The organism is Hanstruepera ponticola, assembly GCF_002940745.1.
Classification (GTDB): Bacteria; Bacteroidota; Bacteroidia; order Flavobacteriales; family Flavobacteriaceae; genus Hanstruepera; species Hanstruepera ponticola.
The window spans coordinates 1,557,131-1,614,801 of record NZ_POTB01000001.1; the positions used below are offsets into that span (position 1 = coordinate 1,557,131).

Annotated in this window: 58 protein-coding genes (2 of these 58 running past the window's edge); 41 read left to right on the plus strand and 17 right to left on the minus strand. The window is 32.9% G+C overall.

Annotated elements, in window-relative coordinates:
- Nucleotides 1-411, minus strand: the 5' portion of a protein-coding gene (locus tag C1S72_RS07050) for an NAD(P)/FAD-dependent oxidoreductase (protein WP_104734918.1). It extends 840 nt beyond the left edge of the window; only the first 411 of its 1,251 coding nucleotides appear in the window; it begins with the start codon at nt 409-411; its stop codon lies off the left edge, out of view.
- A gap of 95 nt (nt 412-506) precedes the next feature.
- Here C1S72_RS07050 and C1S72_RS07055 point away from each other — a divergent pair, with 95 nt between their 5' ends.
- The 38 genes from C1S72_RS07055 (at nt 507) to C1S72_RS07240 (ending at nt 36,180) form a co-directional block, all read left to right on the plus strand.
- Nucleotides 507-2,027: an HAL/PAL/TAL family ammonia-lyase gene (locus C1S72_RS07055; protein ID WP_104734919.1), complete on the plus strand. Its 1,521-nt coding sequence runs from the start codon at nt 507-509 to the stop codon at nt 2,025-2,027.
- 20 nt (nt 2,028-2,047) lie between these two features.
- Nucleotides 2,048-3,175, plus strand: coding sequence for a WG repeat-containing protein (locus C1S72_RS07060; protein WP_104734920.1), 1,128 nt, complete (start codon nt 2,048-2,050; stop codon nt 3,173-3,175).
- Between the two features lie 24 nt (nt 3,176-3,199).
- Nucleotides 3,200-3,931: a 3-oxoacyl-ACP reductase FabG gene (gene fabG, locus C1S72_RS07065; protein WP_104734921.1), complete on the plus strand. Its 732-nt coding sequence runs from the start codon at nt 3,200-3,202 to the stop codon at nt 3,929-3,931.
- A gap of 10 nt (nt 3,932-3,941) precedes the next feature.
- The gene (locus tag C1S72_RS07070) at nt 3,942-5,156 is read left to right on the plus strand and encodes a beta-ketoacyl-[acyl-carrier-protein] synthase family protein (RefSeq protein ID WP_104734922.1); all 1,215 of its coding nucleotides are present in this window, start codon (nt 3,942-3,944) and stop codon (nt 5,154-5,156) included.
- Nucleotides 5,157-5,166: 10 nt separating this feature from the next.
- Nucleotides 5,167-5,409, plus strand: a complete 243-nt coding sequence (locus C1S72_RS07075) for an acyl carrier protein (protein WP_104734923.1) — start codon at nt 5,167-5,169, stop codon at nt 5,407-5,409.
- Between the two features lie 18 nt (nt 5,410-5,427).
- Entirely contained in the window at nt 5,428-6,312 is an 885-nt protein-coding gene (locus tag C1S72_RS07080; RefSeq protein ID WP_104734924.1) for an LpxL/LpxP family acyltransferase, read from the plus strand.
- The gene (locus C1S72_RS07085; protein WP_104734925.1) at nt 6,313-7,233 is read left to right on the plus strand and encodes a hypothetical protein; all 921 of its coding nucleotides are present in this window, start codon (nt 6,313-6,315) and stop codon (nt 7,231-7,233) included.
- Nucleotides 7,234-7,246: 13 nt separating this feature from the next.
- Nucleotides 7,247-8,380, plus strand: a complete 1,134-nt coding sequence (locus C1S72_RS07090; protein WP_104734926.1) for a beta-ketoacyl-ACP synthase III — start codon at nt 7,247-7,249, stop codon at nt 8,378-8,380.
- Between the two features lies 1 nt (nt 8,381).
- Entirely contained in the window at nt 8,382-8,816 is a 435-nt protein-coding gene (locus C1S72_RS07095) for a hypothetical protein (RefSeq protein WP_104734927.1), read from the plus strand.
- A complete protein-coding gene (locus C1S72_RS07100; protein WP_104734928.1) occupies nt 8,813-9,265 on the plus strand; it encodes an ABC transporter permease in 453 nt (150 codons plus the stop codon). The genes C1S72_RS07095 and C1S72_RS07100 overlap by 4 nt, the downstream gene beginning before the upstream one ends.
- Before the next feature lie 9 nt (nt 9,266-9,274).
- A complete protein-coding gene (locus C1S72_RS07105; protein WP_104734929.1) occupies nt 9,275-9,682 on the plus strand; it encodes a hypothetical protein in 408 nt (135 codons plus the stop codon).
- Nucleotides 9,672-10,667: a BtrH N-terminal domain-containing protein gene (locus C1S72_RS07110; RefSeq protein ID WP_104734930.1), complete on the plus strand. Its 996-nt coding sequence runs from the start codon at nt 9,672-9,674 to the stop codon at nt 10,665-10,667. Before C1S72_RS07105 ends, C1S72_RS07110 begins: the two co-directional genes overlap by 11 nt.
- A gap of 1 nt (nt 10,668) precedes the next feature.
- Complete coding sequence (locus tag C1S72_RS07115) at nt 10,669-11,412, plus strand: ABC transporter ATP-binding protein (RefSeq protein ID WP_104734931.1); 744 nt, start codon at nt 10,669-10,671, stop codon at nt 11,410-11,412.
- The gene (locus tag C1S72_RS07120) at nt 11,405-12,670 is read left to right on the plus strand and encodes an ABC transporter permease (RefSeq protein ID WP_104734932.1); all 1,266 of its coding nucleotides are present in this window, start codon (nt 11,405-11,407) and stop codon (nt 12,668-12,670) included. Before C1S72_RS07115 ends, C1S72_RS07120 begins: the two co-directional genes overlap by 8 nt.
- Nucleotides 12,648-13,100, plus strand: a complete 453-nt coding sequence (locus C1S72_RS07125) for an acyl-CoA thioesterase (protein WP_104734933.1) — start codon at nt 12,648-12,650, stop codon at nt 13,098-13,100. The genes C1S72_RS07120 and C1S72_RS07125 overlap by 23 nt, the downstream gene beginning before the upstream one ends.
- Nucleotides 13,093-14,238, plus strand: a complete 1,146-nt coding sequence (locus C1S72_RS07130) for a beta-ketoacyl-[acyl-carrier-protein] synthase family protein (RefSeq protein WP_104734934.1) — start codon at nt 13,093-13,095, stop codon at nt 14,236-14,238. Before C1S72_RS07125 ends, C1S72_RS07130 begins: the two co-directional genes overlap by 8 nt.
- A gap of 4 nt (nt 14,239-14,242) precedes the next feature.
- Nucleotides 14,243-15,313 carry a methyltransferase gene (locus tag C1S72_RS07135; protein ID WP_104734935.1) on the plus strand — a complete coding sequence of 357 codons (1,071 nt, stop codon included), beginning with the start codon at nt 14,243-14,245 and terminating at the stop codon, nt 15,311-15,313.
- Nucleotides 15,306-15,929, plus strand: a complete 624-nt coding sequence (locus C1S72_RS07140) for a 3-oxoacyl-ACP synthase (RefSeq protein ID WP_104734936.1) — start codon at nt 15,306-15,308, stop codon at nt 15,927-15,929. Before C1S72_RS07135 ends, C1S72_RS07140 begins: the two co-directional genes overlap by 8 nt.
- A gap of 1 nt (nt 15,930) precedes the next feature.
- Complete coding sequence (locus tag C1S72_RS07145; RefSeq protein ID WP_104734937.1) at nt 15,931-16,188, plus strand: phosphopantetheine-binding protein; 258 nt, start codon at nt 15,931-15,933, stop codon at nt 16,186-16,188.
- A gap of 9 nt (nt 16,189-16,197) precedes the next feature.
- Nucleotides 16,198-17,400 carry a beta-ketoacyl-[acyl-carrier-protein] synthase family protein gene (locus C1S72_RS07150; RefSeq protein ID WP_104734938.1) on the plus strand — a complete coding sequence of 401 codons (1,203 nt, stop codon included), beginning with the start codon at nt 16,198-16,200 and terminating at the stop codon, nt 17,398-17,400.
- Between the two features lie 2 nt (nt 17,401-17,402).
- Nucleotides 17,403-18,467 carry a beta-ketoacyl synthase N-terminal-like domain-containing protein gene (locus tag C1S72_RS07155; RefSeq protein WP_104734939.1) on the plus strand — a complete coding sequence of 355 codons (1,065 nt, stop codon included), beginning with the start codon at nt 17,403-17,405 and terminating at the stop codon, nt 18,465-18,467.
- Nucleotides 18,461-19,237, plus strand: coding sequence for a polysaccharide deacetylase family protein (locus tag C1S72_RS07160; protein ID WP_104734940.1), 777 nt, complete (start codon nt 18,461-18,463; stop codon nt 19,235-19,237). Before C1S72_RS07155 ends, C1S72_RS07160 begins: the two co-directional genes overlap by 7 nt.
- The gene (locus C1S72_RS07165) at nt 19,230-19,850 is read left to right on the plus strand and encodes a LolA family protein (protein WP_162919941.1); all 621 of its coding nucleotides are present in this window, start codon (nt 19,230-19,232) and stop codon (nt 19,848-19,850) included. Before C1S72_RS07160 ends, C1S72_RS07165 begins: the two co-directional genes overlap by 8 nt.
- On the plus strand, nt 19,828-20,439 hold the full coding sequence (locus tag C1S72_RS07170; protein ID WP_104734942.1) for a hypothetical protein: 612 nt from the start codon (nt 19,828-19,830) through the stop codon (nt 20,437-20,439). The genes C1S72_RS07165 and C1S72_RS07170 overlap by 23 nt, the downstream gene beginning before the upstream one ends.
- Before the next feature lie 3 nt (nt 20,440-20,442).
- Entirely contained in the window at nt 20,443-21,081 is a 639-nt protein-coding gene (locus C1S72_RS07175) for a porin family protein (RefSeq protein WP_104734943.1), read from the plus strand.
- Complete coding sequence (locus C1S72_RS07180; RefSeq protein ID WP_104734944.1) at nt 21,081-21,449, plus strand: hotdog family protein; 369 nt, start codon at nt 21,081-21,083, stop codon at nt 21,447-21,449. The genes C1S72_RS07175 and C1S72_RS07180 overlap by 1 nt, the downstream gene beginning before the upstream one ends.
- 5 nt (nt 21,450-21,454) lie before the next feature.
- Nucleotides 21,455-21,949 (plus strand): hypothetical protein, encoded by a 495-nt coding sequence (locus tag C1S72_RS07185; RefSeq protein WP_104734945.1) that lies wholly within the window; start codon nt 21,455-21,457, stop codon nt 21,947-21,949.
- Nucleotides 21,950-21,954: 5 nt separating this feature from the next.
- Nucleotides 21,955-22,428 carry a hypothetical protein gene (locus tag C1S72_RS07190; protein ID WP_162919942.1) on the plus strand — a complete coding sequence of 158 codons (474 nt, stop codon included), beginning with the start codon at nt 21,955-21,957 and terminating at the stop codon, nt 22,426-22,428.
- Between the two features lie 100 nt (nt 22,429-22,528).
- Entirely contained in the window at nt 22,529-23,725 is a 1,197-nt protein-coding gene (locus tag C1S72_RS07195) for a DUF2062 domain-containing protein (protein ID WP_104734947.1), read from the plus strand.
- Nucleotides 23,718-27,410 carry a 1-acyl-sn-glycerol-3-phosphate acyltransferase gene (locus C1S72_RS07200; RefSeq protein ID WP_104734948.1) on the plus strand — a complete coding sequence of 1,231 codons (3,693 nt, stop codon included), beginning with the start codon at nt 23,718-23,720 and terminating at the stop codon, nt 27,408-27,410. Before C1S72_RS07195 ends, C1S72_RS07200 begins: the two co-directional genes overlap by 8 nt.
- Nucleotides 27,411-28,970: a phytoene desaturase family protein gene (locus C1S72_RS07205; protein WP_104734949.1), complete on the plus strand. Its 1,560-nt coding sequence runs from the start codon at nt 27,411-27,413 to the stop codon at nt 28,968-28,970.
- Nucleotides 28,957-29,829 carry a cupin-like domain-containing protein gene (locus C1S72_RS07210; RefSeq protein ID WP_104734950.1) on the plus strand — a complete coding sequence of 291 codons (873 nt, stop codon included), beginning with the start codon at nt 28,957-28,959 and terminating at the stop codon, nt 29,827-29,829. Before C1S72_RS07205 ends, C1S72_RS07210 begins: the two co-directional genes overlap by 14 nt.
- A gap of 4 nt (nt 29,830-29,833) precedes the next feature.
- Nucleotides 29,834-31,504, plus strand: a complete 1,671-nt coding sequence (locus tag C1S72_RS07215) for a C45 family autoproteolytic acyltransferase/hydolase (RefSeq protein WP_104735822.1) — start codon at nt 29,834-29,836, stop codon at nt 31,502-31,504.
- A complete protein-coding gene (locus C1S72_RS07220) occupies nt 31,501-32,796 on the plus strand; it encodes a phenylacetate--CoA ligase family protein (protein ID WP_104734951.1) in 1,296 nt (431 codons plus the stop codon). Before C1S72_RS07215 ends, C1S72_RS07220 begins: the two co-directional genes overlap by 4 nt.
- A gap of 87 nt (nt 32,797-32,883) precedes the next feature.
- Nucleotides 32,884-33,813, plus strand: coding sequence for an NHL repeat-containing protein (locus tag C1S72_RS07225; RefSeq protein ID WP_104734952.1), 930 nt, complete (start codon nt 32,884-32,886; stop codon nt 33,811-33,813).
- 163 nt (nt 33,814-33,976) lie between these two features.
- Entirely contained in the window at nt 33,977-35,092 is a 1,116-nt protein-coding gene (locus C1S72_RS07230) for a DUF2914 domain-containing protein (RefSeq protein ID WP_104734953.1), read from the plus strand.
- A 31-nt stretch (nt 35,093-35,123) separates the two neighbouring features.
- On the plus strand, nt 35,124-35,594 hold the full coding sequence (locus C1S72_RS07235; protein WP_104734954.1) for a DinB family protein: 471 nt from the start codon (nt 35,124-35,126) through the stop codon (nt 35,592-35,594).
- A gap of 4 nt (nt 35,595-35,598) precedes the next feature.
- A complete protein-coding gene (locus C1S72_RS07240; RefSeq protein ID WP_104734955.1) occupies nt 35,599-36,180 on the plus strand; it encodes a DUF1287 domain-containing protein in 582 nt (193 codons plus the stop codon).
- A gap of 15 nt (nt 36,181-36,195) precedes the next feature.
- Here the strand turns inward: C1S72_RS07240 and C1S72_RS07245 are convergent, their stop codons facing one another.
- The 7 genes from C1S72_RS07245 to C1S72_RS07275 all read right to left on the minus strand — a co-directional run bounded on the left by C1S72_RS07245 (nt 36,196) and on the right by C1S72_RS07275 (nt 40,682).
- The gene (locus tag C1S72_RS07245; RefSeq protein WP_104734956.1) at nt 36,196-36,735 is read right to left on the minus strand and encodes a YceI family protein; all 540 of its coding nucleotides are present in this window, start codon (nt 36,733-36,735) and stop codon (nt 36,196-36,198) included.
- A 13-nt stretch (nt 36,736-36,748) separates the two neighbouring features.
- Nucleotides 36,749-37,114, minus strand: coding sequence for a hypothetical protein (locus C1S72_RS07250; protein WP_104734957.1), 366 nt, complete (start codon nt 37,112-37,114; stop codon nt 36,749-36,751).
- A 9-nt stretch (nt 37,115-37,123) separates the two neighbouring features.
- Entirely contained in the window at nt 37,124-37,972 is an 849-nt protein-coding gene (locus C1S72_RS07255; RefSeq protein ID WP_230401591.1) for a DUF5777 family beta-barrel protein, read from the minus strand.
- 33 nt (nt 37,973-38,005) lie between these two features.
- Nucleotides 38,006-38,599 (minus strand): T9SS type A sorting domain-containing protein, encoded by a 594-nt coding sequence (locus tag C1S72_RS07260; RefSeq protein WP_104734959.1) that lies wholly within the window; start codon nt 38,597-38,599, stop codon nt 38,006-38,008.
- Nucleotides 38,600-38,614: 15 nt separating this feature from the next.
- A complete protein-coding gene (locus C1S72_RS07265; protein WP_104734960.1) occupies nt 38,615-38,995 on the minus strand; it encodes an OB-fold protein in 381 nt (126 codons plus the stop codon).
- 105 nt (nt 38,996-39,100) lie between these two features.
- The gene (locus C1S72_RS07270) at nt 39,101-39,574 is read right to left on the minus strand and encodes a hypothetical protein (RefSeq protein WP_230401592.1); all 474 of its coding nucleotides are present in this window, start codon (nt 39,572-39,574) and stop codon (nt 39,101-39,103) included.
- 37 nt (nt 39,575-39,611) lie between these two features.
- Nucleotides 39,612-40,682, minus strand: a complete 1,071-nt coding sequence (locus C1S72_RS07275) for a hypothetical protein (protein ID WP_104735824.1) — start codon at nt 40,680-40,682, stop codon at nt 39,612-39,614.
- Between the two features lie 96 nt (nt 40,683-40,778).
- Here C1S72_RS07275 and C1S72_RS07280 point away from each other — a divergent pair, with 96 nt between their 5' ends.
- The 3 genes from C1S72_RS07280 to C1S72_RS07290 are packed head-to-tail and all read left to right on the plus strand — an operon-like array spanning nt 40,779 to nt 44,752.
- Entirely contained in the window at nt 40,779-41,303 is a 525-nt protein-coding gene (locus tag C1S72_RS07280; protein WP_104734961.1) for an RNA polymerase sigma factor, read from the plus strand.
- A 49-nt stretch (nt 41,304-41,352) separates the two neighbouring features.
- A complete protein-coding gene (locus tag C1S72_RS07285; protein WP_104734962.1) occupies nt 41,353-42,264 on the plus strand; it encodes a FecR family protein in 912 nt (303 codons plus the stop codon).
- A complete protein-coding gene (locus C1S72_RS07290) occupies nt 42,248-44,752 on the plus strand; it encodes a TonB-dependent receptor (RefSeq protein WP_104734963.1) in 2,505 nt (834 codons plus the stop codon). The genes C1S72_RS07285 and C1S72_RS07290 overlap by 17 nt, the downstream gene beginning before the upstream one ends.
- Here the strand turns inward: C1S72_RS07290 and C1S72_RS07295 are convergent.
- From C1S72_RS07295 to C1S72_RS07330, 9 genes are all read right to left on the minus strand, one after another.
- Nucleotides 44,742-45,752: a LacI family DNA-binding transcriptional regulator gene (locus tag C1S72_RS07295; protein ID WP_104734964.1), complete on the minus strand. Its 1,011-nt coding sequence runs from the start codon at nt 45,750-45,752 to the stop codon at nt 44,742-44,744. The genes C1S72_RS07290 and C1S72_RS07295 overlap by 11 nt on opposite strands.
- Nucleotides 45,753-45,820: 68 nt before the next feature.
- Nucleotides 45,821-47,443 carry a T9SS type A sorting domain-containing protein gene (locus C1S72_RS07300; protein ID WP_104734965.1) on the minus strand — a complete coding sequence of 541 codons (1,623 nt, stop codon included), beginning with the start codon at nt 47,441-47,443 and terminating at the stop codon, nt 45,821-45,823.
- A gap of 323 nt (nt 47,444-47,766) precedes the next feature.
- Entirely contained in the window at nt 47,767-48,681 is a 915-nt protein-coding gene (locus C1S72_RS14515; protein WP_230401593.1) for a glycoside hydrolase family 17 protein, read from the minus strand.
- A 15-nt stretch (nt 48,682-48,696) separates the two neighbouring features.
- A complete protein-coding gene (locus tag C1S72_RS14520) occupies nt 48,697-50,262 on the minus strand; it encodes an MFS transporter (RefSeq protein WP_230401594.1) in 1,566 nt (521 codons plus the stop codon).
- A gap of 24 nt (nt 50,263-50,286) precedes the next feature.
- Nucleotides 50,287-51,789, minus strand: a complete 1,503-nt coding sequence (locus C1S72_RS07310; protein ID WP_104734966.1) for a glycoside hydrolase family 30 protein — start codon at nt 51,787-51,789, stop codon at nt 50,287-50,289.
- 26 nt (nt 51,790-51,815) lie between these two features.
- Nucleotides 51,816-53,114 carry a glycosyl hydrolase family 17 protein gene (locus C1S72_RS07315; RefSeq protein ID WP_104734967.1) on the minus strand — a complete coding sequence of 433 codons (1,299 nt, stop codon included), beginning with the start codon at nt 53,112-53,114 and terminating at the stop codon, nt 51,816-51,818.
- 10 nt (nt 53,115-53,124) lie between these two features.
- The gene (locus tag C1S72_RS07320; RefSeq protein ID WP_104734968.1) at nt 53,125-56,583 is read right to left on the minus strand and encodes a hypothetical protein; all 3,459 of its coding nucleotides are present in this window, start codon (nt 56,581-56,583) and stop codon (nt 53,125-53,127) included.
- A gap of 176 nt (nt 56,584-56,759) precedes the next feature.
- On the minus strand, nt 56,760-57,557 hold the full coding sequence (locus tag C1S72_RS07325; RefSeq protein ID WP_230401595.1) for a glycoside hydrolase family 16 protein: 798 nt from the start codon (nt 57,555-57,557) through the stop codon (nt 56,760-56,762).
- Nucleotides 57,558-57,595: 38 nt separating this feature from the next.
- On the minus strand, nt 57,596-57,671 hold the end of the coding sequence (locus tag C1S72_RS07330; protein ID WP_205527086.1) for an Ig-like domain-containing protein. 1,874 nt of this gene lie beyond the right edge of the window; only the last 76 of its 1,950 coding nucleotides appear in the window; its start codon lies off the right edge, out of view; the stop codon is at nt 57,596-57,598.

Sequence of the window (57,671 nt, forward strand, 5' to 3'; positions counted from 1 at the left end):
GTCTTCATTAAATTCAACTTCTACAACTTCATGTTCAAAAGCAATGTCAACTCCCCAACTCAACAACTCATTAACTAAAGCCGAATCAAAGTCAGCTCTGGGAACTTGCCAAGTCCAATCCCATCCGTCCGTATGCTTTTTACTAAAATCAAAATTACAGACAATATCGCCTCTTAAAAACCTGGCTCCTGACTTTACTTCAAAATTTTCAGCTTTCAAACAATCTAAAAGGCCTACCTCTTCAAAATGGTCCATACATCTTGGCAATAAACTTTCGCCAATCACAAACCTTGGAAATTTACTCTTTTCAACAACTTTTACCTTAAGTCCTTGTTTGTGTAAATATGCCGCTGCAACTGACCCTGATGGGCCTGCTCCAATGATTAAAACATCTGTGTTTATATCCTGCATTTGTATTGTAGTATAAATTGATTAATTATTATAAATTTGCACACCAACTAAACTGATTCATTTTCAGTTGTTCAAATATAATACTAAAAGCATACATGTTAAAATTTAACGGCAAATTAGGGATTGATGATTTTTATAAAGTCATTTTTGAAAATCAGCCCATTCAAATTGAAGATGACGTAAAGCAACGCGTAAAAAATAGTTTTAACTTTCTAAAAGAGTTTTCAGAAAACAAAGTCATATATGGTGTTAACACAGGCTTCGGCCCTATGGCTCAATATAAAATTAAAGATTCTGAACGTATCCAATTACAATACAACTTAATAAGAAGCCATGCCTCCGGAACAGGACAGCCTATTGCTCCTATTTATGTCAAGGCTGCCATGCTGGCTAGGCTTAACACGCTTTCGCTAGGCCATTCTGGAGTCCATATTTCAGTCATTGAACTCATGACTGAATTAATTAACAGAGATATTACACCGCTCATTTATGAACATGGTGGTGTTGGTGCCAGTGGTGACTTGGTTCAGTTAGCTCATTTGGCATTAGTTCTTATTGGTGAAGGTGAGGTTTTTTATAAAGGTGATCGATTAGATACTAAATCTGTTTTTGAAAAAGAAAACTTAAAACCAATATCTGTTGAATTGCGTGAGGGTCTTGCATTAATGAATGGCACATCAGTCATGACAGGCATTGGCATTGTTAATACCATAAAAACAAGAAGACTTTTAGATTGGATGACATCCTGTTCGGCAGCCATCAATGAAATAGTGAAGGCTTATGACGATCACTTGTCTTATGAGTTAAACCAATCAAAAAAACATATCGGTCAACGCAAAATTGCTGAATCTATGCGCGAGCATCTTAAGGACAGTGGACTTACCAGAAAGCGTGAACACCATTTATATAGTAAGAATGAAGATGTTTCCGTTTTTAAGGAAAAAGTTCAAGAATACTACTCTTTAAGATGTGTGCCTCAAATTTTAGGACCTGTTTTAGACACTCTTAATTCGGTTGAAACCATATTAATCGAAGAAGTAAATTCAGCAAATGATAATCCCATTGTTGATGTTGAAAAGGAACACGTTTATCATGGTGGTAATTTCCATGGCGATTACGTTTCACTTGAAATGGATAAGTTAAAAACAGTTGTAACAAAGCTTAGTATGCTTTCAGAACGTCAATTAAATTACTTATTGAATGCCCGATTAAATGATATGCTACCACCATTTGTAAATCTTGGTAAATTAGGTTTAAACTTTGGAATGCAAGGTGTTCAATTTACGGCAACTTCAACAACCGCAGAAAATCAAATGCTATCAAATCCAATGTACGTTCACAGTATTCCAAACAATAATGACAATCAAGATATTGTTAGTATGGGAACCAATGCTGCTTTGATATCTAAAAAAGTTATTGAAAATGCTTTTGAAGTAGTAGGCATTGAAATGATTACTATTGTCCAAGCTATTGAGTATCTTAAAGTTCAAGACCAAGTTTCATCAAAAACAAGGAAAATGTATGATGAAATTAGAAATTTAGTTCCTATCTTTACTGATGATGTTGCCATGTATCCTTATGTAAATAAGGTAAAAGACTACATATTGAATCACTAAATTTTAAAAAGCTATTAATCATGAAAACAAAATATCTGCTGCTATTTTTTTTAGTATCGGTTTTAACAAGCTCTGCTCAAGAATTGGCACTTGCCAAGCAAGATGGTAAGTTTGGTTACATTACTAAAACAGGCGAATGGAAAATTAAACCGAGTTTTAAAGTAGCCAAAAGCTTCTCTGGTGATTTGGCTGAAGCTATGAATGACAAAAAACAATGGGGTTTTATAAACCGTGAAGGTGATTGGGTTATTGAACCTACTTTTGACAAGACTAAAGAATTCAATTCTGGTATAGCGGTTGTTCTTAAAGACAAAAATTGGATTTATATTAATACTAAAGGAGAACAAGTGCTTACCAATATTTCAACCGATAAAATTTACGATTTTAATGATGGGTTTGCATTAGTGCGTGAAGGTGATTATGTAGGTTTTATCAACACAGAAGGCAAGACCGTGATTGCACCAAAATTCCAAAAAGCTTTCAATTTTGAAAACGGTTACGCCAAGGTATTAGAAAATGATAAATGGGGTTTGATTGATAAAACTGGCAACTACTATGTGAAAACTGAATATGACGGTATTAGTAACGTTTACAACGGACAAGTAGTAGCCAATAAAGGAGAGACTTATGGTCTAATTATAAATGGTACATTTATAGAAGTTCCAGGTGCTCAAAAAATTTGGGACTTTTCAATAAATGGTGAGAATACTTATGCCAAAAAGGATGATAAAATAGGATTTATTGATAACAAAGGTAATTGGATTGTTCAACCAACCTATGACAAAGTACGTGCCTTTGTAAATGGAATGGCGCCTGTTATGAAAGATAAAAAATGGGGTTACATCAATACTTCTGGTGAAGTTGTTATTCCGTTAGAGTACCGCGACGCTGAAATTTTCAGTGAAGATGGATTGGCTCCAGTTAAAATTGATAAACTTTGGGGTTTTATAAATTCTAAAGGGGAAATGGTCATTGAGGACAATTATGATATTACCGCAGGCGGATTCTCCATTTTTCAAAAAAATAATCAGAAAGGTTTCTATGATGGATTGGCTCGAGTAAAAGACAAAAAATCTTGGGTTTATATCAATACAAAAGGAGAGGTTCTTAACAATATTTCTTTTGAAAATTTAGAGCTTTTCAAATAACAAAATCAAAAACATTAAATCTACATGAAATGTGCCCTAGTAACAGGTGGGTCAAGAGGAATTGGAAAAGCCATATGTATTCAATTAGCAAAAGATTCTGACTACCACATATTAATAAATTATAATAGTAATGAAGAAGCCGCATTAGAAACTTTAAAAAGTATTGAAGCCGAAGGCAATTCAGGTGAAATTATTCAATTTAATGTATCTAACGCTGATTCAGTAAATAATGCTTTAAACACTTGGCAGGAAAATAACAAAGAATCTATTGTTGAAGTTATTGTAAACAATGCTGGAATAACCAAAGATGGCTTGTTTATGTGGATGCCAAAAGAAGATTGGGATAGCGTTATTAATACCTCGTTAAACGGATTTTATAACGTAACCAATAACTTAATTCAAAAGTTATTGCGTAACCGTTATGGTCGCATTATCAATATTGCTTCAGTTTCTGGTGTAAAGGGCACGGCTGGACAAACCAATTATTCTGCTGCCAAAGGTGCTTTGGTGGCTGCAACCAAAGCATTGGCTCAAGAGGTAGCTAAACGAAAAATCACTGTAAATGCTATAGCGCCAGGTTTCATAAAATCTGATATGACATCAGAATTGGATGAATCTGAATTAAAAAATTTAATCCCAGTTAACAGATTTGGAGAACCTGAAGAAGTAGCTCATGCTGTTTCATTTTTAGCTTCAAAAAAAGCGTCTTATATTACTGGAGAGGTTTTAAATATTAATGGAGGGATTTACTCATAATCAATTTTAAATGAATCGTGTTGTCATTACTGGAATGGGAATTTATTCTTGTATAGGTAAAAACCTAGAAGAAGTTAAAAACTCATTGTATGAAGGAAAATCAGGTATCAAAATAGACGAAGAGCGTATTCCGTTTGGATATCGCTCTCCTTTAACTGGTATGGTGGAAAGACCAAACTTAAAAAATGACTTATCAAGACGACAGCGAGTTAGTTTAGGTGAAGAGGGTGAATATGCTTTTGTAGCAACTCTTGAAGCACTAAAAAACGCAAAAATTGATCAAGATTATATTGATGCTAATGAAGTTGGTATTATATACGGTAACGACAGTACAGCACAATCTGTAATTGAATCTATAGATACTATTAGAGAGAAAAAAGATACAACATTAGTAGGTTCGGGTGCTATTTTTAAAGGGATGAATTCAACAGTAACTATGAATTTGTCAACTATTTTTAAACTAACAGGTGTAAACTTTACAATAAGTGCAGCTTGCGCGAGTGGCTCACACGCTATCGGCATGGCGTATCAACTTATAAAAAGTGGGTTACAAGAGTGTGTTATCTGTGGTGGCGCACAAGAAATCAATAAACTAGCTATGGGAAGTTTTGACGGCTTGGGCGTGTTTTCCTCAAATTTGGAACATCCTGAACAAGCTTCAAAACCTTTTGACATCTCACGTGACGGATTGGTGCCTAGTGGTGGTGGTGCAACTTTAATTTTGGAATCCTACGACTCTGCTATAAAAAGAGGCGCTCCTATTCTTGGTGAAATTATTGGTTATGGTTTTTCTTCAAATGGGGAACACATTTCTACTCCAAACGTAGATGGTCCTTCAAAAGCAATGCTTAAAGCCATTGAGCAAGCTAATATTAAACCTTCTGATATTGCTTATGTTAATGCACACGCTACATCAACACCGGTTGGAGATGCTAATGAAGCTAAAGCTATAGTCAATGTTTTTGGTGAAAACGGACCTTACGTAAGTTCAACAAAATCTATGACTGGCCATGAATGTTGGATGGCTGGTGCCAGTGAAGTTATTTATTCTATGCTCATGATGCAACATGACTTCATTGCCCCAAATATAAACCTTACACAGCCAGACGAAGCAGCTTCGAAATTAAATTTAATTAGTAAAACAATAGATAAAAAATTTGATGTATTTTTGTCCAATTCTTTTGGATTTGGGGGAACAAATTCAGCATTAATAATTAAAAAATAAAAGAGAGGTGATGGATAAAGAAGTTATTATTGAAAAAATAAACGACTTTCTTATTGATGAATTTGAAGTTGAACCAGATGACATCGCACCAGAGGCTAATTTAAAAGACACGCTTGAACTTGATAGCTTGGACTTTGTTGATCTTGTAGTTGCTGTAGAATCTAACTTTGGTGTAAAACTGGTAGGAGAAGATTTTGTAAATGTTAAAACACTTCAAGATTTCTACAATCTTATTGAAAACAAATTAAGCTAAAAACACGCATATCTATGTATGGCTGCTGAATGGCAAGGAAAATCTAGAGGCACGGTTCTAGGATACAAAATATTTGTATTTTTCATGAAGAACTTTGGACTAGGAGCAGCTTATTTTATTTTATATTTTGTTGCTACCTATTTTTGCTTTTTTGCACGTGATAGCTCCAAAGCTATTTACTATTATTTCAAAGAGCGTTTGCAATATTCTAAAGAAAAGAGCCTATGGAGTATCTTCAAAAGCTATTATGTATTTGGTCAAACAATAATTGACAAAGTCGCTATTTCTTCAGGGTTAAGAGATAAATTCACATATGAATTTGATGGTATTCATTTAATTGAAGAAACACTAAAACAAAAAAAAGGTGGCGTTCTTATCAGCGCTCATGTTGGAAATTTTGAAATTGCAGAATTCTTTTTTGGCGAATTGGAAGGAAAAACATCCATTAGCTTATTAACGACCGATGTTGAGCATACTGCAATAAAGGAATACATTGAAAGTGTCACCAATAAATCTCATATAAATCTGATTCTAATTAAAGAAGATTTATCACACATTTTTGAAATTAATGCAGCTTTGGCACGAAATGAAATTGTATGCATTACTGGTGATCGCTATGTAAAAGGTTCAAAATATTTAACACAATCACTTTTGGGTAAAGATGCAAAATTTCCTGCAGGTCCTTTTTTATTAGCTTCAAGGCTAAATGTACCTGTATTATTTGTGTATGTCATGAAGGAAAATTCAAGCCATTACCACTTATATGCTAGAAAATCACAAGCCAAACAAAGAGATTCACAAATGTTATTAAAAGAATACGCAGAAAGTGTATCTTGGATGCTAGAAAAATATCCGCTTCAGTGGTTTAATTATTTTGATTTTTGGAATTCTAAAAATACTTAAATGCAATCCGTATTAGTTATACATTATTCCCAGTCAGGTCAGCTTACTGAGATTGTAAATAATATTTCGGCTTCTATAAAAGGTGATAATATTGAGACAACCCATGTATCAATCAATATGAAAGAGCCTTTTCCATTTCCTTGGAATAAAAAAGAATTTTATGGTGCTTTTCCTGACACCTTTAACCAAATACCTCAAGAGGTAGAAGTTTTACCCGAGCATATTATAAATAAAAAGTACGATTTAATTATATTTGGATATAGTATCTGGTATTTAACTCCTTCACTCCCAACCACTTCATTTTTACATACAGAACAAGCCAAAAAATTGTTTAACAACACACCTGTTATAACTGTTATTGGTTGTAGGAATATGTGGATTATGGCACAGGAAAAAATGAAGAAAAAACTAAAATCTATGAATGCTCATTTAGTTGGTAATATAGTTTTGGCAGACAGGCATATAAATCATATTAGTGTTATCACTATTGCTCAATGGATGTTCTCTGGAAAAAAAGAACGTTTTTTGGGAATATTTCCAAAGCCAGGTGTATCCCAAAAGGACATAGATGAAGCAACTAAATTTGGCCCTATTATCTTAAATCATCTACAAAAAAACGATTTTATTGGATTGCAAAACAGTCTTTTAGAAAAAAATGCTGTCAAAATAAAACCTTTTTTGATTACAGTAGATAAACGTGCCAATGTCATATTCTCAAAATGGGCACAATTTATTCAATCTAAAGGTGATAAAAATGCACCAAAAAGACAATTTTGGGTTAAAATCTTTAATTATTACCTATTATTTGTCATTTGGTTTATTGCACCTATAGTTTTTATCTTATTTTTGTTGACTTATTTACCTTTGTACGGTAAAATTAAAAGAGATAAAGTATATTACGCATCTGTTGCATTAAAATAGGAGGCACCGAAAAATGAACGAAGTTTATATAACAAGAGTATCAAAGTTTTTACCAAATCGTCCAATCAGTAATGATGAAATGGAAGATAAGCTTGGGACTATTAATGGTAAGACGTCTAAAGGACGTCGAATAGTTTTACGAAATAATCAGATAAAAACAAGATACTATGCAATTGATGATAACGGAAACATTACCCACAACAATGCGCAGCTTACCAAAGAAGCTATAGTAGGTCTATGTGATGATACATTTAAAGCAGAAGATATAGAATTGCTATCTTGTGGTACATCCAGCCCAGACCAAATATTACCATCGCATGCAGCTATGGTTCATGGTTTTTTAAAGAATGGTAATGTTGAAATTAATTCACCTTCTGGAGCATGTTGTTCTGGAATGAATGCCTTAAAATTTGCATATCTATCTGTTAAATCTGGAGGAACAAAAAACGCCGTTGCCACAGGGTCCGAGCGTACCTCAACATGGATGAAATCTGATACTTTTGAAGAAGAAATTAAATATCTTGAAACTCTGGAAGACAACCCAATTCTAGCTTTTAATAAAGATTTTTTAAGGTGGATGCTGTCAGATGGTGCTGGCGCTTTTCTTTTAGAAAATGAGCCAAAAGGAGATCAACCCTTAAAAATAGAGTGGATGGAAGGCTACTCATATGCTCATGAAATTGAAGTATGCATGTACGCTGGTGGCGACAAATTGGAAGATGGTTTTTTAAAACCGTGGAGTGAATATCCATCTGATCAGTGGAGTAAAAAGTCACTTTTTGCCATGAAACAAGATGTCAAACTGCTTGGCGAAAATATTTTAGTTAAAGGTGTAGACAGCTTAAAAAAGGCTCTTTCAAAACATGATTTAAGCCCAACTGATATTGACTATTATTTGCCACACATATCTTCCCATTTCTTTAAAGAAAAGTTATACCAAGAAATGATTGCTCAAGGTGTTGAAATTCCTTGGGAAAATTGGTTCATGAACTTGAGCAAAGTTGGTAACGTGGGTGCTGGTTCAATCTACATTATGTTAGAAGAATTGGCTCATTCAGGAAAATTGAAAAAAGGTGATAAAATTTTACTGTCGGTCCCTGAAAGTGCTCGTTTTGCTTATTCAATTGCCCTTTTAACAGTGTGTTAAAATGAAAGCTAATCAATTCCCTGTTCAAAACATAACAAATTTAATTCCTCAAAAGATTCCGTTTGTAATGGTTGATTCGCTTTTAAACTTTAACAGTGAAAAAATCACCTCTTCATTTAAAATTTTAGATGATAATCTTTTTGTTGAAAACAATTTGTTTCTAGAACCCGGACTTGTTGAAAATATGGCACAGACCGTTGCCTTGCATACAGGGTATGATTATTTTTTAAAAGGTGAAAAGGCACCAACGGGATACATTGGCTCCATTAAAACCATCATCATTAATAAGCTCCCAAAAGTAGATGATGTCATTAGAACAGAAGCCAACATTCTTCATGAATTTATGGGTGTTACAATGGTCTCTGTTTCAGTGTTTAATGCTAAAAATGAAGAAATTGCTTCAGGTGAAATGAAAACGGTAATTGCAAACACATGAATTGCCAAGATATAGATATCACCAAATTCCTGCCACATCGCAAACCTTTCTTAATGGTTGATCATGTGCTATCTATAGATGATGAACATGTTTCAACAGCATTTACCATTAAAGACGAATGTATTTTTAATGATAAAGGTTTTTTTAACGAAGCTGGAATGACGGAAAATGCTGCTCAAACTTGCTCTTCAATTGTAGGGAAAAGTTATTTTGATGATGAGGACAAAAATGGTCTGGGAACAAAGTTAATTGGTTTTATAAGCGCAATCAAATCCTTAAAAATACTATCATGTCCTAAAGTTGGCTCCACAATTAAAACGCATGCAAAAATTATATCAAAACTCGAAACTGAACATTACAAAATGTGCTCCATTCAATGTTCAATTACATTAGCCCAAGAAGAATTGTTATCTTGTGAAATGAATTTATTCATACGAGAATTAAATTAATTTTAGCAGATGAAAAAAGATGAAGTCCCTCAAGACAAAAGCAATCTAGAATCAGCTAATTTCAAAGAGCTTTGCTATGCTGTTGACGAAAACGGCGAATACACAACCGTTAATAGTTCAGGCTGGGATCCTAAAACTATAGCTTTAGACAATGCCATTCAAGAAATAAATGCACGGGTGGAAGATGCTAAAAAAAGAGTGTTAGATAATCAAACAAGTCCCATAGAGTATTACATGGAGTTGCATAAAATGGATGTTAATATTCTAGCAAGTTACGTAAGGATTTGGAAATGGCGTGTAAAACGGCACTTTAAACCACATGTTTTCAAAAAACTATCTGATAAAACACTTCAAAAATATGCTGATGTTTTTGAAATCAGTATTGAACAACTAAAAAACATAGAATATGGAGATTAAATTTACCCACCATCAATCTGCACATTGCGAAAATGGTGTGGTTTCAAATTTAATGAAACATAACGGATTCAATGTCAGCGAACCTATGGTTTTTGGTATTGGTTCTGGCTTGTTGTTTTGCTATATTCCTTTATTAATGGTCAACCATGCTCCGGCAATTACTTATAGAGCTATGCCTGGCTTTATATTCAAGCGTTTTGCTAAACGTGTTGGAATTAAAATAAAACGTGAGAAGTTTAAGGATCCAAAAAAAGCAAAAGCCCGATTAGATGAAAATTTAAAGAACAACAACCCAGTTGGCCTTCAGGTAGGTGTTTATAACTTGGTTTACTTCCCTGATGAATATCGCTTTCATTTCAATGCGCACAATTTAGTGGTTTACGGAAAGGAAAATGACACCTATCTAATTAGCGACCCAGTTATGGAAACGGTTACCACATTAACCGAAAAGCAATTGGAAAAAGTACGTTTTGCCAAAGGTGCTTTTGCCCCAAAAGGTCATATATACTACCCAACAGATTTCCCTAATGAACTGAAGCTTGAATCGGCAATTAAAAAAGGCATTAAGCAAACGTGTAGAGAAATGTTGGCTCCAATGCCTATTGTTGGCGTTAAAGGAATTAGAACGATAGCTAAACTTATAAGAAAATGGCCTAAAAAGAAAGGTATAAAAGTTGCCAATCATTATTTAGGACAAATTGTGAGAATGCAGGAGGAAATTGGAACTGGCGGTGGTGGATTTCGTTACATATTTGCTGCATTTCTGCAAGAATCTAGCAAAGTTTTAAATAATGAAAAACTAGCCGAATTGTCAAAAGAAATGACTCAAATTGGCGATTTATGGCGTGATTTTGCTGTTGATGCATCTAGAATTTATAAAAATAGAGGAACGAAGGTTGATGGTTGCAATGATATAGCCTCGCAATTGGAAACTATTGCAGATAAAGAAGAAGTTTTCTTTAAAAAACTTAAGAAAGCCATTTAACATGATTAAAATTGAACAGATATCTAAAAAGTATAAGGGTTCTGAAAATTTTTCAGTTTCCAATTTGGATTTGTTCATTGATGAAAAAGAAATCTTTGGACTTCTGGGTCCCAATGGCGCAGGAAAAACAACACTCATTTCCATACTTTGCTCTTTGATTAAACCTACTTCAGGGTCTTTTTCAATAAATAATCTAACCTATCATAAAAACAAGAACCAATTAAAACAATTAATTGGTATTGTCCCTCAAGAATATGCGCTTTACCCTACATTATCCGCTTTTGAAAATTTAAAATACTTTGGAAGCATGTATGGTTTAAAAGGTAAACATCTTGATTCTAAAATAAATTCATCTCTTGAGCATTTGGGTTTACTACCTTTTGCTAATAAAGCAATTGAGACTTTTTCGGGTGGTATGAAACGTCGTGTCAATCTTATTGCAAGTATTTTACATGACCCTAAAGTACTTTTCTTGGATGAGCCAACAGTAGGTGTAGATGTACAATCTAAAAATGTTATAATTGGATTTCTTCAAGACTTAAATAAAAAAGGGACAACAATTATTTATACATCGCATCATCTCAATGAGGCTGAATTGTTTTGTACACGTGTGGCTATAATAGATCACGGCAAACTAATTATAAAAGGAAAACCAAGTGACCTTATTGATAGCCATGAAGGAGCTAATAATTTAGAAGATGTATTCTTGACTATAACCGGTAAAGCCTTAAGAGATCATGCATAAACTGTGGGCTTCAACATATAAAGAAATATTGTTACTTACCAGAGATATTGGTGGCATAGCTATTTTGTTTATCATGCCGCTCGTACTAATTGTTACTATAACGCTTATTCAGGATAGTGCTTTCAAAACAGTTTCTGATGCTAAAATCCCCATTCTACTTGTTGATAATGACAATGGGGAAATTTCGATGACAGTAAAAACAGGATTGACTGATTCAAATGCATTTGAGATTATTACTAAAGACGATGAAAACGAAGCCAAAGAATTAGTTTTTTCTGGGAAATACCAATTAGCCATTATAATACCCGAAAACCTTTCAACTGATTTAGAAAAAAAAATTAATCAAAACGTTGAAGGCATCATTGCCAAATTTGGGCTTGAAGAAGAAGGTGAGCACAAATTAATTGATATTCCAGCTAAAGAAGTAAAGCTCTATTTTGATCCAGCTACTCAAATGACCTTTAAATCTTCTGTGAAAAATGGCATTGATAAAATGATTTCTAAAATTGAAACACAATCCATATATAAAGCGTTTCAAGATCAAATAACCGATGACCCTTCAGAAGTTATTTTTGAAACTGATAATTTTATTACTTATACAGAAATTTTACCAAAAGAAGGCAATAAAGACTTAATTCCCAATTCGGTTCAGCACAATGTACCTGCTTGGACATTATTTGCGATCTTTTTTATCATTGTTCCACTATCTATCAATATAGTAAAAGAAAAAAGTCAGGGAACTTTTGTTAGGTTAAGAACAAACCCTGTATCCTATGCTACTGTTTTAGGAGGAAAAACAGTTGTTTATTTAATTGTTTGTCTCATACAGTTTATTCTTATGTTATTGGTTGGCGTCTATTTATTTCCTGCCATTGGGCTACCAACATTAAATGTTTCAGGACGTTTACCACTATTGTTTATTGTTGCCATATTTGCTGGATTGGCAGCTATTGGATTAGGTTTACTATTGGGCACAATTGCCAAAACACAAGAACAATCGGCTCCATTTGGAGCTACGTTTGTGGTTATATTAGCAGCAATGGGAGGTGTTTGGGTCCCTGTTTTTGTCATGCCAAAGATCATGCAAACCTTATCAAATATTTCTCCAATGAATTGGGGTCTAAATGCTTTTTACGATGTATTTTTACGAAATGGTTCGTTATTGGATTTAATCCCAGAGTTGTCATTACTACTCGCATTTTTCTTAATAACAACACTAATTGCCATATTTTACAATGAAAAGAAAAACGCAGTCTAGGCAAAAGGAAATAACACACACTAGTGAAGTTAGGGTTCGTTTTGTAGAAACAGACCCTCTCGGCATTGTATGGCATGGTAATTACATTCAATATTTTGAAGATGGTCGGGAAGCATTTGGAAGGCATCACGGCATATCATATTTAGACCAAAAGGAATTTGGCTTTGCAACGCCTATTGTAAAATCAAGTACAGATCATAAATTACCTTTACGATATGGCGATATGGCGACTATCAAAACAATTTATGTAGATAGTCCTGCTGCAAAAATGGTATTTAGATACGAGGTTTATAACCAAAATAAAGAATTAGTTTGTACTGGTGAAACCGTTCAGGTATTTGTTGATAATATTGGTGATGGTGATTTAGCATTAACTGCACCGGATTTTTTTATGGACTGGAAAAAACGTGTTGGATTATTAGATGACTGATATTCTAATCTCACATAACAATATCATATCATCATTAGGTTTTACTAGTGAATCTGTTGTAAAAAATATTCACAACGAAATTTCTGGCTTACAATTTATTGATGATCAAGCCATATTACCAGAACCTTTTTACACCTCATTAGTTCCAACCGATAAGCTTCAATTAGAATTCAATAAATTAAACCCAAAAAAAGACTATACACGTTTAGAGCAAATGATGATAACGTCATTAGATAAAGTAATCATGTCATCTAAAATTGATTTAAATAATCGTGTTGGTCTTATTATATCAACAACAAAAGGAAATATTGATGCTTTAGATGATGACAATCCATTTCCAAAAGAAAGAGCTTATTTGAGTGAACTTGGAAAACAAGTAAAAGATTTTTTTGGTTTTAAAAATGACGCTATAGTTGTTTCAAATGCCTGTGTTTCCGGTATTTTGGCAGTAGCTATCGCAAAACGTTACATTGAGCAAGGTGTTTATGACCATGTTTTTATTACCAGTGGCGATGTCATTACAGAATTTATTTTGTCTGGTTTTAACTCCTTTCAAGCTTTAAGCAATCAGCCTTGCAAGCCTTATGATAAGAATAGGTCAGGCATCAATATTGGAGAAGTAGCAGCCAGTGTATTAGTGACTAATGAAAGCCGAAATTTGCCTGCTGAAACCGTAAAGATTCTAGGCGAAGGATCGTGTAATGATGCCAATCATATTTCAGGTCCTTCTAGAACAGGAGAAGGATTATTGAGAAGTATGGCATCAGCATTTGAGCAATCAGGTGTTTTACCAAAAGATATAGACTATATTTCAGCACATGGTACCGCTACTTTATTTAATGACGAAATGGAAGCTATTGCTTTCAACCGCATGCAATTAGAACGAGCTCCTCTTAACAGTCTCAAAGGCTATTTTGGGCATAGTCTAGGTGCTTCTGGATTGGTGGAAACCATAGTTGGCATGCATTCAATTAAAAATAACACACTATATAAATCATTAGGATTTGAAACACTTGGTGTTACGAAGCCTATCAATGTTATAAAACAAACAACAGAAAAAAAATTACGAACGTTTTTAAAAACTGCCTCTGGATTCGGAGGCTGTAATACGGCCGTGATTTTTCAAATTAATAATTAAATATATGTCAACACAAAACATTAAAGCGATAGATGCTTTGGAGGAAGCTCATAGAATGGCTTTTGCTCCTTTCATATTTCAAACAGTTGTATCGTTAAGAAAACTTGGCATATTTGACCTTATTTTCGAAAAAAGAAAAAAAGGTGGTATCACAAAAGAGGCTATTGCTGAAACACTACAATTAAGCGTTTATGGTGTTGGTGTATTACTAGAAATGGCTGAATCGTCCAATATGGTTACTCAAGATGAAACTGGACAATTTAAACTAACCACAATTGGTTATTTTTTAGCTTATAATGAAACCGTTAGTGTCAATATTAATTTTGCACATGACGTATGCTACAAAGGCATGTATCATTTAGACGAAGCGATAAAAACTGGAAAACCTGAAGGTTTAAAAGAATTAGGTAATTGGAAGACAATTTATGAGGGTCTTTCACAGTTAACACCTATTCAACAAAAATCTTGGTTTGAATTTGATCACCATTATTCTGATGATATATTTGCTGAAGCCTTAAAAATTGTCTTCAAAAAAGAACGAAAAACTGTGTTTGATATTGGTGCTAATACGGGTAAATTTACGATTCAGTGTTGCAAACATGACCCTTCTGTTAATATGACTATGGTAGATCTTCCTGGTCAATTAAATGTGGCATTAAAAAATGTTGAGCAAGAAGGATTTCAAAACCGTGTTAAAGGTCATCAAATAGATTGGTTATCAGAAAACCCAAAACTTCCTAATGGTGCTGACACCTTTTGGTTATGTCAATTTTTAGATTGCTTTTCTAAAGGTGAAATACTAAAAGTACTTCAAACCTGTGTAGATGTTATGGATGAAAATGCTGAACTAATTATTGTTGAAACTTATACTGATAGACAACGATTTGACAATGCAAAATTTATTTTGGAAGCCACATCATTATATTTTACAGCTTTGGCAAATGGAAATTCTAAAATGTATAAAGCAAGTGAATTTATTGAAATAGCGGAAAAAGCAGGTTTAAAGCTTAATGAAGATATTGCTTTAGGTGAATACCACACTATGCTAGCATTTTCTAAAAAACCTAATGAGTAGTACAGATTATTACATAAAGTCCTATTGTAGCATAAAGAATCAGCATGTTTCTTTAAATGGTTCAATACTATTTAAAGATGAATCTAAATCCTATATAGATTTTATAAAAGCCACTTATAAAAATCAAAATGTCAAATATCCAAAGTTTTTTAAAATGGATAATTTGAGTAAACTAGCATTTTTAGCTGCTGATGTCCTTTTAAAAAATGAAGACTTAAACACAGAGTCAGAAAATAATATTGCTATTGTATTTTCAAATAGCGCATCTAGTTTAGATACTGATAGAAAACATCAAGAATCCATTCAAAATAAAGAAAGTTACTATCCAAGTCCAGCTGTTTTTGTGTACACTTTACCTAATATCTGTATTGGAGAGATAAGTATAAAATATAAGCTGTATTCTGAAAATAGTTTTTTTATCTTTGACAACTTTAATGCAGACCATTTATTCACCTATTCAAATAGTTTGTTATCAAGTAATAAAGCAGACGCCGTTCTGTGTGGATGGGTAGAATTTGATAAGGAGGATAATTATGAAGCATTTTTATATTTAGTGTCTGATAAAGGCAATATAAAGCATAAAAAACAAAACATAACAACATTATATAACACATAATATGGACGCTTTAAAACAAGAATTAAAAGAAAATATTATTGAGCAATTAAACTTGGAAGATATGTCGCCAGATGATATTGCCAATGACGATATGCTATTTGGTGACGGACTAGGTTTAGACTCCATTGATGCACTTGAACTTATTGTTATGCTTGATAAAAGCTACGGTATCAAATTAACCGACCCAAAAGAAGGTCGCGCTATTTTTGAATCAATAAACACAATGGCTGCTTATATTACAGAACATAGAACTAAATAATAAACACTTTTGAGTAAAGGCATTGCCATAACCGGAATGGGTATTATTTCTGCCATTGGAAACAATGTTGCAGAAAACTACCATGCGCTATTAAATGGCAATAAAGGCATTACACGTGTTGCCAAAATAAAAACCAACCATGTCAATGAAATTATGGTAGGTGAAATTGCCTCTACAAATAATGAGTTTGAGCAGCAACTTAATCTAAATTCTGATAACAATTATTCTAGAACTGCTTTTCTGGGTGCTGTTGCTGCCAAAGAAGCTGTTAAACATGCTGGAATAACCAATATCAATACCTATAAAACAGGATTGATATCAGCAACTAGTGTTGGTGGTATGGATATGACCGAACGCTATTTTTATGATTATCTTACAAACAAGGCCACGCAAAAGTATATTGAAGGACATCATGCTGGTGATTCAACTCAAAAAATAGCTGAACAGTTAGGTATTGAAAAAAGTTTGGTTACAACTATCAGTACGGCATGTTCTTCAGCAGCAAATGCTATAATGCTTGGCGCCAGACTTATCAAATCTGGTGAATTAGATCGTGTTATTGTAGGTGGCTCTGATTGTTTATCTAAATTCACTATAAATGGTTTTAAAACCTTAATGATTTTATCGGATACTTATAACACGCCATTTGACGAAAACCGTAAAGGCTTAAATCTAGGTGAAGCTGCTGCATTTTTGGTGTTAGAATCTGATGCTGTAGTAAAATCCGAAAACAAAACCGTTTTAGCCTATGTAAAAGGATATGGTAACGCTAATGATGCATATCATCAAACAGCATCATCAGATAATGGAGATGGTGCAACTATAGCCATGGAAAAAGCTTTAAAGGTTGCTAACTTGACACCAAATGATATTGATTATATCAATGCACATGGTACAGCTACTGGTAATAATGATTTATCAGAAGGTCGTGCTATCATTCGTGTTTTTGGAGAAAATGTTCCCGATTTCAGTTCTACAAAAGCCTACACTGGGCATACATTAGCTGCTGCTGGTGGTATTGAAGCAGTGTATTCGGTTTTGGCACTTCAAAACAATGTGATTTATCCCAATCTGAATTTTGAAACCCAAATGAAAGAATTTTACATCACACCACAGCTAGAGCTAAAGGAAAAACCTCTTAAAACAGTCATGTCCAATTCATTTGGATTTGGAGGCAATTGTTCAACTGTTATATTTTCGAAAGAGCCGTAAAAATGAAACAAGTTTATATAAATAGCGTTGGTTCCATTTCTGCTCAAAAAACATTTGATAATGATTCTTTTTTAGAAGATGTTGTTGATTATGAAGACAATGTTATTTCAGTCATAGACCCTAATTATAAAGACTACATCCCTCCTGCCGCTGCTAGACGTATGGCAAAAGGGATTAAAATGGGTGTTGTGGCATCAAAAATCGCTTTACAAGATGCTGGGTTAGAAAATGTGGATGCAATCATAACCGGAACTGGAATGGGTTGCGTTCGTGATTCAGAGAAATTTGTAAGTGCTATCATTGATAATGACGAACAATATCTCACACCAACATCATTTATCCAATCAACCCACAATACAGTTGGTGGACAAATAGCTTTAGAATTGCAGTGTAAAGGCTATAATTTCACATATGTTCATGCAAGTAATTCCTTTGAATCTACTCTGTTAGATGCCAAACTCCAATTAGAGAATGATGAGGAAAAAAATATTCTAATTGGTGGTGTTGATGAGCTTGGGGACCACACAGTTGCTATTCACAAACTCATAAACCACATAAAACCAGAAGCCATTAAAAGTTCTAAACTTTTAGATTCTGGTACTGAAGGTGCTGTATTTGGTGAAGGTGCTAATTTCTTTGTTTTATCAAATGAAAAAAAGGCATCTTCATATGCTAACATTATTGGTGTAAAACTTTACAATACATTGCCTAAAGCAGAAGTCTCTCAAACTGCTTTAGACTTTTTAGCCGAAAATAATCTAGATGTAAAAGATATTGATATCCTCATTCTTGGTAATAATGGTGATATAAAATTTGACGATTTTTATACAGATTTACAATCAAAAACATTCCATAACAACCAGCAAGTTTATTACAAACATTTATGTGGTGAATTCAACACAGCATCTTCTTTCGGGTTTTGGCTTGCTTCAAAGATTTTAAAAACCCAAACAATACCTGATGTTGTAAAATTAAATAAGTTTGAAAATTCATCTTACAAAACTATATTGCTATACAATCAGTATCGTGGAGAAAATCATAGTTTCACGTTGCTAAAACAATGCTAAATTTTAGGTCAGTAAATATAGCAACTGGCATTATTTTATTAATACTCCTTGGTTTTTATCTATTCTTCAATATAACTCTATGGTGCGTTATTTTAGCATGTATTATTTGGTTACTTATAACCATGTTGGGTTCAGGTTTAATTCACTGGAACTATCATTTAAAAGCTTTAAATTATAATGCAAATATCAAAACCAATCATGTTGCAATTACTTTTGATGATGGCCCAAATTCAAATTTCACACCAAAAGTTTTATCATTATTAGAAAAGCACCATGCAAAAGCAACATTTTTCTGTGTTGGGAAGCATATAGAATCACATCCAGATATTTTTAAAACTATTATTGACCACGGTCACACAGTTGGAAATCATACTTATTCACATGCTAACACTTTTGGTTTTTTTAGTACTAGTAAAGTGATGGCCGAATTGCAAAAAACCAATAATATTGTCAAAAACATTTCGGGTTTACAGTTAAACCTATATCGTCCAGCCTTTGGTGTAACAAACCCGCGAATTAAACAAGCTGTAAAAAAACTAAACCTCACAACAATAGGTTGGAACAAAAGGTCTCTGGATACAACCAAATTGAATGAAGAACAGGTTTTAAAACGTATTACGACGAACATAAAAAAAGGAGATGTTATTTTGCTTCATGATACAAGTGAAAAAACAATCCGTGTTTTGGAACGGTTATTGTTATTTTTGCAAGAGAAAAATTTACAGTCTGTTACTGTAAACGATTTATTTAATGTAAAATCCTATGCGTAGTCTAATTTGTATCGTCATTTTTTTTATTTCGGTAAATTCATTTGCTCAAACACCCATGAATAATCAGGAAGCCATGGCCTTAAAATCATTGGTTAAGAATAGAGCGGCTACTACCAAAACCATTTTAAGTGATTTCACACAATCCAAACATCTTGATTTTTTGGACAATGATATTGTGACCAAAGGTAAGCTTGCCTTCAAATCTCCAAACTTAATAAAATGGAGTTACACAGACCCTTTTAAATATTCAGTAGTATTTAAAAATGAGACCTTGTATATAAATGATGAAGGCAATAAAAGCAACGTTGATATAGGTTCAAGTAAGATGTTTAAGCAACTTAACAAGCTCATTATAAATAGTGTAAAGGGTGATATGTTTGATGACAATGCATTCTCTATCACCTATTTTAAAATTGATGGTTTAAGTTTAGTTCAGTTTACTTCAAAAGATGAAAAACTGTCTAAATACATCAGTGCATTTCATATTACTTTCAATAAAAAAGGTGACGTTGAACAAGTTAAAATGATAGAACCTTCGGGAGATTTTACCAAAATAGATTTTGTAAATAGAGTACTAAATAACCCAATAAATGACACGCTATTTACTAATTAGTATTGGTTTATTCGTTTTTGGTTGCGGATCCTTTCCTAAAAATCAAGGCTTTACTAAAACTATTTCATCAGAAAGTATTCTAGAGAATAATTACTTTTCTAATAAAAACACGGATTATGTTTATAAAGCCCAAATTATAGTTTATGATCAGCATTTCGGAGGGCTCTTAATAGTTAAGAAAATTCAAGAAAATACACATCGCGTTGTGTTTACAACTGAAATGGGAACTAAATTATTTGATTTTTCTTTCTTAGAAAATGATTTTAAGGTAAACTATATTGTTGATGACTTTGATAAGGGTTTATTAATTAAGATTCTTAAACAAGATTTTAAAACATTAATTACCGAAACCTTAAATTATGATAACCAATATAAAATTGGTTCCCAAAGTATCTTTGAAACTTCATTATATAATAAAAAGCACTTTTACTTTTTTAATAATGATTCGCTTGTTAAAATTAATCGCACAAAAGGTGCAAAAGAAAAAGTTAGCTTTCAATTTTCAAATATTAGTGATAGTATTGCAAAGCAAATCGATATAATACATCATAATATACAACTTAAAATAACCCTAAAATCAATAAAATAAAAAATGAAAAAACTCATTCTCTTTTTTGCTATTGTTATGGTGACAACAGCAACATTTGCACAAGTGAAAGTAAGACCAGGTTTTAGAGCTGGACTAAACGCATCAAAAATCACCCATATAGAAAATGTAAATAGAAAAGTTGGCATCAATGCATCAATGTTTGTAAATGTCCATTTATCGCGTTTCTATGAATTACAGCCTGAATTGACCTATTCCAATCAAGGGTGGACACGTGACAGATTTAGTTATATAGATCCTTATAATGATGTTACTTACAATGTCAATAGTGAAGACGTTAGTTCACATTATATTGGTATAGCTCTTACTAATAAGTTTTTTGTACATCCAAAAATAGGGTTACATGTGTTACTTGGTCCAGGAATGGAATTTAACGTTTCAGACAATCTGCCCTATGATAGCCTAACACCAATTGATTTGACACTTTTTGGGGGTATTGGTTATGAATTCCCTTTTGGACTTGGTTTAGAAGCAAGATATAAACAAGGCCTTATTGATGTTAGAGATGGCTATTATGATGACTATTACTACGATAACGGTTATTATGAAGGTAGTTATTACAACGGTAAAAATAAGTTGAACTCTGTTTTTCAATTTAGTGTTTATTATAAATTTGCTTGGTAATGCTTTTAAAAGATTTCTATAAAGTAACTAATTTGGCTGTTGCAGATGGTTCTGCAACAGCTCATATTACCATAAATAAAAATCATGACGTTTTTAAAGGTCATTTTCCAGGAAACCCAGTTACACCTGGTGTTTGTATGATGCAAATCATTAAGGAGTTAACAGAGCAAGTTGTCAATGAGCAATTATTTATGCAGTCATCAAACAATGTTAAGTTTATGGCAATTATAAATCCTGAAGTGAATCCAGATTTGGTCTTAACGCTTGATATTTCAGAAGACGATGATGGCAACTTTAAAGTAAAAAACGTTACCAAGTTTGATGAGACTGTTGCGCTAAAATTATCAACTACTTTTAGAAAAAGATAAGAACAATGAAGACTCTTTTGACGTTTGCGACATTCTTGATTTTGAGTTTTCAAACTTTGAATTTAGCCTCTGTACGTGAGAGTTATAAAGTAGCTGCCCAAGATAAATCACAATTAGATTCTTTTTTCAACATGATGGAACCCATTACTAAAAGTAATGATGTTGCTCTTGTTGCCTATAAAGGTGCCGCTTTGACATTGCGAGCCAAATACGCAAAAACCATAAAGGAAAAGAAGGATGGTTTTATAAGTGGCGTTGATTATATTGAATATGCTATTGAAAAAGAACCCAATGCCATTGAGCCTCGCTTTGTGCGATTAGGCATTCAAGAAAATGCGCCTAAAATTTTAAAATACCGAGACAATATTGAAGTAGACAAAGCTTTTTTACTCAAGCAATTTCAACATATTTCTTCTAAAAATCTAAAGACTCATATAAAAGACTATATTTTACAGTCTAAATTATTTTCAGATGCAGAAAAAGCAACTATTAAAGAGTAATGAATATGAAGTGTTATTTAATTGTGTTTTTTCTTTTTCACTCTTTTTCTTTTTCTCAAATCAATGAAAATATATCCCTTTCAAATGATTCAGTAAACTCAATTGCCTCAATCAAGTTAAGCGTTAAGAAAAACATCGATTCTTTTGCATATGATGAAGATTCTAACAAGAGGCGTTACAAAGTTAAATTTGAAGGTGACTATATGCGATTGCTAATAATGAAAGCTGATGGCTCAAAGCCAATAAATAAAGGATTATTGTATGATTTTTCTAATGTTTATAAATTTGATGGTATTTCATTTAGACGTAAAGATATTGCTTACATAAACATTTATTTAGATTTTTTAGATAAAGAGAATTACCCTAAAAGAAAGAAATGGGTAAAAATCAAATTAATAATGAAAGTTTTTGGTCATGAAAATGCAAAAATAATTATGGCGTCACTTAAAGATTATAACGAAGCTCTAAAAAATAAGTGAGTTACATAAAATGTATTACCATTTTTTGCGCGAAATTACCTTTAGGATGATGAAAAAAAGCAGTAATTTTGAATATGTAATTTGAAATGATTGCAACTGCGTGCAAAACAACCTAATCCAACAAAAAATTATTGATTTAAATGTATGTGTTTTAATTCCCACATACAATAATGAGCGTACATTAAAACGTGTACTTGATGGTGTGTTATTAATCACCAAAAACGTTATTGTAGTAAATGATGGTTCAACTGATTCTACTTCTAAAACGCTAAAATCCTATCAAGAAATTGAACAGATACACTTCCCTAAAAACAAGGGAAAAGGTGTTGCCTTGCGAGAAGGCTTTAAAAAAGCCATTGCACTAGGTTATGAATATGCCATTACCATCGACTCTGATGGACAACATTTTCCTGCTGACATTCCAAATTTCATAAATGCCTTGGAGGTTTCCAATGATAAAAATCTTTTACTCATTGGTTCACGAAATATGAATCAAGAGGGCGTGCCTGGCAAGAGTAGTTTTGGTAACAAATTTTCAAACTTTTGGTTTTGGTTTGAAACAGGTATTAAACTTCAAGACACCCAGTCTGGTTTCAGACTATATCCATTAAACGTCATAAAAAACATGACATTTTACGCCACCAAATTTGAGTTTGAAATTGAAGTCATCGTCAAATCTGCTTGGCGTGGTGTAACTGTTCAAAATATTCCCATCCAAGTATTGTATGATGAAAATGAACGGGTTTCACATTTTAGACCATTCAAAGATTTTACAAGAATTAGTATCTTAAATACATGGCTGGTAATTGTCACCTTGTTTTATATCAAACCACGAGACGTATTTAGAAAATTAAAACGCAAAGGCATTAAACGTTTTTTTGTTGAAGATTTTCTCGGTAGTGGCGATTCAGCAAGAAAAAAAGGCTTATCCATTGCATTAGGTGTCTTTATTGGACTTTCGCCATTTTGGGGTTTTCACACAGTTATCGTGATATTTTTAGCTATTTTTTTTAGGCTAAATAAAGCAATTGCTTTTGCTTTTTCCAATGTAAGCTTACCGCCTTTTATTCCTTTTATATTATATGCTAGTTTTGAATTTGGCCAATATATCATGAATGTTGATTATGGTTACACTAAAGAGGAAATTATTGAAAACTTTGAGGTTTTAACCCATATAAAAGCTTATATTATTGGTAGTTTTTCACTGGCAATCATTTCCGCAACTGTTCTAGGTATTTGTGGTTATGTGTTCTTCTTAATTTTTGATAAAAGGAAAGTTGTTTTAAATAATGGGTGATTTTTTTTATCACATATATCAATTTATTCGTGCCAAAAAAATCATTGGTGTTATTGCTTTTTCAATCATTGTTACCGGATTGATTTGGTTTGCTTCGCAGATAAGCTTTGAAGAAGACATTACCAAACTCATTCCTACCAATGACAAAAATTCTGATGCACAACGCGTACTGCAAACAGTCAATTTTGCTGACAAAATAATTGTAAACATAAAAAGAGATGACAAAACACCTGTTGATGCGTTAACAGATTATGCATCTCAATTCATTGATAGCTTAAACAAAACAAGCACTCCGTATTTCACGAAAATTCAAGGAAAGGTTGAAGATGAAGCTGTTTTAAATACTTTGAATTTTGTTTACAATAACCTACCGCTATTTCTTAATGAAAATGACTACAAGCTAATTACCAACAAACTTCACAAGGATAGTATAATAAAAATTACCAATAACAACTACAAAACACTCATATCCCCTTCAGGATTTGTAACCAAAGAAACCATTTTAAAAGACCCTTTAGGACTGTCCGTTATAGCCTTAAGAAAACTTCAGCAGTTAACTTTTGGCGACTCATTTTCATTACATAATGGTTTTTTGTTAAGTCAAGACAAGAAACATATTTTACTATTTATAACACCAACCCATAAGTCTAGTGAAACTGCGGAAAATGCAGTTTTTGCTGAACAATTATACCAAATACAAGATCAATTAAATTCAAAGTTCATCAATCAAGTTTCAAGTGAGTATTTTGGAGGTGCTTTGATTGCTGTTGCTAATGCCAAGCAAATAAAAAGTGATATTCAGCTAACGGTTTCCATAGCAATGAGTATCCTATTGATTATTCTTATTGTTTTTTACAGAAAAATTGTTTTACCGTTAATTCTATTCATTCCGACTGTTTTTGGTGGATTATTGGCCGTTTCTATTCTTTATATTGTCCGCACTAAAATATCAGCAATTTCCTTGGGTATAGGCTCTGTATTGCTTGGTGTGACTTTAGATTATTCACTACATGTACTGACTCACATTAGAAACAATAACAATGTAAAAGCTCTGTATCAGGAAATCACGAAACCTATTTTAATGAGCAGCTTAACTACTGCCCTGGCCTTTTTATGCTTATTATTCTTAAATTCTCAAGCTTTACAGGATTTAGGGATTTTTGCCGCTATTAGTGTTATTGGATCCTCTTTTTTTGCACTTATCTTCATTCCTCAAGTTTACAAATCCAAGCCATTATTTATTCATAAAAAAACTTTTATTGATAAAATTGCAGGCATTGAACTACATAAAAAGAAATGGCTAATTAGTTCATTAATTCTACTTTTCTGCATTAGTTTTTTCACTTACAACAAGGTTGGTTTTAATAATGATTTGTCTAAACTTAATTATGAACCGCCAGAAATCATGGCTGCTCAAAAACGATTAGATGCTTTAACCAATATTGCTTCTAAATCTGTTTATTTAGCTTCATATTCTGAAAACGAACAAGAGGCCATACAAGCAAACGATAGTGTTTTCTTAAAACTTTCTCAATTAAAAACCTCAAACGACATAATTGACTTTAGTTCTATTGGTGCCATTATACAATCTAAAAAAGAACAACGGAAGCACCTTGATAACTGGGATAAGTTCTGGACTAAAGAACGCATTGACACGCTTCAAAACAATCTTATTGAAAGTGGTAAAACACTTGGTTTTAAACCCACTACTTTTCATGCCTTTTATAAACATTTAAAGTCACCTTTTAATCCACTTACTGTTACGGATTTTAAAAAGCTTGATGTCATAAATATTGAAGATTACATAAGTACTAAAGACAATTTTACAACAGTTACCTCACTAGTAAAAGTTACTGATGAACAGTCCGAAACGCTCATATCAATGTTTGAGAAAACACCTCAAACACTGATAATTGATCGTAAGCAAATGAATGAAACATTTTTGGGTAGTCTTAAAAATGATTTTAATCGTTTGGTTGGTTATTCGTTGATTGTGGTCTTACTCATTTTATTGTTGTTTTACAGAAGTCTTTCATTGAAGTTGGTTACAGCAGTTCCAATAGCATTGACCTGGCTATTAACTATTGGCATTATGGGCTTTGTTGGTATTGAATTTAATATCTTCAATATCATTATTTCAACGTTTATTTTTGGTCTAGGCATTGATTACAGCATTTTTATAACCAATGGTCTTTTAAAAGGCTATCAAACAGGTGAGCAAATTATTTTCACCAACAAAACTTCTATTATTCTTTCTGTAATCACTACCATTCTGGGTGTGGGTGTCCTAATTTTCGCTAAACATCCTGCCCTTTATACCATTTCATTGGTTTCTATAATTGGCATCATATCAGCAATGTTGATGGCTTTTACCATACAGCCTTTACTATTCAAATTGTTTATTGGAAGTAAAACCAAGCGACCAATTTCATTGCGTTTATTAATACATTCATGTTTGTCTTTTGGATATTACGGTATTGGTGGATTCATCTTATCTATGTTGAGTTTAATCCTCATTCCAATAATACCTTTAAGTAAAAAACTGAAAATGAAATGGTTTCATAAAACTATTTCTGGCTTTATGAAATCGGTCTTGTATTCCAATCCCTTTGTTTCAAAAAAGATTATAAACCTCAATAACGAAACTTTCAAAAAGCAATGTATTATTATTGCCAATCATACCTCCTTTTTAGATATTTTGGCAATTGGCATGTTGCATCCAAAAATTATTTTTTTAGTCAATGACTGGGTTTATAAATCTCCTGTTTTTGGGAAGGCTGTTCAATTAGCTGGGTTTTATCCTGTTTCAAGTGGTATTGAAAACGGTTTAGATCATTTACAAAAAAAGGTAGAACAAGGCTATTCACTTATGGCGTTTCCTGAAGGCACACGGTCTAATACCAACAAAATTCGTCGCTTTCATAAAGGTGCCTTTTACCTAGCACAGCAATTAAATATTGACATCGTGCCAGTATTAATACATGGTAATTCTGAAGTTCTCCCAAAAGGCAGCTTCATCATCAAAGATGGTAGTATTACATTAAAAATATTAGACCGAATTTCAGTAAATGACACGTCCTTTGGAACTACATATAAAGAACGTACAAAACAAATAAGCAACTATTTTAAATCTGAATTTAATGCTTTAAGACAAGAAATTGAAAGTGATACATACTTTCATCCAATAGTTTTGGAAGATTTTAGATATAAAGGTCATGAGCTATATAAAAAGGTAAAACTAGACCTGAAAAATCAAGCTTCAGTTTATAAAAATATCACAGATTATGTTGCTAAAAATGAAACAATAATTCACGTATCAAAGGATTATGGCCAATTAGATTTTCTTTTATCTTTAGATAGTTCAGATCGAAAAATAATCACATATATTGAAGACGATTTAGTTAGTGAGATTGTAGGCAATAGTTATATAAGTAATACACATTACAAAATAACTATTACTAAAACTCTTGAGGAGCTTTCAAACTTTAGCGGAAATACCCTTATTCTTAATTCTTCTAGACCTATAGAAAATGTATTAGATTTATTTTTGTCTGATTCAATTTTGAATGTTATTTTGTTACATGAAAGTCAAAATTATTATTCGCAAATTTTTAAAACAAAATCATTTAAGGTAGTAACAACAAACAAGCGTTTTACTATATTAAAAAGAAAAAATAAAGAATAGATGAAGGCGCACTATGATGTTGTAATAGTTGGAAGCGGATTAGGCGGATTGGTGTCAGCGATTATCCTGGCAAAAGAAGGCTATAGCGTTTGCGTTTTAGAGAAAAACCAACAATTTGGTGGCAATTTACAAACCTTTGTTAGAAATAAAACCATTTTTGACACTGGTGTACATTACATTGGTGGTTTGAGTGAAGGCCAAAATTTATACCAATATTTCAAATATCTTGATATTCTAAAAGGCTTAAACTTAAAAAAACTTGATGAAAATGGTTTTGATATCATCACTTTTGAAGGTGATGATAAAGAGTACAAACATGCTCAAGGCTATGATAATTTTGAGCGGGTTCTGATTGAGGAATTTCCTGATGAAGCCAAAGCTATCAAAACCTATTGTGCCAAACTACAAGAAACCTGTAACAAGTTCCCTCTTTACTCTTTGAAAAAAGGTAAGCCCTATTATGATGATGCCGAAATTTTTCAACTCCAAGCAAAATCTTATATTGATTCTTTAACGGATAATGAAAAATTACGCGCTGTTTTAGCAGGCTCCAATTATTTATATGCAGGTGATAGCGAACGTACACCTTTTTATGTGCACGCGCTCTCGGTAAATTCTTATATTGAAAGTGCCTATCGCTGTATAAATGGCGGTAGCCAAATAACCAAATTGCTCATCAAAAAGCTTAAGGAGCATGGTGGTGAAACTTACAAACGACATGAAGTTATACGTTTTGGCTATGACGATGATAGTAAGAAACTAACTTCAGCAATTTGCGCAAATGGGAAAGAAATTCATGGAGATATATTCATTTCCAATATAGAACCTAAACTTACTCTGAAGTTTGTAGGCAAAGACAAGTTTAAAAAATCATATACCAATAGAGTTGATCAAATTGAAAGCACAATTGCAGCCTTTAGTCTGTATCTAGTTTTAAAGCCTGGCACTTTCAAATATCAGAATAAAAATTTCTATCATTTTAAATATCCAGACCGTATTTGGGATGCACAAGATTACACCGAAGAAACTTGGCCGGAAGGGTATATGATGTCTATGGGTATAAAAAAAGATATGGAAGAATATGGCGATAACATTACTGTAATGACCTACATGCGTTATGAAGAAATGGCACCATGGATAGACACATTTAATACAGCAGCCAATAAAAATGAACGTGGACAAACCTATGAGGATTTTAAAGCTGAAAAAGCTGAAAAACTTATTGATGAACTAGAGAAAAAATTTCCAAATATTAGAGATTGCATTCAAGAGATTTACACATCAACACCTTTATCTTACAGAGATTATATAGCATCCAATAATGGATCTATGTATGGTTATGTAAAGGACGTAAATAGACCCATGCAATCATTTATTTCCCCAAAAACCAAAATACCTAATCTCATGTTTACAGGTCAAAGTATTAATATGCATGGTATTTTGGGAGTAACAATAAGCGCTATAATTACCTGCTCTGAAATAGTTGGAAAAGATTATTTACTGGATAAAATATTAGAAGCCAATACTGAAGAAAAAGTTATGTACGATGGGAACGATTAAAACAAAACCCATAAAGCGTATTAAAGAAATCTCAAAAGCAGATTTCATTAAGTATTATTATAAACCTCAAATCCCTGTTTTAATAGAAGGTTTAACCACTGATTGGCCTGCCTATAAAAAATGGAATATTGAATACATTCAAAGTTTAGCTGGAGATCAAGTAGTTCCACTATACAATAATGAACCCACTAAAGGAAAACAAAAATCGGCTGAACCTACTACCGAAATGAAGCTCTATGATTATTTAGAACTCATAAAATCCAAACCAACAGATTTACGCATCTTCTTTTATGATTTGATGAAAAACATGCCAGTTCTAGCCAACGATTTTAGTTATCCAGATATAGGGCTTAAATTCTTTAAACGATTACCGGTCATGTTCTTTGGAAGTAAAGGCTCAACAGTATTGCCGCATTATGATATGGACTTGGCTGATTTAGTGCATTTCCATTTTCATGGCAATAAAAGAGTGGTGCTTTTTCCTCCTTGTCAGACCAAATACCTCTACAAAGTTCCCTATGCGGTACACAATGTAGAAGACATTGATTTAGATAATCCAGATTTTCATAAATATCCAGCCTTAAAGCATCTTGAAGGGTTGGAAATAGAAATGAAACATGGTGATGCCCTTTTTATGCCTAGTGGTTATTGGCATTATATTACGTATTTAAATGGCGGATTTTCCATGACCCTTCGAGCATTCTCTAAAAAGCCTCAAGTACTCATGAGGATGTTGTACAATGTATTTTTTATGAGACATTTTGAAAACAAAATGCGGAAATGGAAAGGTCAAAAATGGATTGATTATAAAGATAAAAAAGCCATTAAAAAAACCAATAAAGACCTACATAAGCAATAAGAATATGGCATTTCAAAAATATATTCTGGGGCTTTTACTAGTAGCTGTTGTAACATCATGTGGGATTTCAAAATCATTGGAAGACACTCCAGATGTAAGCGCCTATATCCAAACCAAACCTGAACGTATTGCAACATCAGATTCCACCTATTATACAAAACAAGCTTATTTAGCAGCCAATAAGTATGGACAATGGGAGCTATTTGCTGAAGGAGATCCTTATCAAATTGGATTGCAATCAGGAGCTCTTACACAAGAGCTATTTGAAGAACAAGAACGTGCCTTTTTGGGTAAGGTTGGTGAAATTGTCCCTTCAAAATTCAAGCAATATTTACTTCGAAAAATTTTAGCATGGTACAACCGAAAAATGTATTTACATGTACCTGAAGAATATAAAGCAGAGATTTTGGGCTTATCAAAATATGCAGGTGATGATTATGACTATGTTGCTGACGACTACTTGCGAATGCTTTACCTGCACAGCGCACATGATATTGGACATGCGCTTCAAGATTTAGCTTTAGTTGGTTGCTCCTCCTTTGCGGCTTGGGGTGAAAAAACCGAAGATGGTAGCTTGATAATTGGACGAAATTTTGATTTTTACGCTGGCGATGCCTTTGCCAAAAACAAAATAATCGCTTTTATTAAGCCAACCAATGGTTATAAATTTATGTCGGTTACCTGGCCAGGTATGATAGGTGTTGTTTCAGGAATGAATGAAAAAGGCTTAACCATAACCATTAATGCTGGAAAATCGGATGTACCTTGGTCGGCAAAAACGCCTATTTCCATACTTACGCGTGAGATTCTACAATATGCATCGACAATTGATGAAGCCATTGAGATTGCTAAAAGAAGACAGGTTTTTGTGTCCGAATCTATATTGGTTGGTAGTGCGATAGACAACAAAGCTATAACTATTGAAGCATCACCAGAGAATTTTGGTGTGTATCAGGTTGAAAACACAAACCAGTTAATTTGTTCCAATCATTTTCAAAGTGATGCCTATGCCAACGATGAAAACAATATTAAACACATAGCCGAAAGTCACTCGCAATACCGATACGAGCGAATGGAAGAGCTGTTGGATGAAACCCAAAAACTCACTCCTCTAGCGGCTGTAGATATTTTACGAAATACTAAAGGCTTGGAGGATAAATCCATTGGTTTTGGTAATGAAAAAGCATTAAATCAGTTACTGGCACATCATGGGATTGTGTTCAAACCACAAGAACTGGTGGTTTGGGTTTCTGCCAATCCTTATCAATTGGGCGCTTTTGTAGCCTATGACCTGAATACCTTTTTTCAGGAAGCTCCAAAAAATAAATCGGGTATATCTCTCCATAATGAAACCTTGACGATTGAAGCGGATCCTTTTCTTTATACAGACACTTATAAAAACTATGAACGTAATCGTGTGTTGAGTCGTGAAATTTCTAAAGCCATTTCGAACAAGGAACACGTAAAACCTGAAACTTTAAAGGAACTTCAGAAAACCAATCCTGACTATTGGGAGGTATATTACATCATTGGAAAATACAATTACAAAAAAAAATATTATAGAGCTGCTTTAAATGCTTTTGAACAAGCAAAAACTAAAGAAATAACGACTGTACCAGATCGTGAGGAAATAGATTTATATATTAAAAAAATTAAAAGACGATTGAACGAATGATTCCAGAAATAGAACTAGCGTCTAAAGAAACCATAAAAAACTTTCAAGAAGACAAATTGCAGGATTTATTAGGTTACCTGAACAGTAAATCTAATTATTATAAGCGTCTTTTTAAATCTCATAAAATTGACATTTCTAAAATTAAAACTTTAGAAGATTTAGTTAAAATACCTGTAACAACCAAAGATGATTTACAGCGACACAATGACGATTTCCTTTGTGTCTCCAGGGAAACCATTATTGATTATGTAACAACTTCTGGAACATTGGGTGATCCTGTGATTTTTGCTCTTACCGATAACGATTTAAATCGATTAGCTTACAACGAAGCCATATCCTTTGCCTGTTCCGGCGTTACAAAAACAGATGTGATGCAGTTAATGACAACCATAGATAGACGTTTTATGGCAGGTCTTGCCTATTTTTTGGGAGCAAGAGAATTGGGTGCTGGCATTATTCGTGTTGGTGCTGGTATTCCAGAATTACAATGGGATTCTATATTAAAATTTAAACCAACCTATTTGATTGCAGTCCCTTCTTTTTTATTGAAACTTATTGAATATGCTAAAAATCATGGTATTGATGTTAACCAATCGGGTGTTAAAGGTGCTATTTGTATTGGTGAACCTTTAAGAAATCAAGATTTCTCTTTAAATACTTTAAGTGAAAAAATTACGGCTAATTGGAATATTGAATTGTATTCAACCTATGCTTCAACTGAAATGAATACAGCCTTTAATGAATGTGAAGCGCAACAAGGTGGTCACCATCATCCAGAACTAATAATAGCCGAAATTTTGGATGATGATAATAACCCAATTACCAATGGTGAAATAGGCGAATTGACCATAACCACTTTGGGTGTGGAAGGTATGCCATTGTTACGTTTTAAAACAGGCGATATGGTAACAGCTCATACCGAAGCCTGCTCATGCGGCCGAAACACCATGCGCTTGGGCCCAGTTGTTGGTCGTAAAAAACAAATGATAAAGTATAAGGGTACAACATTATATCCACCTGCCATGGATAATATTCTAAATGACTTTACTGAAGTTCAAGGCTATGTCATTGAAATCTCAAAAAACACGATTGGCACTGATGAAATTTGCATAAAAATAGCCTCAAAAAATCCTAATGATAAGCTATTATCCAATATCAAAGACCACTTTAGGGCCAAGTTACGGGTTTCTCCTACTATTGAGTTTCATGATAAGGAAACCATCCAAAAAATGCAGTTTCCTGTTATGAGCCGAAAACCTATTTTGTTGATTGATAAACGTAAAATAGATTAATTAATCTAATAAAAACTCTCTGTTATAGTGATGTTAAATCTATAAAAACTACAGATTAAATTTGTAATTTGAATGCAAATTTAAGTTATGAAACGATTTAAACTTTTAATCATTCTTTTATTTTTTGGAGTAATTTTTAAAGCTGAAGCACATCCTTCATGGGGAATTGTTGTTGATGATAATGGTTGTATTTATTTTGCAGATGTCATGCATAATGGTGATGGAACGCTTTGGCGAATTGACCCAAACTCAAATGAATTGGAAGCTATATTTACCAATTTTCACGCACATCAAATCTATTTAAAAAATAACGAGATTATAGCAGCCATTGCCAAATGGCGTTCTGGAGAAATTGAGGGTGAAGGTCATAATTATCTATTTAAGTATGAACAAAATATTAAGAAATTAGACACCCTATTATTCACGGATGACTGGGATGAATTTCACGGTCAGGTATTTGCCGCTTCTGATGATTTAAAAAATGTTTATTTTGCTTTTAATAAACAAATTCACTTAAAATCTCTAAATGGTAAAACGGTAACCTTATTACCAAGAAAATTCGACAGAATTAGCACGTTGACAACTGACTCAAATAACAACCTTTGGATTACAGATTCAAAATATAAAAACGGTACATTATTTAAATGGTCAAGTGCCGATGGACTCATAGAGATTGCCAATAACTTAATACCTCAAGAGCCTAAAAATCCCATTTTTGATGAACCACACCATCAAATGTTTTATGGTATTTCGTTTGACAAGTCAGGCAACCCGCTTGTTACTGAAAATGCCAATCGCTCAATTCAATCAATTAACGATAATGGTGATGTAAAAACTGTATACACATCTGAATTACATTGGAGCCCGAATGGCGTATATTATAAAAATGGCCATTACTATATTATGGAGACTGGCTATAATAAAAAACACTTGGGTCCAAGAATTATTATTACGGACTTAAACTTCAAACCAATACGTATATTAGATATTGATTTTGCTCAAAAACGTTTGAGATAAGTATATTAATTTAACAAATCGAAGCTAAAAAAACTTTGTATATAGATTGTAATGTATTTACAAAAACCATTTAGTTTGTCACTGAAAAATTTGTTCAGCACGAAATTACTTTGGCTGATAGTTTAAATCATACTTTGTAGTATCTTTTTAGAAATTTTTTAAAATGAAACGGACTTTAGTCAAATTTAGAAATAGTAGGTTTCGCCAATTTTTAAAAAGGCATGAAAAGTATGCGCCCATTATATTTTTTATTGGAGGTTTTATTTTTGATTCCCTTACTTTAGGAAGAATTGATAGACTTTACGACTTAATTGTTCTTTCTTCTCATATGACTCTTTTAAGCATTATGCTTTACATCTATAATTTAGCTGATGATAATAAATGGGAGAACACCTTTCTAGAACGCTATCAAATTTACTTTCCTTTAGCCATTCAATTCTTTTTTGGTGGTCTGTCAAGTGCTTTTGTAATTTATTTTTCCAGAAGTGTATCACTTTCTAAAACGGCTATTTTCTTTATCCTGTTGGTCATACTATTACTAACAAATGAGTTACTAAAAAAACGAATTTCAAATAAATACTTACAATTCGGTATATATTCTTTCATAAGTTTTACTTTTTTCTCCTTTATGGTTCCCGTTTTTTACAAAGAGGTTAGTAAAGAGGTTTTTATAATCTCTGGACTAATAAGTTTAATCTTGACCGTGATTTTAATAACTATCATATATAAAAGCAGTCCCAGTACACGTGCAGAAATAAACCTAAAAAAAGTAATGAGTCTTGTTTTTGGTATTTACTTTACATTAAACTTGTTCTATTTTTTTAAACTTATTCCTCCAGTCCCTTTAGCACTAAATGAAGGCATCGTAGCACATAATATTAAAATTGAGAATGGTAATTATTACATTACTTATGAAGCTGATGATTGGTTTATATTTTGGCGTGACCACAAGTTAGAATACATTCATGATAATGGTTCCAAAGTCTATATATTTTCATCTTTATTTGCTCCTACAGATTTAAAGGAATCTGTTTTTCATAGATGGAAGTGGTTTGATCCTGAAACAAATTCTTGGAATACGGTCGAGGATATTGGGTTTAAAATTTTTGGAGGAAGAGATGATGGTTTTAGAGGATATACTTTCAAACAGAATGTGAAAGAGGGTCTATGGAAAGTAGAAGTTATTACTGATGAAGAATTAGTTATTGGTGTTATTGATTTTGAAATAATTACAGATTCAAATCTAAAACCAAAACGTTTAATAACTCGAAAATATTAACATGGTAATGTCTTAACTAAAACGTTTAATTATGGAAAGTGCACAGAAATTAGCCAGCCGGTTCAGAGAAGTTATTTTAAACGGCACTTGGATAGCCAATACTAATTACCAAGACCAACTATCCAATATCACATGGCAACAAGCCATAACAAAAGTTAGCTCATTGAATACTATTGCGCTTTTGGCTTTTCACATTAACTATTACATAGCCGGTGTGATGAATGTATTTAAAGGCGGTAACCTTGAAATTCACGATAAATACAGTTTTGATATGCCAGAGATAACTTCAGAAAACGAATGGAATAAACTACTCAAAACCATGATGCAAAATGCCGAAGCCTTTGCAAAATATGTTGAAGAAATGAGCGAAGAACAATTAGATAATACCTTTATTGATCCAAAATATGGTAGTTATCGTCGGAATATTGAAGCCTTAATCGAACATAGCTATTATCATTTAGGGCAGGTATCGTTAATTAAAAAAATGATTTTATTATCTTAAGAAAATGAAAAGGTTTTTTGTATTATTTCTATTTGTTATTAATATCTGTTTCTCACAAACAGAAACTTATCAAAAAAGTCTTTCTGATTATGCAATTGAACTTACAAATCAAAATGTCACATATGACCCAAGTTATTTTGCAATAGATTATCCAAACGGTGATATACCAAGCTATAAAGGTGTTTGTACTGACGTAGTAATAAGAGCCTACAGAAAAATTGGTGTTGATTTGCAAAAAGAAGTTCATGAAGATATGGTCAATAATTTTAATGCCTACCCAAACATTTGGGGGTTAAAGACAACTGATAAGAATATTGACCATAGAAGAGTTCCAAATCTTATGACTTTTTTTAGAAGAAAGGGAGCCGAAAAATCAATAACTAATAATTCAGAAGATTATTTACCAGGTGATATTGTTTGTTGGAGTTTAGGTGGAGCGATTACACACATTGGAATTGTAGTAAACAAAAAGTCGGAAAATGGTAGACGAAATTTAATTGTTCACAATATAGGAAACGGACAGGTATTAGAAGATTGTCTTTTTAATTTTAAGATAATTGGACATTATAGATACCAAATCCCTTAAATCTTTTGAAAATTTTTACTTCTTAAACAATTCAAATTCAAAAGTTACAGCAACTTCATTAGACAATTTATTGCTAACAATTTTTGGGATTTCAATTTTAAAATCTGATGCGAGTACGTTAAAGCTTCCAGTAAGCTTCAAAACATTTTCAATTTCCGATATAGTTACTTTAATGTCCTTTAAAGATTTAGAAACACCGTGAAACGTTAATGTTCCATCAATAGTAAACGTATTATTCAACTCTTTTGTTGAGAAATTATTAAAAGTCCCTTTAAATGTTGCTTTGGGATAGGTGTTTGACTCGGCATAATTTTCATTAAAATGCTCTTCCATTAAAGCGTTTTTAAACCGGAACCCTTTTACCAAAATCAACGCAGCAAATTCACCGTTTTCGGTATTTAAAATAGCTGTTGTTGATGTATTAGTTGCTTTAACCTCCTCAAAAGATGGCACCGAGGCTTCAAAAGTTACACTTCCTGTTTTGGTCATATACTTACTTTGAGCCTGAACAAGCATTCCAAAACTCAATAAAATGATAGATGCAATTTTTTTCATAATACATATTTTGTTATTCTTCTTGAAGACCTTCTGCTTCCCATAATATAACCGTATCGATTAAGTTTTGTGGTAACCTAGGTCCTCCAAAAGGCATTAAAAACCCTAAATTATCTGATGATATCCTAGCTATTAGATCTCTATTCTGAACGGCATCCCTAACATTTTCATAAGTTATTAATGACATAGGTGCTCCATTCACTGGTGGATTGGAATGACAATCAATACAATTGTTATCTATAATACTTTTTACATGACCTATGTAGGTTATTGTGTCATCAGGTATAGGTGTGTTTTCAATTAAATCATCTTCACTTACAGAAGTGCATCCATAAAAAACTAAAATTCCAAAAGTTATTATTACAAGTTTTGCTTTCATGATTTTCAATTAAAATACGCGACTTAAATTAAATCCAAAATAAATATCTCCTTCGCTCCAATCACCTGTTGACTGACCCAAAAATGTATTGGTATTCATAGGTTGTGCATTGGTAAAATGCATTTGAAACACATGACCTCCAGTTTCTAAATCTATTCCTATGGACAGCGGATTTCTAAATGGTGAATCAGAGGCTCTATTTAAATGCCACCCATAATCGGCATTTAGAGACCAACGCTTACCTAACTTATACCGACCACCAAAACCTAGTGCGAACTGGGAATTATCTTGATCGTTAATCATCACATAGTTGTCATGAAAAAAAGTTGGTGCAAATTCCAGAGATAATTTTTCAGACATTTTTCTTGAAATCAACATTTGAACAGTATAACCCAACCGGTGTTTAAACTCCAGCTTGGGTAGATTATCCTCATCCAAAGCTGTGTTGATTAAAATGGAATTAAAGCCAACTAATGTAAACGGGAAACCATTATCCTCTTGCCTCAACAGGCGATATTTTAAAGACCCTTCATAAATTTTCTGATAGGAGCTCCTAGAAACTCCAATATTAAATCCATCAGAAATACCATATATAAAATTCAACCTAGTAACAGCATCATCCAATCCAAAAAACGTGTCAAATCCATTTTTTACACTTCCAAATCTGTGTGCTACAACTAATGTAAACTCCTTTTTTGCAACCAATTTTGTTGATTCAAAATTTACAATTTTAAGTCCTTTAAAAGCAGCAGAAGTATAGGAATGAGAAACAGAATCAGTATCTATTTCATCAAGTAGATCTTCTTGAGCAAAGAAGCTCATTGGCAATAAAATTATTAAGACCCATAATGTTTTCATAATGATATTGTTATTGAATTTGACACGCATTATCTACTGAATAATTAATCTTTTGGTGATTATGTTCTTGTCTAGTTCAAACCTGATTAAGTACATACCAGATTTAATATTTGAAACATCTAATTCAATCACACCTCCTCTGTTTTCTATGGTGTTAGTCAGCACAGTTTTTCCTGTTAAGTCAATTATATACAAGTTTCCGTTTGTATAGTTTTGAGGTAAAGCGATTTTTAAATTGGCGTGTACAGGATTTGGAGTTAGTCTAACTGATACCTCTTCAAATTCATCGATACTTAAGCCTTCTTGAACAGTAATAACACCTGACATGTTATTTGCTCCATGAATCCCGCAGAAATAAGGATTTACCCCTTCAACAGTAAAAGTATATGAATAAGTCTGTCCTAAACCTGTTAAGACTGGGCTGCTAAATGTTTCTGTACTACCTGTATTACTCTCAACCGTATGAGGCACTTCGTCTGTCCATGTCCATCTTACAGTATCTCCAATATCAATAGTTAAATCGGCTTCAGGACTTTCAAATCCTCTTTCCCAGATTAAATCGTGCGTTGTTTGAGCATGTAATCCAATGGTTATTGAGATTGCAAGCATTAGTAATTTTGTTTTCATAATTTATGGTTTTAATTAATTAATAATATGGCATTGGTCTAGTTTAATTTCTTCCAATAAATCATCATAGCCCAAAAACCTTCCCTTTATTGTGATGTTATTTGATTCTTTTAATTTAGGATTTAGTCTTTCTTCAAATTGACAAAACACGACATTGTCTATTACAAGACTGTGAACATCAACATGTGAGATATATCCGAATACCGTAATTGTTTTATCTAAATATTTGGATTCAGAATCATCTGAATTAATCTGAAACTCTTCAATAAGGTTTTGGGAAGACACCTTATAAATTGATTTTTCAGTTTGAATATCTCTGTGATCTTGATATAAATAATTATAACCAAAAACCCCTAAAAGAATAAGTATTGATATTATAATGCTCCATTTGCGCATACATAGTATGTTTTAAAACTGCCCCAACTAATTTCCAAATTGGAGCAGTTGCTATTAATCAATAATTTGGGAGCAAATAAAGTAGGCTTTACTGTTTATTTTTTGTTAGTTTCGTTCAAATGTAAGTGTGTCTATACCACCATTTCCGCCACTGACATCTCTCAACCTAATTACATCTTGTGAGTGTGAGACAATATCCCAATCATCATTTAGGTCTTCAAACTTATTACTGTCAGAGACATTAAAAAACATATTGAAATCTATATCGTCATCACTACTACCACTACTATCTGTAATAGACCAAGTTCCATTTATAGTATTGTTATCATTTGATGCTATAACAGTTCCATTGGACTGAAACGTAAAATTATAGCCGATAAAATCATTAGTTTCATCTTGACCAGAATCAATAAAACTAGTAACACGCCAAATACCAGATTCCGCTTGTTCAATGACTTGTTGTATTTCACCTCTGTTGTCATCGTGAGAGCCGTCATCGTCATCGTGATGTGAACATGTTGATGACAAAAGTGATAAACTGCACATCATAATAAATCCGTATAAAATTGTTGTTTTCATAATTCGTTGTTTTTTTAATTGATTATTGTTTCTTTTTTTAATTACAACTACTTTCATAGCGCAACCTATCATCGTCACCTACACGTAAATCAACCTTTGTCTCACCTGTTACACTTTCTATTTCATGAAGCCTCCAATTGTTATTACAAAGTGGTAGCGTAGGAATATCAATGACTACCGTAATATCATTTCCTGTTCCATTTGTTGACCAAGTTCCATTGTAATTATTGGTATTATAAACCGAAGTTACGCTACCATCACTGAAGAAATTAAAAGTGTAACCATTGTAAACATCATCATAGTCCGTACCGTTTCTCTCCAATTTATCAACAAACCAATTGGTGCAATTAATTAATATATCTTCTAATTGGTTTGGCGTGCAATTGTTACAATCATCATCATTATAATCATAATCATCATCTTCATCACAACTATCAGAAAAGTTATTAATGGTTGTTTCTAACTCGTTTAAATTATTGATTGTAATTTGAGTTCCATCAAATACTATAACGGTTATAGGGAATGAAACAACTACAATATCATTACTATCAATATTTTCAATAAAATTATACAGTGCGTTGTCATTTTGAATGGAAATGGTTTCAATCAATTCATTGTTTGTGTTGAAAATGGACATACCAATTGGGTATTCAAAATCCAAACATTCAATGTCATCATCTACTTCATTCTCACCATTACAATTAGCAGCATTTTGATTTAATTCCGAATAAGTATTGATTATTACTTCTGAAAAATCAGACAAAACTATGGTTATAGGATAATTAAATTGTAAATAATCAGTATCGTCATCCAATGAGTCAAAAATTGATTCCACCTGATTTAAATCAGCTTCATCATTTATTTCAACTTGAATACCATTTGCGACTACAGTTACTGGTAATTGAACCGTGAAGCAATTGGCATAGTCCAAAATATTATCTATTGAACCATCGTTAGATGCTGTTCGCTTCATAAGGTCAGCAATGTTAGAAGCAGGTTCTAAAGTATCTTCAGGTGGAGACTCAATAAGTTCCATTTCTTCTTTTCTGCAGCTTACAAATAATACTGCTATTGATAAAAGTGCTATGAGGTAGGTTTTAATTGACATATTTAGTTGTTTCATTTGTACATATAACAACCTAGTTTTAAAAACTCCTGAAAAAAGTTTAAAAAATTATATACATTTAAAAAAATTATTGACTAAATGGCCAAGGAATTACATGAGGATATATGCAATGAAGTCATTTTTGAAAGGATTTACAACACGTATTCCAAAGACTTAAATAACTTCCTGTATTATAAATACGGCGCCGAATTAAATCCATCTGACAAAGCTCAAGATGCGTTTATTAAACTTTGGGACAACTGTAAAAAGGTGACCTTTAGTAAGGCCAAGTCATTCTTATTTACCGTTGCTAACAACCTTATGCTTAATGATATTAAACATCAGAAAGTTGTTTTAAAATACCAAAAATTACATACAAATGCATCTTCTAATGAGACACCGGAATTTATATTCGAACAAGAGCAATACCTTGAACGCTATAAAAAAGTACTAGAAAGTTTAAAAGAAGAACAGCGTGTGGCCTTTTTGTTAAATAAAGTTGAAGGTAAAAAACATAGCGAAATAGCAGAGATTTTAGGTGTTACTCAAAAAGTAGTAGAGTATAGAATTTATAGTGCTTTCAAGATATTAAAAGCAGAATTGGAAAATTTTTCAATAAAATAATCAGGAGAATAACAGCATTAGTTGTTATATAATAAATGTATTACATTTTATGGACAAAGAATACTTATTAAAAAAATGGTTAAATAATGATTTGACCCCAGAGGAACGTAAGGCCTTTCTGGAGCAGGATGATTATGAATCAAATAAAGCCATTATTGATAACGCTTCAGCATTTAAAGCCTCTCAATTTAATACAACTGCTGATTTTGAGGGCTTTAAAAAACAATATCATGAGTCTAAAGAAAAGGTAAAACCTTTAAACTGGAAATCGCCAGTATTAAAAATCGCCAGTATTATAGTTGTAGCCTTAACACTTTACACGGCTTTTTATTTTAATAATACTACCGAAGTAAAAACAGTAGCTAGTGAAAAAACAACTTTTGAATTACCAGATGCTTCGCAGGTAACACTCAATAGTGTATCTGAAATTTCATTTAGTAAACGCTCTTGGAACTCTAAAAGAGCCGTAAATTTAAATGGCGAAGCTTATTTTAAAGTTTCAAAAGGCAATACGTTTGATGTGATTACATCACGAGGAATTGTGACAGTAGTTGGAACCGAATTTAATGTAAAACAACGCCAGAATTTCTTTTATGTTGAGTGCTATGAAGGTATTGTCAGTGTCATATCAGATACTATTACCCGAATGTTACGCGCTGGTGATTCCTTTAAAATTTATAATGGTACCTTTTCAGAAAACCATTCTAATTTAATTGCACCTAAATGGATTAATAATTCGAGCTCCTTCCATGCTATTGCCCTTAAAGATGTGCTTTCAGAATTGGAGCGTCAGTATAACATAGAAGTAACACACAAAGGAGTTGATACAAACAGTCTATTTACAGGTGGTTTTACACATTCCAATTTAGAACAAGCTCTTATTTCTATCACACAACCTATGAATTTAAACTATGAATTGAATTCATCAAATCGTGTTGTTCTTTATGAAAATAAGCACTAAACTATTAGTTACATGTTTAATATTTTGGCTATTCCAGCCCTTTCAAGTCAAAGCCCAAGTTCAGGGAAATGATATTTTACTTCACGATGCTATAATTATCATTGAAAAAGAATATGATGTTCAGTTTAACTATGCCGAAGAAACTATAGAAGGCGTTTATGTAGCATCACCAAATTTAGAATTAGACATTGAATCCGTTTTAATCAACCTTCAGAACCAAACAGCTTTAACCTTTTCAAGATTAGATGACCATTTTATTCTAATTAAATCCAAAGTTCAAAACACCTTTTGTGGTTATGTAAAAAGTTTTTATGACGACATACCTATCCCATTGGCAACCATTCAAAATGGCTCCAATGGTGCTGTCGCTGATGCCAATGGTTATTTTGAATTAAACCTAATGGAGAATAACAAAACTATTGAAGTTCGCGCTCTAGGATACAGAACAGTTCAGTTAGATTTAGCACTCATGAATGCTAATGATTGTATGATTATTAGACTAAACGCTGAACTTCAAACACTCTCGGAAGTGTATATATCGAACTACATAACCAAAGGTATTAATAAATTAAATGATGGTTCATTTAATATTAATATTGAGGATTTTGAAATACTCCCAGGTTTAATTGATGCTGATGTTTTGAGATCAGTTCAAGCATTTCCAGGTATTATGAGTGTATCGGAAACTGTTTCAAATATTAACATAAGAGGTGGTTCTCACGATCAAAATTTAATACTTTGGGACAATATAAAAATGTATCAATCTGGTCATTTTTTCGGGCTTATATCTATGTATAATCCACAAATAACTCAAACTGTTTCATTATTTAAAAATGGAACTAGCACGCAATTTTCTGATGGTGTTTCTGGTACTATAGCCATGTATACTGAAAATAAGTTAAACAAAACATTCAAGGGTAACTTTGGTGTAAATTTGATAGATGCAAACGCCTTTGTAGATATTCCTTTAGGAAACAAATCTTCTTTACAATTGGCAGCCCGAAAATCAATAAGTGACTTCACAAAAACGCCTACTTACGAACAGTTCTTTAAACGCATCTCCCAAAACAACGAACTTCAAAGCGAAGTAACTTCTGACAAGCAATTTGATTTTTACGATGCCTCATTACGATGGATCTATCAAATAAGCCCAAAAGATGAATTAAAACTTAATTTCATCAATGTTTCTAACAATTTAGTTTTTAATGAAAATGCTTTGGTAAACAATATTGAAACATCACGTGAAAGTAATATTTCACAAAAAAGTATTGCAGCTGGTTTAAACTATAAACGCTTGTGGAGCTCACAATTTAACACCACGCTTCAGGTGTATGAAACAGATTACAAATTGGAGGCTGTGAACTCAAACATAAATGAATCACAACGCTTTCTACAAAAAAATCAAGTTTCAGAAAGTAGTATCAAATTATTGGCCGAAAAGGTATTTAACCAAAATTTAAATGGCTTGTTTGGATATCATTTTGTTGAAACAAAAATCACCAATTTAGATGATGTTGATGTTCCAAGATATAAGTTTTTAATTTCAGAAGTTTTAAGAGAGCATAGCGTTTTTTCTGAATTTACATTTAGAACAAAAAACAAAAAAACCCATGTTGATTTAGGCTTACGCTACAATTATATTGATAAATTTCAAGAACACATTTTAGAACCAAGATTGAGTATAACGCATCAGTTGTCAAATAGAATTTCGGTTGAAGCTTTGGGAGAATTTAAACATCAAAACACTTCACAGGTTATTAATTTCCAAAATGACTTTTTAGGTGTTGAAAAAAGGCGCTGGCAATTAACCGATAATGACTCCATTCCCATAATAAAGAGCAAACAATTTTCTCTTGGTATAAACTATGAACATCAAGAATTCCTAATAAGTGCTGAAACCTATTACAAAAAAGTTGATGGCATCACATCACAGAGTCAGGGATTTCAAAATAATTTTGAATTCATTAAAACTTCCGGGAACTATGATGTTTTGGGGTTGGATTTCCTTATTAAAAAACAACTTAATGATTTCAATCTTTGGGTAAGTTACACTTATATGGACAATAATTATACTTTTAAAACATTTAACGACGAAGCATTCCCGAGCAATTTCGATATTTCTCACACATTAACATTTGGATCTGGATTTACTACTAATAAATTCAAACTGGCTGCAGGAATCAATTGGCATACTGGAAAACCTATTACAGAACCAATAGCTAATGAGACTATTTTAAATGGTTCTATAAACTATGATTCAGTTAACAGTTCTAATTTAGAGGATTATTTTCGTGTAGATTTATCAGCTATTTATTATTTGAATTTAGGCCATAAACTAAAAGGCGAGATAGGTGCTTCTATCTGGAATGTATTTGGAAATGAGAATACCATTAACAGTTTTTATAGACTCAACAATTCTCAACTTATAAGAGTCAATGAACTCTCATTAGGCTTTGCTCCAAATGTTTCGGCAAGGATTATTTTTTAAGCGTAGTTTCCCTCAAGAGTAATTCAGTGTCAATACGCTTTATTTTGTTCGTAGGTGTTTTGCCATCAATTATATCAATGATCATTTCTACCGCACAAGAACCAATTTGAATGGGATGTTGAGCAATTGTAGAGAGTTTTGGATTGGTAAATGGTAACACATTATTGTCTGAAAACCCAATAATGGAAATATCATGCGGAACATGCTTATCAAGTTTTAAGGCTTTTTGAAGTGCAATAACACCAGATGTATTATCAATGGAGATAACACCATCAATTTCATTGTCATTAGAAAGCAGATTTTCAACTTGTTCTTCAATATTGTCTTCTTCATTAAATGATAAAATTAATGGCGCATAATTACTTTTAGAAAATTCTTTTAGGGCATTTTGATAACCTCTTATTCTTAATTTTCCTACACTTAATTCTGAAATATTGCTCAATAGGACTATTTTTTTCCTGCCTTCTTCTATCAAAAGCTTGGTTGCATTAAAAGCTGAATCATAATCGTTGATTATAACTTTCATACAATTAACATCATTAAGAACACGATCAAACATGACCAAAGGGATTTTATTCTGTACCAAACTTTCAAAATGGTCAATACTATTTTCATTTTGAGTTTCTTCAGCTACTGAAACAATAAATCCGTCAACACTTCCATTAGATAGAATGCCCAGACTTGTAGTTTCTTTTTCTAAAGATTCGTTTGAAAGACAAGTTATAATATTATAGCCTTTTTTTGAAGCTTCCTTTTCAATACTAAAAAGAACTTTAGCAAAAAAATGATTCAATATGTTTGGGATTATTACTCCGATGGTCTTGGTGCTACTTCGTTTTAGGTTTATTGCAACCCGATTAGGTTTATAGTTATATAATTTAGCTAATGATTTTACCCTTTCAATAGTATCATGTCCTATCTCATCACTACCGTTTAATGCTTTTGAGACGGTAGAAACAGAGACGTTTAATTCTTGAGCTAATTGCTTTAATGTAACCATAATTTAAAAAAAGGGTGCGCTAAAAAACGCACCCTAAATTACCTAACTATTTATAAAAATACGAATAATTACTGTTTAATTAGTTTTACACTTTTAGACCCTTCAGAGGTGTTTATTGTTGCAAAGTAAAGTCCCGCTGGTAAGCTTGAACCATCTATGGTGGCTTCAGAAGCATTTGGATTCAAATTGATTGCTTGTCTACCTTGAATATCAAAAATTTGAATAGAATTAATGGTTTGGCCATTAGTTTTTACGTTCCATATATTTTGAGATGGATTAGGATATACATTAAACTCAGAATTCAAATTAACATCAGTTCTAGAAAGAGTTCCTCCACTAAAATATATATTACTAACATAGACTAGTTCAGAACCTAATGTACTCCCTGCTTCAGCTGGGAAGATTTGTATTAAAGCTAAATCACCAAAGTTTGATATATCAGCACCCGTAAATTCATCTGGTAATCCAGACCCTGCACCAGCTAAACCTATATCAAATGATTGCCATGTGCCTGGTTGTGTTTCATCTACAGTTATTCTAAACTCCATATTTAAGCCCGTATTTTGTGGTAACAATACAACTCTAAAGTTATCTCCAGCATCAAGATTTTCGCAATAAAAATCAATATGGAAAATCCCCGCCGCAGTTATATCCACAAATGGTTCATTACCAAAATAATTAACTTGTCCACCGTTTCCACCTTGGAATGAAAGAGCGTCATCAGTTCCACTATTATCTAAATCATAAAATGCCGTTGTTGATCCAAAAGCCTCAAAGAATGGTATCCCACGGTCTGAATAAGCCGGATTGTTTGTAAGGATTGAAACCACATTAGTTTCTGTTGGCACTGGTGCTGCTGGCGGCAAAGCGGCTGCTTCTGTAAAATTTACAGTGTACAATCTAGTGGTTGTTCCATCCGGTGCAGTAACATCTAAAGTAGCTGTTCCGGGCACACCACCGGCTTGAATTACATCAACATTGGACGACCCGTTGCCTGCTTGTGTAGCAACACCTGCCACTGTTGGTGGTACTGTTGTGCCATTCGGCAATTCTACATCGTAAGTTGTATTTGATGGAGAGAAACCTGCTATTGTTGTACCATCTAAAGTTAAATCTGACAGACTTGCGTCAATACTTGGATCGAAAGATTGAAAAATATCGTCAAAATACCATATACCACCATTACCTGCTCCGACGGTAGTACAACCACCACCTTCACAACTAATATCATAGTTTGGCTGAATCACAAACACAGCGTACTGCTCTGTGCCATTAGTTTGACTATCAAAATCTATAGTTACATCCGTCCAAACACCGGCATTAGGAATTACAGTATCTACATTAAAGGCTGGGGCTCCGTTGATACTGTTTTGTAGACGAAACCTCACTGTTTGACCAGCAATTGGTGCCCAAACCTTAAAAGTAAACTCGGTTCCAAGTGACAAATCAACTAATGCAAGACCAGGTGTTTCAAAACCAAAGCCTGAAAACCATTGTGCTGTATCCGGCTTATTTACTTCCAAAACTCTTGCGGAAGGGTTATTAACGGCGTCAGGATTTACCACGTTGCCGAATCCAACACCATCAAATGCAAACTGTGGTACTTGAGCCGGGTTTTCAAAATCATAATTTACTTGACCGAATGTTACGGCCGAACATATAAGGAAAATTAAAAAAGTAATTTTTTTCATAGTTTAATATTTTAAGGATTTATGAATTATTTAAATATTTATGGTTAATTTTTTATTATTCTCAAAGATAACCCACATTTATTGAGTAATCCGAATTTAACACCGCTACAAAAAACATACAGTTCAAAAAAAATAACCCAAAATTTAAAATCAATCTATAATTAAGACATAATAGGGTTTTCAAGATGCTGGGGATTGCCCGAGGTATTGTAATATTTTCAATATGTATAGGTCATGTTGTGGTAACAATGTTGAATGTTGAGTTGCTTTTTTGTAAGGCTTTAAACTTTTTTAGCATTTAATGCGTAATCAACCAAAAAAAACTAAAACTTTAAATTTTCGTTTTTATCCCACAGCCCCCAATAAGCGCCAACATCTCCTTCATCACCCGTTTTCCATGATTCATCAAATGATGAAAAGTAAAATATTGAAATGTCATTTTCTTTTGTCCAGTTAATGGCATCAATAAAATATTTCATGGCAGCCTCTTTTCCAGCAATTGCACTTTTTAGATTCCCTCCTTCACTAGGCCAACCTGTTTCAGTTACAATAATAGGTTTGCCTTGAGCCGCATCTACAACCTGACCATACATGGCTTGCATATGACCAAGCGCATATTCAATAGGGCATCCTTCCCAATAGGGGTATAAATTGGCTAAAATGACATCAGTTTGTTCAACTAATTCTGGATGACGAGAAAACTCATAATAGGCATCTACATAACCTACAGGAATATCTAAACCAGATAATGCTTCTTTAACCCGTTTAATGTATTCTAGTAATTCCTCCAGAGACATGTCATTACGATAAAGCACCTCGTTACCAACAGCAGCAACATCCACATAACCTGCTTTAGCAAGAGCAATCAATCCCTCAATTTCTTTTTCATTATCATCTTTATCATCTCCCAGCCATGCACCAACTAATGTTTTCAAACCGTGTTTTTTAGCTGCAACAGGCACATGCTCATTGCCTTCTACACAAGAAAATGAACGAATGGCTTCAACATACGGTTTTAAAATTTGCACACGACGTTCAACTTGTTCAAAACTAATATCATCGCCAGGTTCTTGACCATCTTCATACATGCTAAAACATATACCATGAAATCCATTTTTAATAGTTTTGCGCCATAGTTTTGTTAACGTTTCAAGAGATAATTTTGAAGCATCAATACCAACTGTATTAATTTGGCTGTACCCTTTAAACTTATAATATGATTCTTTTCTGTAAGACATTTTTATTAATAATTTTTATAATTCACCTCGCCTATCAACAAGTTCAGCCTTAATCTCTTTTGCTCTTTTTTCATTTAAACTATAGTTCCACATAACCCACATAGCTAATGCAGCTGTAGTAGCTGGAACGATAATATCAGCTATTCGTAATGATGTCATTGTTTCAATAGTCTGATTTGTTATATTTTGATCGAACCCGACAATTTTCAGGATTACTCCGCTCAAAATAATTGCGATTGCTTGACCTAATTTAACCATCCACCAATAAATTGCTCCAAAAGTACCCTCTTTACGGGGCATTCCATTTTCTAACTCATCTAAATCACATACATCTGCAGTCATACTCATCATAAGCGTAAACAGTCCTCCCATTCCAAAAGCAAAAAATGGAATTGGTAAAAATATTAACCATGGAATACCATTACTCGCATCAATACTAAACCACGACATACCAACACTATCTAAAAATGGATTAATAGTCTCAAATATTGAAGCCACTCCATTTGTCATGGATTGACCAATAGACGTTTCATTAAATTTATTATTCAGTTCAATATCAAAACCCCACCATTTTAAAACATAACCAAATATTGATAAAGCTGTTGAAATTAAAAATGCCTTTCTCTTTCCCCATTTAGTCGCCATTCTAGAAATTATAGGAATTACCACAAATGCGGTTAAAATGGCATTAAGTGTGTTAAACCATGCTGGCCATGTTCCTGCCATTTCCCAGCTTCCACTATTCATATAAAAAACAATTATAAATACTGAAAACGCCGCTACTAGCTGAAACCCATTGAATACTAAAAATGTGGCGCCACAGAGCTTCATAAATGGTTTGTTTTTAGATACCTGCTTAATACCTCTAAACAGTTCTTTCATATTTGAAGCTAGAGTCTTAAAATTGATGACTTGTCTGTTTTCCATATTTGCAGAATCTATTCCTCTACAGAAGAAGGCGGGTAAAATCCCAAAAACAATACAGACTGCACCAACAATCACAGCCATAGTTCTAACACCTTGAGCGGGATTATCAAAAGTATTTACATCTGGAATTATTACATATAACCATGGTACAATCATCCATGCAATCTGACCCATGCTATTTGCTAAACTCATAAGTCTAGTTCGTTCATTATAATCAGAAGTCATTTCATATCCCAAGCCAACCAATGGTGTCGCAAACATGGTGTTTCCAACTAAAAACAGAATCTGAAGAATCATTACATACCAAAAATTAAAGGTCTGTGATGCGTTTTCGTCAAGTTGCCACATTAAAATAAACAGAATTCCACTTATAATGGCTCCTGTAAAGATATAAGGTCTTCTTCTACCAAATCGAGATTTGGTATTATCTGAAATGAAGCCCATTATTGGGTCTGTTAAGGCGTCAAATATCCTAGGCAGTCCGCCTAAAAGTCCAGCCCAAACCGGATCCATGCCGAATGCAGTTAAAATAAACACCTGCAAGTAAACACCCAAAACACCTGGTAAAAGATTGAGCACAAAATGACCTGCACCAAATGCGGCTTTTTGACCTATTGGGACTTTATTTCTAGATACTGTTTTAATACTTGACATAAACTATATTATTTAGTTAGTGTTTTACTTTTTAGGAACTACAATAGTTTGAATGGCTTGGGGATTAATATTTATTATAATTGATTTATCATCTACTTTCAATTCAAAACTCTTTCCATCATTACCTTCATTAAAAATGACGACTGCTATATTTCCGCTTGGATTTTTAGCTGCTGTAACCAATAATGAATCGTCGGTATTTGCGACTCCAATCACTTTAGCTTCTGGCCTGATATACTTGCTAAAATGTGCCATCACATAATAAAGTGGTGTAAAATAAACCTCATCAGCATCAGGATCAACAATAACAGGTGCTACACACCAGTTTTCAAACCAATTTGGGCCTCCTTGTCTGTCTAAAACCATATTCCAATCTACCCATCCATCAACCCAGTTATTGAGACATCCAATAATATCTCTGGCATAACGATTTACAGGTGCATATTTTGGGTGCAAATATTTTTCATCTTCTGCTGCCCAATCCCAGCCCCAATCAGTGGCTTCCTTTTTCCAATACCACGCGTCATCCTGCCATTTTGGAACTTCAGAATCTACACATCCTTCCGTTTCAATTAAAAATTTGTTTGGTGCTTTTTGATGCGCATATTGAAGTGCTTCGGGGAATACTTCATAGGTGCTTTCATACCAATGTATTGCCGTACCATCAAAATATTTTGAAGATTCTTCAGTTGCGTACATCACATCTACCCATTCTTTTAGACCTGCTCGATTCTGATCATAACCAAGTATAACTTTATCACCATAACCATCCCCTTCTAATTTTGGACCTAAATGATACTTCACAAAATCAGTCATTTCCTGTGGTGTAAAATGCATACTCTCCCAATTATTTCCATTACCATGTGGTTCATTTTCAACAGTAAAACCCCAAATAGGTATCCCTTCAGCCTCATAGGCATCAATATATTTTGAAAAAAACAATGCCCATGTATCATAATATTTTGGCAATAACTTACCGCCTACCCAATGGTTATTGTCTTTCATCCAAGGTGCAGCAGTCCATGGCGAAGCAAATATTTTAAAGCCTTCTTCAGAAATGGTCATGGCATCTTTTATCATTGGAATTAAGTCGTCTTTGTCCTCCTCAATAGTAAAATGGTCAAGCTCCATATCGTCTTCAACTGGTGTATATGAATATTGATTAAGCGAAAAATCACAAGAATTCATATGGGTTCGTGTTAAAGAATAGTTAGCACCTTCTCTGCTGAAATAGGCTTTTAAAATCTTATCTCTATTCTCTTTACTTAATCGATTGAGTAAATAGGCTGATGATTCTGTAAATGCACCGCCAAAACCAGTAATAGTTTGAAATTCTTTTTCTGGTTTCAACACAATAGTTGCAGTCGTATCTAAAGGCTCAAATCGTGTGCGTTTTGTTAGTTTATTACCACTAGCAGATGTTTCAAAAACCTCAACTTCAAGCGATTTTTTATCTTGCTCTTTTTCTTCACACGCCATAATAAATCCCAAAAAAATAAAACAAACTACCAAACTTGTTGCCTTCATATATCTTAATTATTAACTGACTCATTTCATCTCTGAAACATGATTTCTTCAGCTGTTGGTGGTACAAAAACATCAACCATGAGTGATTTATATTCTCCATTATAGGTTTTTGATATGGCATTACCATTTCGTGTCAGACCATCAAAAACACCTTTATCTACTAAATCCCAAATAGGATATTTTGCTTGACCATCTACTGTGAATAAACCAAAATGGTTTTCAGACCCCTTTGGATTATGAGCATCTTTCCATTTTTCGTTAAAAGCCTCAAAGTAAAAGCAGGAAATATTGCTATTGTTTGTCCATTCTCTGATTTGCTTGTAATAGAGCCCTTGTTTGTACTCGTCAGTTGCTTTTGAGCCATTTGGTCCATAATGACCATTAGATACACTTGCCCAACCTGTTTCTCCTATGTGAATTGGTTTATTTACTCCAAGGCTTTTAACATAGTTTGAAACACTATCATACTGTTTTTTAGAAAAATTAATAGCACGTTTCATAGCTGCGTTAATTTTTTCAATGCCAGGCAAGTCTGTTTCGTTTTCAGGAACTACCCAAAATTCCGGATTATAGTGTGTATTGTGATAGGGATATGTGTGCATGGAAATATAATCGACAGCCTTAATTAATTGTTCTAAATCCTCATTATGGTATAAAGTATCTCCTCCTCCCCAAGATGCAAAATCATCTGAACTAGTTATCCATAAATCTTTTGAAAGCTTACCATTACGCTTCAAATCTTGTAAATGGTTAACCCATTTTAAAATAACATTAGGTTGAACATAATAACTTGTAGCCCATTTTACCATTGCCTCATTACCTACAGCCAATACTTTTACAATGTCTGGATATTTGTTTGCTAGAGCCACTGCACGCTCAATTTCTCCTGCGTTTTTAGGACTTTCAACATCATGATTAGGTGCTTGGTCTGTCCATGCATTTAAGCAATCTATCCAAGCGCCTAGCATAACATACATTTCAAATTCTGATTCTTCAGCTTTCAGCTCACTGATTGCGCGTAATAAATTTGGTGCATGATCTAGTTGTACGTTATATGTACGTAAAACTTTAATACCCATAGCTGATAAAATTTTCATATCATTTTTCAGCTGCTGAATAGTAGGTTGACTATCCCTAGTTACTTCTCTATAACCACCATAGGATATTGCTAGATATTCCGGATTACCCAAAATATCTTTAGCCGTAACATTTTTTTCTTTTTTCACAGGTAATATGTTGCCTTTATTTTTTTTATCAGAATCATTACATGAAAACAATACTAGTCCAAAACAGAAATAAATAATATGTAATGAAATTCTTGTCATTTTTTTCGTTTTACTCTTTAAGTGAAACTAAAATTCTATTAATTTCTCCTTCTCTTTTAAAAACTTTTTTGCTTGTTTTTAAATCTATTTGTAGTGAATCAAATTCCGTTATTTTACCGTCATTGAAAATTACTTGTATGCCATTTTTGGCTCCCAAATTATAAATGACAGGAATTTGACAATATGTAAAACAGACCGATTTAGTTTCAATATTTAGAGTTTCTAATTCTTTATTAATTGTTGTGTAAACAAAGTCCTTTGATTCATTTAAAAACTCCTCATATCTTAATAATCTTGGATTGAAAACTATGCGTCCATTCTCAACAAACACACCTAATTCTCCGAACCTACAAAGAATATCTTCTTTTACTTGACCAGTCATACCTGGTTGTTGGGCACCTTTACCTGATGGAGTATGCGAATAGGGGTCTGTTGGAAAGGCACCATATAGCTCTGGAGATTTATGAACCCCAATCCCTTCATTAATTTCATAATAATGATCAAGTAATCCACCAATTATAACATCGTTTTCATCGTTTTTAAGTGCTTCTAAAGTTGTTTCTTGAACAGCGAGTAACAACTTAGATACCATATGCCAGTAAATTGACCCTAAACCTTCATAACCAAAGAAGGTTCCTGAACGACCTGTAAAGGCCTTATGGTTAAACATATTCTCATAAGTTTCTAAAAGCAATTTTTTATCAGTATTTGCAAGCGCTTGATATTTGTTTTCTAGACCATCTAAAGCTTCTTTTAAACTGTTAGCGTTATTAAATGTTCCATTAAAATGATAATTCCCTAAAACATCTTTTTGAATTATTTGCTTATTACCATCCTCTAGAAGCCGTTGTAATAACTTCGAATTATCTACGGCTTCTTTTGGCAATTTATTCTTCTCAACAAACTTATTAAGTTCTTTATCTGGATATAATAGATAACTATATTGGTCTGGTCTGAAAAGTGCACTAGCTTTCAATGCGTGCAAAACTTCAAGTGATTTTTTTCCAGAAATGTATCCTGAACTTAATACTGCAACTTGACCCTCCAACATCTCTGGTAAATATGAAATTGAAACTTCAGAATCATTTTTTACAGTCATTAAATTGTAGGCATGATACAATTTATCATCTCGTTGATTAGCTTCAATGGAATGCTCTAAATATGCCCTAGATATTGATAAAAACTGTGTGAGATCACTTTTTAAAATGTCTCTTTTATTACTTGAAAAGCCGTTTTTATAAATTTTTTCTCTAAAAACACTTCCTGCTGTTCCGAGTCTATCCAATATTGATTTTCTTTCCTTATCGCTTACTCTTGCCTTTAATACACTTTTAAAATCCACAAAAGTGTTTAATACCTTCTCAAAAAATTCCGCTAATTCTTCTGATATTTCAAAGGATTCTAATTCATTATCTTCAACGATATTTTCAAAGAATTTCAAGAATCGTCTTAAATAGTATAGTGTTACCATGGAAACACCATTGCCAACTAATGCATTGTTGGCATCATTCCATTCTGGTCTTTGTGTATTAAGCCAAATTCCCCCTTCAGGAATAAAATTTGATAACTTAGCTAGAACTGTAGCCAACAATTTTTCCATAAGATTTACCTTATAGATAAAATAATTTTCATCTCTTAAAAGTGCACCATCTACACCCAGTTCTTGACGTTTTTGATGAATTCTAGCATCAAGTTTATCATCAAAATCAATAGTGTCTTTTGGGTTTTTCAATAAATCAGCATACGGCTTTATTTTATAAGGCACATTAGCATAAACAAAAACCTCTTGGTTAAAATAACTTGATAACCTGTTTGGATAGTGACCTTCAATTATTTCCAAAAATTTCAATAAATAAATAATTTGATGATCTCCCCAATATCCAATGTAAGACCAAGGGTCATCTGGTTCTATAGTTTCCCAATCAAAACCATCTTTTGTGACACGATAGGGATTATAACCATCAAATGTTGTAGCATTCAAAAATTTATGAATCATACTTTCAATAAATTCTGGATATGAATGCGCTAAAGCTTCCCAATTCTGAAAAATATCGCGCCAATTTCCTTCATAATCTAAAATTTTAGACCCGTCAACCTCACTCCTTGTGTTTATTGAAAATTGATTCCATGGTCGACTTGGGTCACCATGTCTTCGGCTAAATTTTAATGGTAAATATTCGAAGCAAAGACGTTTAAAGTTTTTGTCTTCATCTTTCTCTGCAATGTTTTTAATATATTCTAAACTGAATGCATCTGGCAAGTTATTAAGCAAACTGTTTTTCTTCTTAAAGACTTTTTTGTTTGCTTTACCAATATATTTTATGAAATCGCTTTTTTCTATTTGATAGTTATCATCAAAAATTCCTCCACGCATTATATTAAACAAGGTGTTTGAAAAATGACGTGTATTTCGTAATTTATTTCTACTTAATTGCATAGCATCTGAAGCACCTGCTAATTCTAACAAATGTTTCGTGCCTAATTCAATATTATCTTGAACTTGTTCTTGTAGATTTGAATCGTTTTTTATTTTTTCAGAAATAGATACAATATCGCTTATATTTTGGTTCACATTTGCAATAAACATCCAACTCTGCTTTTCACTTGCTGAAAGAGATATATTAGACTCAATAAAATATGCACCTTTTTCGGCCTTTATATCTGATTCTTGTTCAAGAGATTCCCCTCTTCTAAACTTGTCAAGTTGTAATGAAGACAATAGATATTTAGGGTTTTTTATTCCTAAAGACCAAATAATATTAGATTTTAATGCTTCGCTAGGTTCTGCTTTATCAACAATAATTGCACTTAAAGCAAATATCCCAATACCAGTGTTTTCTTCAAGTTCACTTCGTTTATAAGCATCTACTAAATTACTGTAATCGTTTTGCAAATCAGATCCAACACCATATGGAACAATGTTCTGTAAACCATCTAAAAAAGTAACATTAACACTTGAATTTGAATTGTTTTGTAAAGTCGATTTCTTTACGAATCCAAATAAATTACTTGAATTCCATGAATAACGAAATGTCAATTCTAAATCTTCATTCAATTCTTCAAAAACAACTTTGTTTCCGTATTGACTTTTATAAAGATTTCTTTTTAGATTATAAATTCCTTGATATCTATTTGAAAATGGTTCCCATAAATAAATTTTATCGTTTTTATGAACTCGCATTATTGTTTTACTACCAGTAATTTCAACAGATTCTGTTATCTTATCGTCTGTGTAATATGGAAATAAAGCGTGATTGGCATCCTTTCTACCTGCAGACAGACCACCATTACTCGATATAAACATCCAATGATTGGAATTACTAATGAGACTCATGAAAAAAGGTCTCATTTTATCAGAATTTGAAATCTTATAATATACCTCGCCTTCAAAATTTGTTAATTCACCAGTAATATCTTCCTCTTTAAATGAAGCCTGATTATTACCTATATAAATTTTGTTGGGATTCATACTTGTGTTTCTTTCTTCAAAATTTTGATTATTAGTTAAAATTTTTGTCGTCATAGTAGTCTTTTAAACCTACTGATTACTGTTTGTAGGTTAGATTGATCATTATAAAATTTGGGTGTGCTTTAAAAGGTCAAGAAGCTAGCCCAACCTTTAATTAAATATGTTCACAGGGTTTTTTATTGATAAACACGGACGTAATCCACATACATGGTCTGCGGGAAAACGGTATTATCATTTGGAGGTCCTCCATAGTTACCACCCACAGCGACATTCATAATTATATAAAAGGGTTGGTTATCAAAAATCCAAGGGCCAGGAACTTCTTCTGGAGTTATCTGATTATACAACACATCATCTACATAAAAATTTATATAACCTTCACCCCATTCAATGCCAAAGACATGGAAACCTGTATCAAATCTATCATTTACTAGGTCATAAGCTTTAGATATAGATTCTCCAGCTGAATATCCTGGACCATGAACCGTTCCGTTTATAATAGTTGGTTCACTACCTCTATTTTCCATAATATCAATTTCGCCGCATGCAGGCCATTGAACCACATCAGAATTTGAACCCAGCATCCAAAAGGCTGGCCACATACCTTGCCCCCAAGGTAACTGAATACGCGCTTCAAAACGTCCGTATTTTTTTTCAAACAAATCTTTAGTTTGAATTCTGGCAGATGTAAAGCCTGAACCTTCGTAAGATTCTTCCCGAGCAGTAATCATCAACATACCATCTTGAATATTTATATTTTCAGGTCTATCGGTGTAATACTGTAATTCATTGTTTCCCCAACCAGGTATCCCTTGTTCCGAGCCATTTCCTATATCATAATTCCACTTACTTGTTTCTAGAGGTCCATCTGTATTAAACTCGTCTTGCCAAACCAATTGATTTAAAGTCGTAACCGTTTGAGTTTCGTCTGTAGAACAACCCAATGCGAATGCTATTGCACATAGGATACTCATATATTTTGATTTTTTCATCATGCTATGATTTCTTTTTATTAGTCAATTACTTTCAAATCGTCATAATAGTAAGTGCTACCATCTCCAGCTAAACCTGGTACAAATTCAAAAAAC

What these genes read in the sequence shown, in the direction of transcription:
- C1S72_RS07055 (WP_104734919.1), top strand. Translation starts at nt 507, where the DNA reads ATGTTAAAATTTAACGGCAAATTAGGGATTGATGATTTTTATAAAGTC.
- C1S72_RS07060 (WP_104734920.1), top strand. Translation starts at nt 2,048, where the DNA reads ATGAAAACAAAATATCTGCTGCTATTTTTTTTAGTATCGGTTTTAACA.
- fabG (WP_104734921.1), top strand. Translation starts at nt 3,200, where the DNA reads ATGAAATGTGCCCTAGTAACAGGTGGGTCAAGAGGAATTGGAAAAGCC.
- C1S72_RS07070 (WP_104734922.1), top strand. Translation starts at nt 3,942, where the DNA reads ATGAATCGTGTTGTCATTACTGGAATGGGAATTTATTCTTGTATAGGT.
- C1S72_RS07075 (WP_104734923.1), top strand. Translation starts at nt 5,167, where the DNA reads ATGGATAAAGAAGTTATTATTGAAAAAATAAACGACTTTCTTATTGAT.
- C1S72_RS07080 (WP_104734924.1), top strand. Translation starts at nt 5,428, where the DNA reads ATGGCTGCTGAATGGCAAGGAAAATCTAGAGGCACGGTTCTAGGATAC.
- C1S72_RS07085 (WP_104734925.1), top strand. Translation starts at nt 6,313, where the DNA reads ATGCAATCCGTATTAGTTATACATTATTCCCAGTCAGGTCAGCTTACT.
- C1S72_RS07090 (WP_104734926.1), top strand. Translation starts at nt 7,247, where the DNA reads ATGAACGAAGTTTATATAACAAGAGTATCAAAGTTTTTACCAAATCGT.
- C1S72_RS07095 (WP_104734927.1), top strand. Translation starts at nt 8,382, where the DNA reads ATGAAAGCTAATCAATTCCCTGTTCAAAACATAACAAATTTAATTCCT.
- C1S72_RS07100 (WP_104734928.1), top strand. Translation starts at nt 8,813, where the DNA reads ATGAATTGCCAAGATATAGATATCACCAAATTCCTGCCACATCGCAAA.
- C1S72_RS07105 (WP_104734929.1), top strand. Translation starts at nt 9,275, where the DNA reads ATGAAAAAAGATGAAGTCCCTCAAGACAAAAGCAATCTAGAATCAGCT.
- C1S72_RS07110 (WP_104734930.1), top strand. Translation starts at nt 9,672, where the DNA reads ATGGAGATTAAATTTACCCACCATCAATCTGCACATTGCGAAAATGGT.
- C1S72_RS07115 (WP_104734931.1), top strand. Translation starts at nt 10,669, where the DNA reads ATGATTAAAATTGAACAGATATCTAAAAAGTATAAGGGTTCTGAAAAT.
- C1S72_RS07120 (WP_104734932.1), top strand. Translation starts at nt 11,405, where the DNA reads ATGCATAAACTGTGGGCTTCAACATATAAAGAAATATTGTTACTTACC.
- C1S72_RS07125 (WP_104734933.1), top strand. Translation starts at nt 12,648, where the DNA reads ATGAAAAGAAAAACGCAGTCTAGGCAAAAGGAAATAACACACACTAGT.
- C1S72_RS07130 (WP_104734934.1), top strand. Translation starts at nt 13,093, where the DNA reads ATGACTGATATTCTAATCTCACATAACAATATCATATCATCATTAGGT.
- C1S72_RS07135 (WP_104734935.1), top strand. Translation starts at nt 14,243, where the DNA reads ATGTCAACACAAAACATTAAAGCGATAGATGCTTTGGAGGAAGCTCAT.
- C1S72_RS07140 (WP_104734936.1), top strand. Translation starts at nt 15,306, where the DNA reads ATGAGTAGTACAGATTATTACATAAAGTCCTATTGTAGCATAAAGAAT.
- C1S72_RS07145 (WP_104734937.1), top strand. Translation starts at nt 15,931, where the DNA reads ATGGACGCTTTAAAACAAGAATTAAAAGAAAATATTATTGAGCAATTA.
- C1S72_RS07155 (WP_104734939.1), top strand. Translation starts at nt 17,403, where the DNA reads ATGAAACAAGTTTATATAAATAGCGTTGGTTCCATTTCTGCTCAAAAA.
- C1S72_RS07160 (WP_104734940.1), top strand. Translation starts at nt 18,461, where the DNA reads ATGCTAAATTTTAGGTCAGTAAATATAGCAACTGGCATTATTTTATTA.
- C1S72_RS07165 (WP_162919941.1), top strand. Translation starts at nt 19,230, where the DNA reads ATGCGTAGTCTAATTTGTATCGTCATTTTTTTTATTTCGGTAAATTCA.
- C1S72_RS07170 (WP_104734942.1), top strand. Translation starts at nt 19,828, where the DNA reads ATGACACGCTATTTACTAATTAGTATTGGTTTATTCGTTTTTGGTTGC.
- C1S72_RS07175 (WP_104734943.1), top strand. Translation starts at nt 20,443, where the DNA reads ATGAAAAAACTCATTCTCTTTTTTGCTATTGTTATGGTGACAACAGCA.
- C1S72_RS07180 (WP_104734944.1), top strand. Translation starts at nt 21,081, where the DNA reads ATGCTTTTAAAAGATTTCTATAAAGTAACTAATTTGGCTGTTGCAGAT.
- C1S72_RS07185 (WP_104734945.1), top strand. Translation starts at nt 21,455, where the DNA reads ATGAAGACTCTTTTGACGTTTGCGACATTCTTGATTTTGAGTTTTCAA.
- C1S72_RS07190 (WP_162919942.1), top strand. Translation starts at nt 21,955, where the DNA reads ATGAAGTGTTATTTAATTGTGTTTTTTCTTTTTCACTCTTTTTCTTTT.
- C1S72_RS07200 (WP_104734948.1), top strand. Translation starts at nt 23,718, where the DNA reads ATGGGTGATTTTTTTTATCACATATATCAATTTATTCGTGCCAAAAAA.
- C1S72_RS07205 (WP_104734949.1), top strand. Translation starts at nt 27,411, where the DNA reads ATGAAGGCGCACTATGATGTTGTAATAGTTGGAAGCGGATTAGGCGGA.
- C1S72_RS07210 (WP_104734950.1), top strand. Translation starts at nt 28,957, where the DNA reads ATGGGAACGATTAAAACAAAACCCATAAAGCGTATTAAAGAAATCTCA.
- C1S72_RS07215 (WP_104735822.1), top strand. Translation starts at nt 29,834, where the DNA reads ATGGCATTTCAAAAATATATTCTGGGGCTTTTACTAGTAGCTGTTGTA.
- C1S72_RS07220 (WP_104734951.1), top strand. Translation starts at nt 31,501, where the DNA reads ATGATTCCAGAAATAGAACTAGCGTCTAAAGAAACCATAAAAAACTTT.
- C1S72_RS07225 (WP_104734952.1), top strand. Translation starts at nt 32,884, where the DNA reads ATGAAACGATTTAAACTTTTAATCATTCTTTTATTTTTTGGAGTAATT.
- C1S72_RS07230 (WP_104734953.1), top strand. Translation starts at nt 33,977, where the DNA reads ATGAAACGGACTTTAGTCAAATTTAGAAATAGTAGGTTTCGCCAATTT.
- C1S72_RS07235 (WP_104734954.1), top strand. Translation starts at nt 35,124, where the DNA reads ATGGAAAGTGCACAGAAATTAGCCAGCCGGTTCAGAGAAGTTATTTTA.
- C1S72_RS07240 (WP_104734955.1), top strand. Translation starts at nt 35,599, where the DNA reads ATGAAAAGGTTTTTTGTATTATTTCTATTTGTTATTAATATCTGTTTC.
- C1S72_RS07245 (WP_104734956.1), bottom strand. Translation starts at nt 36,735, where the DNA reads ATGAAAAAAATTGCATCTATCATTTTATTGAGTTTTGGAATGCTTGTT.
- C1S72_RS07250 (WP_104734957.1), bottom strand. Translation starts at nt 37,114, where the DNA reads ATGAAAGCAAAACTTGTAATAATAACTTTTGGAATTTTAGTTTTTTAT.
- C1S72_RS07255 (WP_230401591.1), bottom strand. Translation starts at nt 37,972, where the DNA reads ATGAAAACATTATGGGTCTTAATAATTTTATTGCCAATGAGCTTCTTT.
- C1S72_RS07260 (WP_104734959.1), bottom strand. Translation starts at nt 38,599, where the DNA reads ATGAAAACAAAATTACTAATGCTTGCAATCTCAATAACCATTGGATTA.
- C1S72_RS07265 (WP_104734960.1), bottom strand. Translation starts at nt 38,995, where the DNA reads ATGCGCAAATGGAGCATTATAATATCAATACTTATTCTTTTAGGGGTT.
- C1S72_RS07270 (WP_230401592.1), bottom strand. Translation starts at nt 39,574, where the DNA reads ATGAAAACAACAATTTTATACGGATTTATTATGATGTGCAGTTTATCA.
- C1S72_RS07275 (WP_104735824.1), bottom strand. Translation starts at nt 40,682, where the DNA reads ATGTCAATTAAAACCTACCTCATAGCACTTTTATCAATAGCAGTATTA.
- C1S72_RS07280 (WP_104734961.1), top strand. Translation starts at nt 40,779, where the DNA reads ATGGCCAAGGAATTACATGAGGATATATGCAATGAAGTCATTTTTGAA.
- C1S72_RS07285 (WP_104734962.1), top strand. Translation starts at nt 41,353, where the DNA reads ATGGACAAAGAATACTTATTAAAAAAATGGTTAAATAATGATTTGACC.
- C1S72_RS07290 (WP_104734963.1), top strand. Translation starts at nt 42,248, where the DNA reads ATGAAAATAAGCACTAAACTATTAGTTACATGTTTAATATTTTGGCTA.
- C1S72_RS07295 (WP_104734964.1), bottom strand. Translation starts at nt 45,752, where the DNA reads ATGGTTACATTAAAGCAATTAGCTCAAGAATTAAACGTCTCTGTTTCT.
- C1S72_RS07300 (WP_104734965.1), bottom strand. Translation starts at nt 47,443, where the DNA reads ATGAAAAAAATTACTTTTTTAATTTTCCTTATATGTTCGGCCGTAACA.
- C1S72_RS14515 (WP_230401593.1), bottom strand. Translation starts at nt 48,681, where the DNA reads ATGTCTTACAGAAAAGAATCATATTATAAGTTTAAAGGGTACAGCCAA.
- C1S72_RS14520 (WP_230401594.1), bottom strand. Translation starts at nt 50,262, where the DNA reads ATGTCAAGTATTAAAACAGTATCTAGAAATAAAGTCCCAATAGGTCAA.
- C1S72_RS07310 (WP_104734966.1), bottom strand. Translation starts at nt 51,789, where the DNA reads ATGAAGGCAACAAGTTTGGTAGTTTGTTTTATTTTTTTGGGATTTATT.
- C1S72_RS07315 (WP_104734967.1), bottom strand. Translation starts at nt 53,114, where the DNA reads ATGACAAGAATTTCATTACATATTATTTATTTCTGTTTTGGACTAGTA.
- C1S72_RS07320 (WP_104734968.1), bottom strand. Translation starts at nt 56,583, where the DNA reads ATGAATCCCAACAAAATTTATATAGGTAATAATCAGGCTTCATTTAAA.
- C1S72_RS07325 (WP_230401595.1), bottom strand. Translation starts at nt 57,557, where the DNA reads ATGAGTATCCTATGTGCAATAGCATTCGCATTGGGTTGTTCTACAGAC.